The sequence below is a fragment of the Yersinia sp. Marseille-Q3913 genome (genome assembly GCF_963892745.1).
Taxonomy (GTDB): Bacteria; Pseudomonadota; Gammaproteobacteria; order Enterobacterales; family Enterobacteriaceae; genus Yersinia; species Yersinia bercovieri.
The window spans coordinates 1-57,671 of sequence record NZ_CAWQAF010000006.1 but is presented as its reverse complement, the minus strand read 5'-3'; the positions used below and the strand labels follow the sequence as shown (position 1 = coordinate 57,671).

Genomic DNA, 57,671 nt, shown 5'->3' with positions numbered 1-57,671 from the left:
CGGCAGTGGCCAATGTGTAGATAATCCAACGTTCTACCAATTATTTGAGCAATAATCCCGGGTCTGGGATTTGAGGACCAATCGTGCAAAAAGCTACTATAAGGGCTTCCCCCGACATGTCGGTGTTTGTGGTTTCTGTCGTTTACTTTATAAATGGCCAAACCTGCATTTATCCACGTCGACCTGCATTCCATTTGCACCAACCCACAATAACTGAAAATGATTTTCCGTCTATATTGATGTACAGAATGCTTCACCATCAGTGACTACTATCGTTATTTACTGGTGAATTCTTTCCTGTTTTTTTCACTGCATTATGATGCTGGGATATAAGGGTAAGTAGTATTCCAATAACCAAAGGTAATATCAGAAGAATTGAGCGCAATGAAATTGCATACCCATAAATATAGTTCTCCAAACTTACGGCAATCAGCGGGAATATTAAAAACACCAGAGATGCCTGAAAGGCATTAGCCTTTTTCTGGAGTAAAAAATAGCAAAGGATACCAAATACCCCGGCAAAAGCGCCAAGATAAAATGTTGACCATATTGAATATATTGAAAAATCAGTGAATTGTGGTTTCTCAAAAAAATACCCGGCCGTTGCAAGAATTAAACCAGCAGAAAAACAAGGAAGTGCATTAAATGTGATGACAGAAACTGTGCAACATCTTTTTTTGCATTGCGCATATATCACTGCATGTATAATCACTGCAGAAACAAGAGCAAGGATCCCCTGCCAATGACTCCCTATATTTGATTTTGATTCCTCAAAGAGGATACTTGCCAGAGCAACTATTGCTATAGTTAACCCTGTGATTTGCATTAAATTTGTTTTTTCATTTAAAAACAGAATCGATGCAATCAATACAGCCACTGGCATATTGGAAAAAATAATTGAGGCGAGACCTGAGCTAACATAAGTCTCACCATAAATCATTAATGTAAAAGGAATGGCAAAATAAAAAATACAAACTATACATTGGAAAAAGCGTTGTCCTGGTGGAAAGAATAGTGGTGCTTTTGTTAGCAATGCAATGCAGATTAAAAAAGGTGACGCAAATATAAACCTCATCCCCGTTGCAAATATAGGGGGGATCGTTTCAACCGCCACTCTCATTGCCAGCCATGTAGTGCCCCAGGTTAAACAAACCAATATGAATAGTATTGATATTGTGGCTTTACGCATGATACCACCCTCATAAAAGAAACTAATATATCTTTTTAATGTGAGAAAAATATTGTTTTATTAGCTGTTTTTTTTATAGCTTGGGAGAAAAACTTTCTCCCTTAGAAAGGAAAAGCTTAAGCTGGCACTGACTGTCTTTGTGATGATTAAAACGCAAAACCATAATCATGAATGGTATGTTCATTTTGTATCACAAGTCCGTCATATGCCCGAAGTAATGGTTTTTTTTCGCACTACTGGCGAATATGATTATCTCTTGCAAGTAGTGGTTTCAGATATCAAAGACCATAAACTTTGATGATCACTGAGTTTATGGAGTTGTCGCTGGTTGCAGCTAATGTGGGTTCGCCTGAATGGAATGCAGGTCGAAGCCCTCAATTGCAGGTTCATTTGCAGTTAATCTGGGTTTGTCACCCCGAATAGATGCAGATAATTCGGGTCGAAAAACGCGATAAATGCAGGTTTGTGAATTTATAAACTCGGGTGGCTACCGCTAGCGCCACTGATGCCGTGGCAATTGGGGTTAATTTGGCTGCATGGAAGTTACCTTTCTCACAGCGCGCAGGCGTGGATTAGCCGTTGCCGTGAATTTTGGCCCAATGGTTCATTGGTTGAGATAAAACCGGCCGCCGGGCAGCAGCCGGATGAGGGGAACTAACCCTCTTTTTCGATCAACAGCGCTTCCAGCAGATCCAAATCGTGCAACAGTTTTTGCAGAGTTTCATTGCTGATTTTCTGGGTCGCGCGCAGATGATACAGCTCACCACGCTCGGCCCGCAGCGCGGTTAAGCGGAAGCGTCGCTCCAGATTTTCGATCAATAAGGTGCTCTCGACTTCATCCTTGCTACCGGTGCGCCGTCGCAAAGTGCCGATGACCCGTGAACTGACCTCTTTGAGCAGTTCTGGATCGATATTCTCCTCACTGCTGGCCGCCAGCCGCTCTTCCATCTTATTCAGGCTGACAATCGCCACTTCCGCCGCCGCCGCCCGCGCCAGGCGGATCTCTTCACGGCTGGCGCTCTTATCTGCCATGACCACACCGCGCAGTAATGGCGGCAGAGCAATGACCCCGACAATGACCGACAGCAAGATGACGCCAGTGGCGATAAATACCAATTGGTAGCGGGATGGGAAAGCTGAGCCATCGCTAAGGAATAACGGAATCGACAGCACACCGGCGAGGGTAATCGCCCCACGGACTCCAGCGAACGACGCCACCCACAGCTCGCGAGTAGTGTAATTGCTAAACTCCAGTGGCCGTTTCTTCAGTAAGCGCTTACTGATTCTTTTCATCGACCACAGCCAGCTAAAGCGCAGCACCAGCAGTGCGCCGTAAATGATGGCAACGTCAGCAAACAGATTCCAGGTTTGGATGGTCGGATCCAACTCCGCCTGCACAATCGAGGTTTCCAGAATCCCCGGTAATTGCAGACCCAACAGGATAAACACCATGCCGTTGAACACGAATTCCAGCATCGACCAGACGCTATCAGCACGTAACCGCATCGTCAGCGGGGCATTACGGATCACGCCAGACTGGCTGATAGTCATGCCCGCCGCCACTGCCGCCAGGATACCGGAGACACCAATATGCTCGGCAATCAGATAAGAGGCGAAAGGTAACAGCAGCAGTAACACGATTTGTGTCGCCGGGTCATCGCCACTCCAGCGGCTCATCAGACGCAGCGATTTACTGTACAGCCAGGTGACCGCCACACCGGCCAGCAAGCCGCCGATGGCCACTTTAAGAAACTCTAGCGTGGCACCGGAGACGGTAAATATCATGGTGCCCATCGCCACCGCGATAGCAAACTTCAGCGCCACCAGGCCGGAGGCATCGTTCATCAACGCCTCCCCTTCCAGTACGCCCATAATCGATTTTGGGATGCGCCCTTTCCCCACGATACCGGACAACGCCACGGCATCGGTTGGCGACAATACCGCCGCCAGCGCAAAGGCTGCCACCAGCGGGATACCCGGCACCATCCAGTAAATCAGGTAGCCGATACCCACCACGGTGACCAGCACCAAGGCCAGCGCCAGACCCAAGATCTCCCGCCCGTGATGAATAAACTCCCGCGTCGGTGTTTTCCAACCATCAGCAAATAGCAGCGGCGGAATAAACAGCACCAGGAATAATTCCGGGTCAAAATCGACATGCAAACCAAAGTGGGGCCAGGCTAACAGGGCGCCACAGACAATCTGCATCAGTGGGAGGGGGATTTGAAACGGCAACATTCGGGTGACAACGCCGGAGAGCGATACCACCAGAATCAGAATGAGGATTGTAAAAAAGATTTCCATGCTTTCCTTAGACTCTACTCAACACGACTTAACGATCATACTCGCCCGTCAACAGGGCCAACGCGTAGCTTTTGATAGTAGATCACTTTTTTATGGAACGGGGAAAAACCTGTAACAGAGAGCAGGAAAACACAAAGAAGTGGGAATATTGGCGTAGTGGCAATATTGGGGACAGGGCGTCCCCAATAGTCGTGGAGTTAAATCGCCCAGCCACCTGCATAGAATGCCACCAGCGCCACCGCGATAATCACGGTGCCGAGGTTCAGTTTACGCCATTCGCCGGAACAGATCCGGCCAATCACCAGTGAACTGAAGCCCAGCATAATGCCGGTCACGATATTACAGGTCAGCACGATAAATACCGCGCAAAGCAAGCCGGACATCGCATCAACAAAGTCGTCGAAATCCAGTTTAGACACGTTGCTCAGCATCAGTAAGCCCACGTACATCAGGGCCGGTGCCGTAGCGTAAGCCGGAACCAAATAGGAGAGCGGCGAGAGGAACAGCATGAACAGGAACAGCACACCGACGACCGTGGCGGTCATACCGGTTTTGCCACCTGCCGCCGTACCCGCAGCAGACTCGATGTACACCGCAGCCGGGGCCGCGCCTACCAAACCAGCAAAGATGCTGCTGACGGAGTCAGAGGTCAGCGCTTTGCCGCCACTGATAATTTGGCCATCTTTGTCCAGCAAGTTAGCCTGACCCGCCACCGCACGGATGGTGCCCGTGGCATCAAACACCGCAGTCATGACCAACGCCAGCACACTTGGCAGCACCACAGGTTTCAGCGCCCCCATAATATCGAGGCTGAAAATCAAAGAGTCGCCGTTGGCATCAGCCAGGCTAGGCATGGCGAACAGCCCTTGGTAGGTCACACTGGGGTCAAAAATCAGGCCAATAATTGAGATGCCGATAATCACCAGTAGAATACCACCCGGCACCCGCAGTTTTTCTAAACCGAAAATCACCGCCAGACCCAATAACGTCATAATCACCGGGAAAGAGGTAAATGCGCCCAGCGCCACTGGCAAACCTTCAATTGGGTTTTTGATAACCAGGCCGACACCGTTCGCCGCAATCAGCAGCAGGAACAGGCCGATACCGATACCGGTGCCGTGCGCCACGCCCATCGGCAAGTTACGCAATATCCATGAGCGGATCCCGGTGACGGAGATGATGGTAAACAGCACCCCCATCAGGAATACTGCGCCCAATGCCACAGGGATGCTGATGTGTTGGCCCAATACCAAACTGAATGCGGTAAACGCGGTCAATGAGATGGCGCAACCAATCGCCATCGGCAAATTCGCCCACAAGCCCATCAGCAAAGAACCCAAACCCGCGACTAAACAAGTTGCGACAAACACTGCTGTTGGCGGGAAACCGGCTTTGCCCAACATGCTCGGCACAACAATAACCGAGTAGACCATAGCCAAAAAGGTCGTCAGACCGGCCAGCACTTCCTGGCGTACATTACTGCCACGTTCACTTATTTTGAAAAATGCATCAAGCGAACTTTTTGGCTTTGCTGCCGCGTTCGCTTGAGGATTGGTGCTAGACATGGTTATGTCCCCTGTGTGTGTCATTTTAAAATCATCAGCAAGCCAGGCGCCTTTTCCATACGTAATCGTTTCCGTCGCTGCCGATTAACTCGTCAATTCCCCTCGCGCCGAGATGGCGGAGGAAATAGCAAACGATTAGCTGGAAGTGCGCATGACTGAAAAAAATCGAGATTTAGGGCAGATGTCATTTAAGGCAAACGATTATCTAGCCAACGGCAGTGACTAATCAACACCAGATAGCGACATTTAATGCATTTTTTAACATTAATTTGTCCGTAAGCATCAAATCGAGGGCAAATGAAAGTGTGAGCGGCCTCACACCCTTTTATCTTGAGTGACCTTTGATACTTAATCGCCGGTGCTCAGCTCTCTAATTTGTAGGCACCACCCTGCTCAATCGCCTGTTTATAGGCGGGGCGTTGATGGATGCGCACTAAGAAATCTTGCAGTTTCGGGCAGCCCGCAAGACCGCCACGGCTATTGATGGCCTCAATAGGGAAGCTCATTTGGATATCTGCCGCGCTGAAATCGCTGCCAGCAAACCACTGATGTTGGGTGAGATGCTGCTCCAGATAATCGCGGTGCGTGGCAATTTGCTTATTAAGATAATTTTTCTGCACCCCATCGCCTAACGCCTTGGCAACCGGGCGAATAATCCACGGCACTGGCGGCCCACCCAATCGGCTGAAGATAAGTTTCATCACCAGCAGCGGCATCAATGAACCTTCCGCATAATGCATCCAGTAGCGAAACTGCTGGCGGTCATAATGACCCGTCGGCTTAAACAGCCCCTGTGCATCATAGGCTTCCTGCAAATATTCGATGATTGCACCCGACTCAGCTAGCGTCAGATCGCCGTCAGTGATCACCGGTGATTTACCCAACGGATGGATTTTTTTCAGTTCAGGGGGGGCCAGCAAGCTGCCCGGATCGCGCTGGTAGCGCTTCAACTCATAGGGGACTTGCAACTCTTCCAGCATCCACAAAATGCGCTGTGAACGTGAATTATTCAGATGGTGAACAATGACCATAACCAAGCTCCATATGATAAGCGACCGAGAAAGTGACAACGCTAAAGGAGTGAGTATAGTCGAGTGCTCAATACCGCCTTATTATTCTGACATTAGCGCTAAATTACAGCCTGTGAGTTGTAAGCCATAATTACAGCCTATAGCCTGTATTTTACATTTACAACCTATCAGTTGTATTATTAAATTACAGTCTATAAGTTGTACTATGCTATTTAGAACAACAATCTGCTGAGGTCTTAATGGACTATCCTATTAAAATTTTGAGTCAATTGCGGCCAACACTGATTGGCTTTCGAAAGAGTAAAAGTCTGACTCAGGCCAGCTTGGCACAACTATTGGGTATCACCCAACAATCCTATGCCAAATTGGAGGCAGACCCAGCATCAGCCAGTGTTGAAAGGTTGTTTAAGGTATTACAACTTTTAGAGGTAGAACTGATCCTTGGTGAGAAAAAAAGCGCCAAACCTCATCCTGATAAAACTTGCCAACCTGACAAAAATCAGACGATGAATTCACCATCGAAACAAGAGGATTGGTAGTATGACTCAACGGCTCAATATCTGGATGAACGGCCAACAGGTTGGCTATTGGGAAAAGAAACGAGGCGAAGAATTACTGGTCTATGCTGAGGAATGGATAAAAAATGAACAAGGTCGCCCGTTGTCATTGTCATTGCCTTTTACGGCCACTAACAGAGAGTGATGTAGCGCGTATCCTACAAAACTCACTGTCTGACAACGCATTCTTGCGCCCTGAGCAGAATGAAGATCTCAGATTATCTATCGCCGGGGCACAAGAAAAAACAGCACTTTTGTTTCACGACGATCAGTGGTGCCTTCCTTTAGAAAGCACACCCACAACCCATATCTTCAAGCTTCCACTGGGCTTGGTCGGCAACATGCAAGCAGATATGAAAACCTCGGTTGAGAATGAATGGTTGTGCGCGAAAATTCTGGAAAGCTATAACTTACCGGTTGCCCGCTGTGAAATTGGCCGGTTTGAGGATCAAAAGGCATTGATTGTTGAACGTTTTGACCGCCGACTGTCTAGTGATAACCGTTGGATTATCAGATTACCGCAGGAGGATATGTGTCAGGCGACCGGGACTTCACCCTTAAAAAAATATCAATCGGACGGTGGCCCCGGTATTACAACAATCATGGAGATTTTAAGTGGCTCGGATAATGCCAGTGAAGACAGAAAAATCTTCTTTAAGACCCAGATTATTTTCTGGTTACTGGCAGCGACAGATGGACATGCAAAAAACTTTAGCATTTCCCATTTGCCAGCTAGCCATTACCACCTCACACCACTTTATGATGTGCTATCCGCCCATCCCATTATCGGATCAGGGCGTAATCAAATTGCTCCTCAAAAAACCAAGTTAGCAATGGCAGTGCGAGGGAGTAAAAATTACTATTTAATTAATCAGATACAACGACGTCATTGGCGACAGCAGGCCACGATTGTTGGATTGGGAGCCACTCAGGCTGACACTATTATTGACGAAGTTATTGCCGCAACGCCACGAGTTATCACCCAGGTACAGGCTCTACTTCCCGCTGATTTTCCGGCTGACTTAGCAGAAAGTATCCTGACAGGTCTTCATCGACAATGTGACAAAATAGCGGCGATGCCTTGACTGGTCAGTACAAAAAACCCAGCTATTACACTGGGTTTGATTTCTCTGTTTTTAGATGACAGGGATCAGAACGGGATGTCGTCGTCGAAATCCATTGGTGGCTCATTGCCGCCTTGCGGTTGCGCTGCGGGTGCAGACTGAGCAGGGCGTGAAGTCTGGCCGCCGCTGAACTGGTTACCACCTTGTGGTTGTTGAGGTTGGCCCCAACCGCCTTGCGCGCCGCCATCTTGTGGTGCACCACCACCTGCCGGAGCACCGCCGCCTTGACGACCACCCAGCATTTGCATGGTGCCGCCAACGTTAACCACAACTTCAGTGGTGTATTTCTCAACACCAGCCTGATCGGTCCACTTACGGGTTTGCAGTGCGCCTTCGATATAAACCTGAGAGCCTTTACGCAGGTATTCACCCGCTACTTCAGCCAGTTTGCCGAACAACACCACACGGTGCCACTCCGTCTTCTCTTTCTGCTCGCCGGTTGCTTTATCACGCCAGCTTTCGGAAGTGGCCAGGGTGATATTGGCAACAGCGCCGCCGTTAGGCATGTAGCGGACTTCCGGGTCTTGGCCCAAATTCCCGACCAAAATCACTTTGTTTACGCCTCTGCTGGCCATGTTAACTCTCCTGATGAAGTAAATTTTGTAAAGTATAAACGAGTAAGTTTAACACGCTAACTACCAAAGGGCACAACAGATCATAAGTGCGTAATGCATTACAGATTTATCGCGTAATCTCTCTTAATTGCACTCGGATACTGGATATCCATTCAGGTTTTTTTGTGTCATAATTATCCGTTTCGTACTGGCTGTGTCCTTTTTTTGGCGTTGCAAGGCGCACATTTTTGCTTTTTCTAAAGTGTGTTTTCATGGCTAATAAGCGCGAAAAAGGCACGGTGAGAGGCTCAGCAAATCCGGGAAATGTTTGAATGGATAATATCGAAGTTCGGGGCGCTCGCACCCATAATCTTAAGAATATCAACCTGATTATCCCGCGCGACAAACTGATTGTTGTCACCGGTCTATCGGGTTCAGGCAAGTCCTCACTGGCTTTTGATACCCTGTATGCCGAGGGGCAACGCCGTTATGTTGAGTCTCTCTCTGCCTATGCGCGCCAATTTCTATCGCTGATGGAAAAACCGGATGTCGACCATATTGAAGGTCTTTCACCGGCGATCTCCATTGAGCAAAAATCGACTTCCCATAACCCGCGTTCCACCGTGGGAACCATCACAGAGATTCATGATTATCTGCGTTTACTGTTCGCCCGTGTCGGTGAACCGCGTTGCCCTGATCATGATGTGCCGCTGGCAGCTCAAACCGTCAGTCAGATGGTGGATAACGTCATCAGCCAGCCGGAAGGCCGCCGCCTGATGCTACTGGCCCCCGTGGTAAAAGATCGCAAAGGCGAACATACCAAAACGCTGGAAAATCTGGCGATGCAGGGCTACATCCGGGCGCGGATCGACGGTGAGGTTTGTGATCTCTCTGATCCACCCAAATTAGAGCTGCAAAAGAAACACACCATTGAAGTGGTGGTCGATCGCTTTAAAGTGCGTGAAGATCTGGCGCAGCGCCTGGCTGAGTCATTTGAAACCGCACTGGAGTTATCCGGCGGCACTGCCGTGGTGGCGGATATGGACGATCCCCACGCCGAAGAGTTGCTATTCTCCGCCAACTTTGCCTGCCCGATTTGTGGCTATAGCATGAGTGAGCTGGAGCCGCGTCTGTTCTCCTTTAATAATCCGGCCGGTGCCTGCCCTACGTGTGACGGCCTTGGCGTGCAACAGTTCTTTGATCCTGACCGCGTGCTGCAAAACCCTGAGTTGTCTCTGGCGGGTGGCGCTATCCGTGGCTGGGATCGCCGCAACTTCTATTACTTCCAGATGTTACGTTCACTGGCGGATCACTATAAATTTGATATTGAAGCTCCATTTAACTCGCTGGATGCCGCAATACAAAAAGCGGTGTTGTACGGTTCCGGCAAAGATACCATTGAGTTTAAATACATCAACGATCGGGGTGATACCACCGTTCGTCGCCACCCCTTCGAGGGGGTGCTGCACAATATGGAACGCCGCTATAAAGAGACGGAATCTAGTGCAGTGCGCGAAGAGCTGGCGAAATTTATCAGCAATCGCTCCTGTGCCTCGTGCAGCGGCACACGTCTGCGGCGAGAAGCGCGTTATGTTTTTGTCCAAAACACTACCTTGCCAGAGATTTCAGAACTGAGTATTGGTCACGCGCTGACCTTCTTCCAAAATATGAAACTGAGTGGTCAGCGGGCGCAGATTGCTGAGAAAATACTGAAAGAGATTGGTGACCGGCTGAAGTTCCTGGTTAACGTTGGATTGAATTATCTCTCATTGTCGCGCTCGGCTGAAACCCTGTCCGGTGGCGAGGCACAGCGCATCCGCTTAGCCAGCCAGATTGGTGCGGGATTGGTTGGCGTAATGTATGTGCTGGATGAACCATCCATTGGCTTGCACCAACGTGATAATGAACGTTTGCTGGAAACATTGATTCACCTGCGCAATCTGGGTAATACCGTGATTGTGGTGGAGCATGATGAAGATGCGATCCGCGCCGCAGACCATGTGATTGATATCGGCCCCGGTGCCGGTGTACATGGTGGCGAAGTGGTGGCAGAAGGCACTGTAGATGACATTATGGCTGCGCCAAATTCATTGACCGGCCAGTTCCTCAGCGGCAAGCGGGAAATTGCTATTCCAGCGCAACGGGTCGCCGGAGATCCGAGCAAAGTGTTAAAACTGATTGGGGCCAGCGGCAACAATCTGAAAGATGTTACGCTGACACTGCCTGTCGGGCTATTTAGCTGCATTACCGGGGTTTCTGGCTCCGGTAAATCGACACTGATCAATGATACTTTATATTCCATCGCCCAAAGTCAGTTGAACGGCGCCACCACCAACGAACCCGCGCCATACCGCGAAATTCAGGGGCTGGAGCATTTCGACAAAGTTATCGATATCGACCAAAGCCCCATTGGCCGAACACCACGTTCTAACCCTGCGACCTATACCGGCATCTTTACGCCAATCCGGGAACTTTTCGCTGGAGTGCCTGAATCACGCGCTCGCGGTTACACTCCGGGCCGCTTCAGTTTTAACGTCAAAGGTGGCCGTTGCGAAGCCTGTCAGGGCGATGGGGTGATTAAGGTCGAAATGCACTTCCTACCGGATATCTATGTCCCTTGCGACCAGTGTAAAGGTAAGCGTTATAACCGTGAAACACTGGAAGTTAAGTACAAAGGCAAGAGCATTCACGAAGTGTTGGCGATGACCATCGAAGAGGCGCGTGAGTTCTTTGATGCCGTGCCAGCGCTGGCACGTAAGCTACAGACATTGATGGATGTTGGCTTGTCCTATATTTGCCTGGGGCAATCAGCAACCACCTTGTCTGGCGGTGAAGCGCAGCGGGTCAAACTGTCGCGAGAGCTGTCGAAACGTGGCACCGGCCAGACGCTATATATTCTGGACGAACCGACCACCGGCCTACATTTTGCTGATATTCAGCAGTTGCTGGCGGTATTGCATCAGTTGCGGGATCAGGGCAATACCATTGTGGTGATTGAGCATAATCTGGACGTGATCAAAACGGCGGACTGGATTGTCGATTTGGGGCCAGAAGGCGGCAGTGGCGGCGGCGAGATTTTAGTCTCCGGCACACCAGAAACCGTCGCAGAGTGCGCCGCATCCCATACCGCCCGCTTCCTGAAGCCATTGCTGCAACGTAAGTAACGCGTCAAACTGTACTCGCCTCTGGAGCAATCAACCTACTAGTTGCCCCAGAGGCTATTTTTTTGATCATCATATGGTCAGAGCCTGACGCCGCTGCTCCGGCAACCCCTGCAACACCAACTGATAAGAGCGATCAATTAACGAATAAAACTGCGAATTCGGTAATTCGCCATCCAGAAACACCGTGTTCCAGTGCGCTTTATTCAAGTGTTCACTCGGCACGATCTCCGGATGTTGCTCCCGTAAGCTCTCCGCCAATTGTGGGCTGGTTTTCAATGAAATAGAGGGCCGCCCCTTCGTCTCTCCCACCATGGCAAACATCACGTCTCCGACTTTAATCTGATTGACCTGCCAAACCTCATGATCACTCTGCTCAGCCCCCGGCTTGGACATGCAGTACTCCAATAATGCGGAATTATTCATTGAGCTATCTCCTGTGATGGGCCTATACCGTCTCGCGAAAAAGCCTCATCAGTTATTTATTCCATAAAAACATCCAATCCATCGATACAGCGACCTGCTGAATTATTTATTAGCTTGCACCCATAACTAAAGTTTTACTGTGAGCGATGAATGATCATTGGGCCGATGTTAGCCACATTATTAGTATATTCTTTAATCGATTTACAGCCATTGGCTTAAGGCTAAATTGGCAGGAGATGAGGATAAGTGGCGGAAAGTTGGCAGAAAAAATAAAACAAAAAAGGCGCAATCATTGCGCCTTAATAACTCAATTACTGTACGGCAGCAAAAGCAGCAGCAACCCGCTGGACATTGCTGTGATTGACGCCCGCCATGCACATCCGGCCGCTGGCAATCAGATACACACCAAACTCTTCGCGTAGGCGATCGACTTGTGCCTCGCTAAAGCCGGTATAGCTGAACATGCCGCGCTGTTGCAGCAAATAATCAAAATTGCGATGGGGTAGCGCAGCTTTTAAGGCCTGCACCAATGTGCTGCGCATTTCAATAATCCGCAGGCGCATCTGTTCCACTTCGGCCTGCCATTTCGCCCGCAATTCAGTGTCATGCAGCACTTTCGAAACCACCTGCGCCCCAAAGTTTGGTGGGCTGGAGTAGTTACGGCGCACCGTGGCTTTCAGTTGCCCCAATACGCGGCCAGCCGCTTCTTCACTTTCGCACACCACGGACAGGCCACCGACCCGCTCGTTATACAGGGAGAAAATTTTGGAGAAGGAGTTGCTCACCAAACAGGGTAATTCTGCTGCTGCCATCGCGCGAATGGCGTAGGCATCTTCATTTAGCCCGGCACCAAAACCTTGATAGGCGATATCGAGGAAGGGGATCAGATCCCGCGCTTTAGCCACTTCAATGACCTGATCCCACTGCGTGTTCGTCAGATCAGAACCCGTCGGGTTATGGCAGCACGGATGCAGCAACACGATACTTCTGGCGGGTAACTGCTGCAATGTTGCCAGCATTTGCTCGAATTTTACGCCCAGCTTCTCATCATCAAAGTAGGGATAGGTATTCACCTTAAAACCTGCGCCACCGAAAATAGCGACATGGTTTTCCCAAGTGGGATCACTGACCCACACCTGTGAATCAGGAAAATAGTGATGCAGGAAATCAGCACCCACTTTCAGCGCACCAGAGCCGCCCACGGTTTGGATCGTCGCGACGCGTTGCTGAGCCAGCATCGGATGATCGTTACCAAAAAGTAACTTCTGGATAGCAGTGCGGTAGGGTTGCAGACCTTCCATCGGCAAATAAACCGGTGTTCCGTGTGGCTGAGCATTCAACTGAGCTTCAGCGATGTCCACCGCCTGCATCTGCGGGATTTCACCTTGTTCGTTGTAATAAAGCCCGATGCTCAAATTGACTTTATGTGCCCGGTCGTCGGCTTTAAAACTTTCCATCAGTGAAAGGATTGGGTCACCTGCATAGGCGTCAACATTTTGGAACACGGCGCTGCTCTCCTGTATCAATAATAGTTATCTTACCCTGCAATGCAGCTTACCTTATTCACCCAGATATTCCATCGCTACGCGGGAGGTCAGCTTAGTGATCAATTCATAGGCGCTAATACCGGTACAGGCCGCGATCCTCTCGACGGGTAATTCGCCCCCCCATAGCAACACTTCATCGCCGACTTTGTCGTGGGCATCTGGCCCGAGATCGACAGAGATCATATCCATGGAAACTCGGCCGACAATGAAAACTTCGCGGCCATTGACCCACATCGGCGTACCGGATGGGGCGCTGCGCGGATAACCGTCGCCGTAACCAATCGCCACCACACCCAAGCGCGTATCTCGCTCACTGACCCAAGTGCCACCATAACCCACAGGCTCGCCAGCTTTATGTTCGCGCACCGCAATCAGGCTGGATTTCAATGCCATGGCTGGCAATAAATTGAAATGGCTGGCGTAGGGCTCATCCAACGGCGAAACACCGTACAGAATGATCCCAGGGCGAACCCAGTCACGGTGCGCTTCTGGCCACAGCAAGATGCCGCCGGATGCCGCAATAGATTGCTTACCGGGCTTATCGGTAGCAAAGGCATCAAAACAGGCCAGTTGCTGACGAGTGGTATCCACTTGTGGCTCATCCGCACGACTGAAGTGGCTCATAATATTAACTGGCTGAATGACATTCCGGCATGTACTTAAGCGCTGATAAAAAGCTTCCGCGTGTTCAGGGCGAACGCCCAGACGGTGCATCCCGGTATCCAGTTTCATCCAAACATTGATCGGGGCGGGAAGATCGGCGGCTTCCAGCGCTTCCAGTTGTTCAATGCTGTGGATCGCCGTTTCAATGCGGTTCGCCACCAGAATCGGCAGGTCTTCTGCGGCAAAGAAGCCTTCCAGCAGCAAAATTGGTTTTACAATTCCGCCGGAACGCAGCATCAGGGCTTCACCAATCCGCGCGACGCCGTAGCAATCGGCATCCTGCAAGGTATGCGCTGTTTCTAATAACCCGTGGCCATAAGCGTTTGCTTTCACAACAGCAATCAGGCGGCTTTGCGGCGCCATGCGCCGAACCTGTTGCAGGTTATGTCGCAGAGCGCGGCGGTCAATTACTGCGGTTGCCGCTTTCATTTCTTATCCTTAGTAGATGTTATGCCCAAAGTCATTGGAGTTGCAGATAGGCCGCAAGCTAACAACCCTGCGACTTCAAGTACGAGGGGATATTATTCGTCGTCGTATTGCGGGCCGGCATAGTTATCGAAACGTGACCATTGACCATTAAATTTCAGTCGAACAGAACCGATCGGGCCGTTACGCTGTTTACCCAAAATAATTTGTGCTATCCCTTTCTCATCACTGTTCTCGTGATAAACCTCGTCACGGTAGATAAACATGATTAAGTCAGCATCCTGCTCAATGGATCCAGATTCACGTAAGTCGGAGTTAACTGGCCGCTTATCGGCGCGCTGCTCCAAACTACGGTTAAGCTGCGACAGCGCCACCACCGGCACTTGCAGCTCTTTGGCTAAGGCTTTCAGGGATCGTGAAATTTCGGCGATTTCCAAGGTCCGGTTATCCGACAGCGACGGCACCCGCATCAATTGCAGGTAGTCGATCATGATCAGACTTAAGCCGCCATGCTCGCGGAAGATACGCCGGGCGCGGGAGCGCACTTCAGTGGGGGTCAGGCCAGAGGAGTCATCGATGTACATGTTGCGCTTTTCCATCAATATCCCCATGGTGCTGGAGATACGCGCCCAATCCTCGTCATCGAGCTGGCCGGTACGGATGCGGGTCTGATCGACATGTGACAGTGAGGCCAACATACGCATCATGATCTGGTCGCCGGGCATCTCCAAACTGAAGATCAATACCGGCTTTTCCTGCATCATCGCGGCATTTTCGCATAAGTTCATCGCAAAAGTGGTTTTACCCATTGATGGACGCGCCGCAACAATAATCAAATCTGACTTCTGCAAACCAGCGGTCTTTTTATCCAAATCGGTAAAACCGGTTGAGACACCGGTGACACCATCATGGGGGCGCTGATAGAGCTGCTCAATACGCGCCACTGTGGCTTCGAGGATCTGATCGACACTTTTCGGCCCTTCATCTTTGCTGGCCCGGCTTTCGGCAATCTGGAAAACTTTGGACTCGGCCAAGTCCAGTAAATCTTCACTGCTACGCCCTTGAGGATCGTAACCGGCATCAGCTATCTCATTGGCCACGGAGATCATCTCACGGACGACGGCACGTTCGCGCACGATATCAGCATAAGCACCGATATTCGCCGCACTTGGCGTATTTTTGGATAATTCTGCCAGATAGGCGAAACCGCCAACCGAATCTAAGTCGCCCTTTTGCTCCAGTGACTCAGACAAGGTGATCAAGTCGATCGGCTTGCTGTTTTCCAGCAAGCGCTGCATTTCAGTAAAGATCCGGCGATGCGGGCGGCTGAAAAAGTCATTACTGGCGACGCGTTCTGACACATTATCCCAGCGCTCGTTATCCAGCATCAAACCGCCCAACACGGACTGCTCTGCCTCCAGCGAATGAGGCGGGAGCTTCAGCCCTTCCATCTGGCGGTCTCGTGGCTCTGTCATATTGTTAGTTGGTTTTTTGGCAGCCATGAAGAGTGTTCTTTACCTTTGTTGCGAATAGAAAAATGACGAATAGAAAACATAGCGACCTAGTATATACCCAAAGCAATTGGAGTTGCAGGTGGGCGGTAAATGAATGATAAATCGGCCAGATGCCGAGCAGTGATTTACTGAGTGAATGCCGCTATCTCAAACACTGAGGGCGGATGATGAATTACCTATCACTTATCGGTCTTAGCCAGATCTTGGCTACTTATGCAGAACCCTGTAGGGTGAAAACAAATCTACATTGAGGAACCAATATGGCAAAGCATATTCAATTTACCACCACTGGCGGGCCTGAAGTATTGCAATACCTTGATTTCACACCAACAGATCCCGCAGTTGATGAAGTTCAGGTAGAGAACAGAGCGATCGGCATTAACTATATTGATACCTATATCCGTAGCGGGCTTTATTCGCCACCCCATTTCCCAAGCAGCTTGGGGACAGAAGCAGCTGGCGTCGTCGTGAAAGTGGGTTCATCGGTTCACACCCTAAAAGTGGGGGATCGGGTGGTCTATGCTCAGTCAGCCCTCGGCGCTTACAGTGAAGTGCATAATGTCGCAGCGGAGAGGATTGCCTTGCTCCCTGAGCAGATCTCTTTCGAACAAGCGGCGGCATCATTCCTCAAGGGGCTGACAGTACAATATTTATTGCGTCAGACCCATGAAATCAAACCCGGCGAACTGTTTTTATTCCACGCCGCAGCCGGCGGGGTCGGACTCATTGCCTGCCAATGGGCAAAAGCACTGGGCGCGAAACTGATTGGCAGTGTTGGCTCGGATGAAAAAGCCGAATTAGCCAAAGCTGCGGGTGCCTGGGCGACGATTAACTATCGTACCGAAAATATCGCCGAGCGGGTGGCTGAGCTGACCCATGGCGAAAAAGTTGGCGTCGTATATGACTCGGTGGGGAAAAGTACCTGGCTCGACTCACTTAACAGCCTTAAACGCCGAGGTTTGTTGGTCAGCTTCGGTAATGCCTCCGGCCCGGTGACAGGGGTTGACCTCGCTATACTGAACCAAAAAGGCGCGCTGTATGTGACCCGCCCGTCACTCAATGTGTATGTAACCAATCGGCAAGAGCTGGAAAGCGCCAGTCAGGAGCTGTTCTCGCTGATTACCAGCGGTGCGATTAATGTTGATGTGGCTAAAAAACAGCAATTCCCGCTGCGGGATGCCCGTCTGGCCCATGAGATATTAGAAAGCCGCCAGACCACGGGGTCCAGCTTGCTGATCCCTTAATTTCCGGCGCTAATAATGGATAGCCCAATATTGCTATCCATTATTTAAATTAGCATTTATTAAAAAAATTACTTTCTATTATTTTCAGCCAACTGACGACTAAACCCCAATTGCTCTGAGCGCATTATCTATATATCCTCAGTTTGTAATACTGAAACAGCTTTATTCATTACATACATTGAGGTTTTAATTATGCATAACTCAGAAACTAATAGAGATATAAAAACATTATTGAACGCTTTCTATCGTGACAATAGAATAAGCAATGAAGAATTTCAGATCCTGCGAGACTTTGCTGATGAAAGATTTGATTTAATACTAAATAAATATGGCAAAAACAATAACTTATCTGCCTTTCAAAAAGCCACTGATATCACCACCCAATTAATGCAACAAAGTTTCTTTGATATAAAAGAGAAATGTCCGAATGAAGAAGAAAAGAAAGCTATTCAGGAGGCATTTGTCGCTCAAATAGTTTACATTGTTGCCAATTATAATAGATTTTTTACCAACCTTTAATATTATAATTTCACGATTTCAATTATTTACTTGATTTATTTAGTGTTTTAGCATTAGCCTTGTACTATATATAAAAGTAATAATCAGAGCCTCTATTATTCGAGGCTCTGATTATACTATTTCTTTGATGCCTTTGTAGGGGTACAGCAGAGTATTCCACCAGAACTAACTGCCGCTTATACGGCTATTTTTACCTCTGGCAGGGATGAAAAGTGATACCAAATCGTATTGCGTAGCATCCTAGCAAGCACATTGGAGAAAAAATACGTTTTCCCTCAGATTCGTCCGACTAAACTTTCAGGCTGTGATCGCTGCCGCAAGAAAGTGAAATTTTAGTAACGCCTGACAGTCGGTTTCTGCATCGAACGCCAGAGCCAGACGACGACAACGGCCAGAATCAGCCACGGCAACAGTTTAATCATCATGACGAATAACCCGCCGACCATCATAAAGGCCGCCGCAACCAGCAAAGCGGCAAATATTCCCAGCAAAGAAATACCGGTCACCATCAACATGATGAAAAAACCGATAACAAAAAGAAGTTCAAACATGGCAGGCTCCTTACTCATTGTTTATTTCCCCCGCGCCACATCGTCAAATATCACGGCACTGACCAGGGTTTTAGCAAGAGTATTACAAGAAACGTGCCAAACTGGGTAGGTTAGCTAATACATTGAATTTATTAACTATGATCTAACCACAGTCTATCCGATATCCCGATAGGCATGGTCAATTTGACTAACTTATAGTGAACTTTACTGTGGCCGAGTGACAAGCGCCAGCGCCTGCTCAACCACAGAGACATCCGCACCGGGCTTATGCGCATTTTCACTGAGATGCCGACGCCACTGACGCGCGCCGGGAATACCTTGGAAAATACCCAAAATATGACGAGTGATATGGCCGAGATAAGCCCCCCGTGACAGCTCCTGCTCAATATAAGGATAAAGCGCTTCAATCGCCTTAACGCTATCGACTACCGGAGCATTCGAATCAAACAGCTCGCGATCCACTTGCGTCAAAATACTTGGATTTTGGTAAGCTTCACGCCCCATCATCACCCCATCAAGGTATTTGAGATGCTCTTTGGCTTCAGCCAGCGTTTTCACTCCGCCATTAATGGCAATGGTCAATGCAGGGAAATCACGTTTGAGCTGATAAACCCGCTCATAATCCAGTGGCGGCACTTCGCGGTTCTCTTTCGGGCTAAGCCCTGAGAGCCAGGCTTTTCGTGCATGGATGGTAAAAATATCACACTCACCCTGCTCAGCGACGGTTTGCACGAATTCGCACAAAAACTCATAGCTATCCAGTTGGTCAATCCCAATACGGGTTTTCACTGTGACTGGAATAGAAACCACGTCACGCATGGCTTTAATGCAATCAGCAACCAGATTAGCCTCAGCCATTAAGCAGGCACCAAAACGACCATTCTGCACGCGGTCAGAGGGGCAACCTACGTTCAGATTTATTTCATTGTATCCGCGAAGCTCAGCCTGTTTGGCACAATGCGCTAATGCCTGCGGGTCGCTACCACCGAGTTGCAGCGCGACAGGATGATCCTGCTCACTATAAGCCAGATAGTCGCCTTTACCATGAATAATGGCACCAGTGGTGACCATCTCGGTATAGAGCAAAGTTTGTTTGGTTAACAAACGATGAAAATAGCGGCAGTGGCGATCTGTCCAGTCGAGCATCGGCGCGACGGAAAAACGTTGTAGGGGGTATGGCGGCTTAGTGGCCTGAGTGCTGGAAAATGTCTGAGCTTCGTGCATTTACTGTGATTTCATCTGTTATTACTGCATCTATTATCCATTGATTTGCTCACTAAGTGAACAGTACAAAGGGATGGAATTTGCGATTATACCATAGAACCTTGCCATGGCTGCTCGCGTGATGGTGAGGCTATATGATAAGTGATAATGAAGCGGTGGCAGCGGTGACATGCCAGAATTGTGATACCCGCCTTCCCCTCACCTTTTCATCTATCGGCGATTAACAGTAAATATGGTAAAATCAGTTCAATTCGAATGCTGCGGGATGTATATGATGAACCCTATCAATCAGGAAAAACTGCTGGCTCAGGCTGAAAGCTTATGCCAACAACGTAACGTCCGGCTGACACCGCAACGTCTTGAAGTATTACGCTTAATGGCGCAACAGCCTGGCGCAATCAGCGCGTATGATTTATTGGATTTACTGCGCATTTCTGAGCCTCAGGCCAAACCGCCGACCGTTTATCGCGCGTTGGATTTCTTACTGGAACAAGGGTTTATTCACCGTGTTGAATCAGCGAACAGCTATGTGCTGTGCCATCATTTTGAAGAGCCAACCCATACTTCGGCGCTATTTATCTGTGATCGCTGCAAGATAGTGACAGAACGTACCACAGTGGGTATCGAAGAAGCGCTGGCGCAATTAGCCAAACAATCAGGTTTTACCCTGCGTCATAGCGTGGTTGAAGCTCATGGTTTGTGTGCTGAATGCGGAGTCGTTGAAGCCTGTGACAGCCATGATCATTGCGATCACGATCACTCGATTGTGACCAAAAAGAAATAGTGCTCTGGCGAGAGTAAATAGACTGTCGCTCGTAAGGCGGCAGGATAATAAATAAAGAGAAATAAAACACTTCCTTGTGTCGCATTGATATAAATACTCAGTCTGATGAAATGCTTTTTATTAAAAATGGTTATCTTCTGATAATTAAATAATCAGCAATAAAATGTAGATTTAATAATAAGCATGTTACTAAGCGAGAAACTAAATTAATTTACATCAATATAAACTTAATTCCATTTAACGCAGCTGTTACCAGTGATATTTACTGTGGTCTTCCCAGGCTTTAACTTCTTTCTCGGCTTGCTCTTTCTGGTAGCCGTACTTCTCCTGAATTTTCCCGACCAACTGGTCCCGCTTACCTTCAATAACCTTAAGGTCATCGTCGGTCAGCTTACCCCATTTCTCTTTCACTTTGCCTTTAAACTGCTTCCAGTTACCGTCGGCTTGATCTTTGTTCATGATATCTCCGTTAGCTTGTGATGAGTCAGTTTATTTAGTACGACGAACATTCGCTATTTATTACAACGGCATTATTTAAGTTTGACCATTCACAGTCATTGCTTATTTAAATATCGTCACGATGCTTATCGTAGGAATAACTATAGCAGAAGAGACTGATAATTGAAGTCTGGATAATATTTATCACTGGGATTGTGATGGAAAAGAAAAAATAAGCACTGATAATATTTAGCTAAAACAGGAGGTAATAGCGTATTGTCGGAATGTTCTCAATCTAAATATAATTAAGCCATTTAGAGGGAGATGGCGAATATACCCTCCTGACGCGAAGGGTATATAGAGAACACTAAAATCAGATCCAGTCGCCATTACGGATGACGCCAACGGCCAATCCTTCAATGGTGAAACTTTGCTCTCGCAGATCAACAACAATCGGCTGGAACTCGCTATTTTCTGGTAGAAGTTGCACGATATTACCCTGTTTTTTCAGGCGTTTTACCGTTACTTCATCATCAATGCGGGCGACAACTACTTGCCCGTTCCGCACATCCTGCGTTTTGTGTACCGCCAGCAGGTCGCCATCCAGAATACCGATATCTCTCATCGACATCCCATTAACCCGCAACAGAAAATCTGCGCTTGGCTTAAACATCGATGGATCGACTTTATAGTGCCCTTCGATATGTTGCTGTGCCAGCAGGGGTTCACCTGCGGCAACCCGCCCAATCAGTGGCAGGCCATCTTCTTCTTCCATCAGCAAACGAATGCCACGGGAAGCGCCAGAGACAATCTCAATCACACCCTTACGGGCCAGTGCTTTTAAATGCTCTTCAGCGGCGTTAGGAGAGCGAAACCCCAGACGCTGCGCAATTTCAGCACGGGTCGGTGGCATGCCGGTTTGCGCTAAGTGATCGCGAACCAGGTCATAAACCTCTTGCTGTCTGGTAGTAAGTGCTTTCATTCCGCCCCCTGTTTGTTTATACAGTCTTGCTGTGAGTATATACAGGTAAGCGGGTGTTGGGAACCAAAGAGTGAATAAAAACAGGGATTAATCACAGCTTATTTGTGTCCTGTTGTGAACTCACTCCTCCGCTATTGGCGATTACATTAACCGAAATGGTGCCAAAGTGCGGTTATCCAGACGAAAATGGCTAACAAAACAGCTAAAAACACGGCGGCGGAACCCATATCTTTCGCGCGTCCTGAAAGCTCGTGGAAATCACTGCCGATTCGGTCTACCACAGCTTCAATCGCACTGTTGATAACTTCGATAATGATCACTAATACGACACTACTAATTAATAAAATGCGCGTTACAGCATCTATATCCAGCCAAAACGCCAGTATGATAGCCATGATGGCAGCGACAGTTTCTTGGCGAAAAGCCGCTTCATGCTTCCAGGCTGCGCATAAGCCTTTCGCAGAATATCCCGCTGCTTTATAGATTCGAGTGAGCCCTGTGACTTGATTCGCCATGTTTTATTGCCTTTATCTTAAGTAGATGATGATTTTTACCGCTTTCTGTTGTCTCATCACCACAGATCTAAAAACCAGTTTCTGGTATCCTTGCGATGAATTGCTAACAAGAGGCTTCATGTAGTTATGTCAGGTTGGCGTAAAATATATTATAAGTTGTTGAATTTACCACTTAAATTGTTGGTAAAAAGCAAGGTTATTCCGGCAGATCCTGTGACTGAGTTAGGGTTAGACCCGTCTCGTCCTATTCTGTACGTTTTGCCTTACAATTCTAAGGCTGATTTACTGACTTTGCGAGCACAGTGTCAGGCGCTGGATCTGCCCGACCCATTGATTCCATTGGAGATCGATGGCGTGCTACTTCCCAGCCATGTGTTTATCGACAATGGCCCGAGGGTCTTTCGCTATTACGCGCCTAAACAGGAGTCGGTAAAACTCTTCCACGATTATCTGGATCTGCATCGCAATAATCCGGCGCTGGATATCCAGATGCTGCCTGTTTCCGTGATGTTTGGCCGCTCACCAGGCCGTGAAGGTCATGGTACACCACATCTGCGCGTGCTTAACGGCATACAGAAATTCTTTGCCGTCTTGTGGCTAGGGCGCGATAGCTTTGTCCGTTTCTCAACCACGGTCTCACTGCGCCGTATGGCCAGCGAACACGGCACAGATAAAACCATCGCCCATAAGCTGGCGCGTGTGGCGCGGATGCACTTCTCACGTCAACGCCTGGCGGCTGTTGGCCCAAGTCTGCCGGCCCGTCAGGATCTGTTCCAAAAGCTGTTAACCTCCAAGGCGATTGAAAAAGCCGTGGCTGATGAAGCGCGGACCAAGAAAATCTCCCATGAGAAAGCGCAGCAGAACGCCATTACCCTGATGGAAGAGATTGCAGCGGACTTCTCTTATGAAGCCGTGCGTCTGTCTGACCGGGTATTGAGCTGGACGTGGAACCGCTTGTACCAAGGCATCAATGTCCATAATGCTGAGCGCGTGCGGCAACTGGCGCAAGATGGTCATGAGATAGTCTATGTACCTTGCCATCGCAGCCATATGGATTATCTGCTGCTCTCCTACGTGCTCTATCATCAAGGGCTGGTGCCGCCACATATTGCTGCCGGTATTAACCTTAACTTCTGGCCTGCTGGCCCGATTTTCCGCCGCTTGGGCGCGTTCTTTATTCGTCGCACCTTTAAGGGCAACAAACTCTACTCAACCGTGTTCCGTGAATATCTGGGCGAGCTGTTTACCCGTGGTTATTCGGTGGAGTACTTTGTGGAAGGGGGCCGTTCACGTACCGGCCGCCTGCTGGAGCCAAAAACCGGTACGCTGTCGATGACCATTCAGGCCATGCTACGCGGCGGTTCGCGCCCTATCACCTTGGTGCCGATTTATATCGGCTATGAGCATGTGATGGAAGTGGGCACTTACGCCAAAGAGCTACGTGGCGCGACCAAAGAGAAAGAGAGCCTGTTGCAGATGCTGCGTGGCTTGCGCAAATTGCGTAATCTCGGTCAGGGCTATGTTAACTTTGGTGAACCGATCCCGCTGACCACCTATCTGAACAGCAATGTGCCGCAATGGCGGGATGCTATCGATCCGATTGAAGCCCAACGTCCAAGCTGGTTGACGCCAGCGGTGAATGATTTGGCTGGTAAGATTATGGTCAGAATCAACAATGCGGCCGCCGCCAATGCCATGAACCTCTGTTCTACCGCGTTGTTAGCGTCACGTCAGCGCTCACTGACCCGCGAACAGTTGCTTGAGCAGCTCGACTGCTACCTGCAACTAATGCGCAATGTACCTTATGCGAAAGATGTCACCGTGCCGGATAAAACGCCGGAAGAGTTACTGAATCACGCCTTGAATATGAATAAGTTTGAGGTGGAGAAAGATAATATCGGTGACATTATCATCCTGCCACGGGAACAAGCCGTGCTGATGACCTACTATCGCAATAATATCCAGCACTTGCTGATACTGCCGTCTCTGATTGCCAGCATGGTGATGTACCAGCGTCGCATTACCCGCGCCGAGTTGTTGCGTCAAATCAGCATGATTTACCCGATGTTGAAGGCTGAACTGTTCCTGCATTACAGCAAAGAGCAGTTGCCGCAGACGCTAGATACCTTGATTGATGAACTGGCTCGCCAACAGTTGATTTGCGACAAAGGGAACGAATTAGTGCTGAATCCGGCCCGTATTCGCCCGCTGCAACTATTGGCCGCCGGGGTGCGAGAAACACTGCAACGCTACGCAATTACGCTGTCGCTACTCAGTGCCAACCCCAGCATCAACCGTGGCGCGCTGGAGAAAGAGAGCCGCATCATGGCGCAGCGTTTGTCCGTGCTGCATGGGATTAACGCACCGGAATTCTTTGATAAAGCGGTCTTTTCAACACTGGTCGGCACCCTACGTGAAGAGGGTTATATCAGTGATAGCGGTGATGCGGTTCAGGCCCATACGCTGGAAGTGTATAACATGCTGAGCGCCTTGATGACGCCAGAAGTGAAGCTGACGATTGAAAGTGTCAGTATGCCAGCAGAAACCAGCAACCAACTGCCGGAACCTGAGGCAGAGGATAAGTCGGAAGATTAATCCTTCAGGGTAAAAATTGGAGTGGCCAGATTGATCATCTGGCCATTTTTTTAGCGTCTTGTCATTGCTTACATGTAGTTGATGAGAATGCCTAAAAACAGCACCAGTCCCACATAATTATTATTCAAAAACGCACGGAAACAGGCGTCCCGCTCACGCCCGGCAATCATCTTCTGTTGATGAACAAACAGCGCTCCCGCCAGCAAAATTGACCAGTAGAATGCCCCGCCTAGATTCATCAACCAGCCTATGACCACCAGCAGCACCAGCGTGGCCAGTTGCAGCAAACCAATGATCAGTTTGTCATACTGACCAAACAAAATGGCGGTGGATTTCACGCCAATTTTTAGATCGTCGTCACGATCAACCATCGCGTATTGAGTGTCATAAGCCACTGTCCAGCAGATATTGGCCAGTAATAGCAGCCAGCAAACCAGCGGTAAACTTTCGCTGACCGCAGCAAAGCCCATGGGGATTGACCAGCCAAAGGCTGCACCTAAGACCACCTGTGGCAGATGGGTGACCCGTTTCATAAACGGATAAATCCAGGCCAGTGCCAGTGCCGCCAGCGACAGCGCGATGGTCATGAGATTGAGGGTTAAGACTAAACCAAACGAGAGCAGCACCAGGAGCACGAATAGGATTTTGCTCTCTTTTTCGCTGATGATGCCGCTGGGTAATGGCCGGGAGGCGGTGCGTTTCACAAAGCCATCAATATGTCGGTCAGCATAATCATTCACCACACAACCGGCCGCGCGCATGAAAAAGACCCCTAAGACAAAGACTGCCAGTATCCGCATCTCAGGGATGCCTTGCCCCGCCAACCATAGCGCCCACAGGGTCGGCCACAGCAGCAGTAATGAGCCAATTGGTTTATCAATACGCATCAAACGGCAATAGGCCAGCCATTTGCTCTGAACAATACTTCCCTTCAATTTATCCATCTCCTAAATCTCACCGCCACATCAACCGGCTGAAACCGAATAAAGCGGCGAGGCCGGTAAAAAAACTTCAGTCAGTAACAAAGGCTTGCCAGACAGGCGCAGCAACGAGCGGCGCGCCCATAGTGCATCCTGTCGCCCCACCTGAATATAATCCCGGGTTAAATTGTCGCCACCAAATAAGTAGCGCCCCAGCGGTAATGTGCCTAAATCTACCAGTGCACGATCAGGGCCGGACAGGGTCTCCTCAGGGATCACCGTGCGACCTAGTAGCCAGGGTTCATTATCACCACACAAAATGATTTCCCGCAGCCAATAACGTTCGCTTACGGGTAAATGCTCTGCATCTTCACCTAACTCACGGCGCGTAATAAAGCACTCCCGTTGCGGTTCGACGTGCACCCGCTGGCAATGTTGCTCAAAACGCCGCGTCATCGACCCCAACTCCATCAGCCAGTCAGCGATATCAGTGGGAATATTTGGCTGCTCAATGGCACACCATTGGATAGGTTTTAAAATTGATGCATCGCCGGTAGACATGCGACTCGCTCCCTGCTGGGGATAAAACAGTGACCAAATAGAGTGCCATTGTAGCGCAGAATGGCGCTGTGGCGGCAGCTGATTATCATAACCACAACAACCAATTAACTCGGATATATTCAGCGGATAGAGAAAGAGAGAATAGAAGATCGGTGCATGCCACGGAGAGAACCGGCAGATCGTAAAGACGCCGTCAGCCACTTATTGGGAAATACCACAACGAAACAAGGCGTAGCGAGCGGCAGTAGTTTAGGTGCAGACAGCGCGCAGTAGCCGCTTATAATCCCCCAATAAAAAAGGTGCGTCGAAACGCACCAACCATCGAGCCATACTCGGCAGTGCCGGGATTTAACCCTTGCCTTTTACACTACCAATAAAGGTTTTTCGGGCTGAAGTTGAGCCCAAATGTTCCGCCTCGTTCAACAATTTAAGCGCCTTATCGACATCGCCGGATTTCACCGCGTCTTTAATCGCCTGGTTGAAGTAGTTTTCAGTCTCGCTCAGCATCGGTTCTGCTGGTTTTGCTGGTGCCGCTACCGCTGCGGGTTGAGCGGCGCTGCCCACCACTACTGGGGCCGAAACCGGTGCTGACTGAATCAAACCAATCATGACATTACCCATGCCTTGCTCGGCAGTGGCTTTGATTTTCAAGTTGCCCGTTGGGGTATGTTTGGCAATTGGGTCTGGAATATCTGGCACCGCATTACCCACGCCCATGGCGTAAGCTTTGGCCGGATCAAGCAGTTTGGTGGTTTTTGCCAGATCTTCGCGCGTGGTATACACCAGCAGATAAATTTGTTTCTGGCCCAGCGCTGGCGTCAGTTTCATCACCCCTTGCAGGCGGTCGCTGGTCATGATGCCCGCTTTTTCATAGGTAAAATAGCTGGAGGGGTAATACGCGGCCGGGCGCATTTGCTCGTCGAGTACTAATACGCTAGGGGAGAACAGCTGGTTATCGGTCACTAAGCTGCTGAGAGTGATCTCCATCGATCCACGATCGGCAGGCAATGCAAAAGCAGCAACCGCCCCTTCAATATTCCCTTGCGAGATTTGCGGGCTGGCAGCTGTCAGTTTGATGTCTTGGGTCGCCGGTGGCACTAATGGCTGCCATGGCAACTGCTGTAATGTGGCGGTACTGATAGTCGGCGCGATAGAAACATTCGCCGGAGAAATGGTTGAGTCGGCGGCTGCCAGAGGTGCGGTGATCCCCAGAGCCAATGCCAGACAGAGTGTCAGCAGATTCTTTTTCATTATTATACCCTCATACATTGAGCGTCGGCGCTAACTGTGCACAGGCAAGGTTGGCAGAGTTAACCAATTATACCCGTCATACTTCAAGCTACAGGGGTGTTGGCTGCAACTCGAATTATTTAGGGTATATAGACTTATCTTGTTAAAAACAGGAATCAAAACAGAACAGCCGCCCCAAAGGACGGCTGCGACACTTCTGTTACCACCAAGCTTCGAATTGCGCACCGAAGGTGACTTCGTTGCTCTTGCCGCGGCTGTCAGTACCAATGGTGCCATTTTGCGCTAAACCATTGTCCGCGCTACCACGAACATCGTTATAGCCCCACTTCTCATCCCAGTTAGCATAAGTTGCGAAGACACGGATGGCCGGACGTGACCAAATGCTGTCGCCTGCCTGCCATTGTTGCGCCAAGGTCAGTTTGTACTGGCCGTTACGGTCGCCGGTACGTTGTGACTTAACATTGTCGTAGCCTGCTTCCAGCAAGGTACTCATGATTGGGGTCCATTTGTACATTGGGCGCACACCCACGCTGTACCAGGTGGTGCCGTTGTTGTTGTCCCAATCAGTATCCTGATACAGGCCGACATACATCATGTCCCACTTCTCAGCCAGATTAATGGCACCGTGGTCGATAACCCGCAGTCTGTGGCCGTTGTTATTAATGTTTGCGCCTTCGGAGTGACCTGATTGTGATGATGTCATGGCATCTGTTGCATACTGCACCACAAACTTGTTAAAGCCGCCCATCATGCTTTGGGTATGCTCAACAGTGAACATAACACCATCTTTAGAGGCGTCTTGTGCTAACGCATAATCGTCCTGAGTGTTGGCGCGGCCATAATCCACACCAAATTCCAGAGTGCCGCCTGGGTTAGTTTCTAAACCGGCTAAACGGACATCGAACACATCGTTGGCCGTGTGGTCAGCATCTTTACGTGCATTATCAATCCAGGCACTTGAACCGCCCGCTTCAGAGTTACGAGTTGCAGCCAGAGATAACTTACCGAAGCCCAGATCAATAGCCTCTACACCAGCACCAGGACCAGAAATATCCCAGTAGTAGAAGTCAATCATATGGACGTCATGACGTTGGTAGAAACGTTTACCGGCCCACATAGTGGAACCTGGCAACCATTCGATCAGATTCTTACCCTGCACATTGGCTTCACGGAAAGCCGGTGAAGTAGATTCCCAGTCATTCTGTTGCGCAACGGAATATGCCACGTTGGTATCGAAGTAGAAGCTCTTATCGCCCTCTTTCCACAACTCCTGGCCTAATTTAATTTCCGCATAAGTTTCACACTCGTTACCCAAACGGTATTTGCTTTGAGCACCTGTCGCTTTGAAACATTGTTGTTCGCCACCGCTTCCCGTCCAACCGATACCGGAACGAGCATACCCGTGGAAATCAACTGCCATGGCTTGAGTGGAAAGGACACCAGCGGCAACAGCCAGTGCTATCGGTAACTTGCGCAGAGTAGTCATCAGTAATCTCCTGTTATATTTGCCTGTCGGCATGCGTGCTTAACATTTGCCGTCACCGGGCGCGGCTATCATTAGACGCCCAGTTCTTGGTACAGCCGCTTGCATGCGGTGCCATCTTCGCGGAAGAGGTGGCAGCGATGTGGTGGCAGACCGATGGAGAATGTTGCACCTTCTTCTACCAGCACCACGTCGTTCTGGCGGTAAACCAGGTTCTGACGTATTGCCGGGATTTGGATATGAATTTGAGTCTCGTTACCCAGCTGCTCGACCACCTGAATCTCACCTTCCAGCGTGACTTCAGAGGCATTACTTGGCAGCAGATGTTCCGGGCGGATCCCCAAAGACATATTCGCGCCGACTTGAACCTGAGTGCCTTCTACTGGTAGCCACACTAACTGGCCATTGGGATTTGGCAGTTCGATCTGCACCTGATGAGGTTCAACGGCGGTCACTTTAACCGGTAAAAAATTCATTTTTGGCGAGCCGATAAAGCCCGCAACAAAGCGATTGGCTGGGTAGTGGTACAGCTCCAGTGGTTTACCCACCTGCGCCACATTACCGGCGTCCAGCACCACAATTTTGTCGGCCAGAGTCATGGCTTCGACCTGATCATGGGTGACGTAAATCATGGTGCGTTGCAGCCGCTTATGGAGCCGCGATATCTCAATGCGCATCTGTACTCGCAGTGCGGCATCCAGATTGGATAGCGGTTCATCGAGCAAGAAAACATCCGGCTCAGCCACCAAGGTGCGACCAATCGCCACTCGCTGACGCTGACCTCCTGATAGCGCTTTTGGCCGCCGGTCCAGCAGGTGAGCCAGTTGCAGCACTTCTGCTACCTGATTCACCCGTTGGTTAATTTCAGCTTTTTTTGCACCCGCCAATTTCAGGCCAAACGACATGTTCTCTGCTACCGACAGGTGGGGATAAAGTGCATAGGACTGAAACACCATGCCGATGCCGCGCTCAGAAGGCGGCACTTCATTCATCCGCTTACCACCAATCAGCAACTCACCCGAGGTAATGTCCTCAAGACCGGCAATCATCCGCAGCAGCGTTGACTTTCCACATCCGGATGGGCCAACAAACACCACAAATTCACCGTCATCGATCTCCAGATTGATATCTCTGGAGATCACAGCCTCACCAAAGGCTTTATAAACGCCACTCAGCGTGACATTAGCCATCTGTTACTCCTTTGCTTTCGCAAACAACTTTTCATAAAAACCTGAATGAAGAAAAATGGCGGAAGCAAATCCCGGCATAACCCATCGATAACTCCCAGCCCTGATAACTCTCTGGCTACGCGTCGTTCCGCCAGGCTTTAAGCCGGTTGCCCCGGACGACGTCGCGGCCTGAGTATAGGGCGACGCGTGAGTTAACGCTTCAACGTCTTGATCTGGCTGGGTAATAATTAACCGAACAACCGCATTTTGTTGGTAACGATGTCTCTATGCTGCTGATGCAGTTTCAGTGGCGGTGCCGTTTTTCAATGTTGCCGATAATGCGGGAGTGACACTATTAGGTAATCATCCGTAACAAAGTTTTTCATGGGGGAGGAGATAGGAGGATGAGGGAACGACCGGGGTAGGCAGAAGTTCCACTGTAAATACAAATACGTGATCTGCCTTGCAAATTTCGACCTGCATTATTGTGCCTGACACCACAGAATAGGCAGCAATGTTAAGTGGGTCACAATAACTCGTCGGGGGGCGTAGAGGGGGGGAGGATGATGCTGTATCCGGTTGTGACTCAATATGTCAGCGTAATGTATTGGTCAGTGCAATAACTGGCTTGCAGCTCAACATTTTTGCCACGCTGCCACACCCTCCTCACTGAGTGATTCACGGCGACACCGGCCTGAAAGTAGGCTAGAGAATTTACAGCTAATGATTCTCAAGAAAGTGAGTACCCACAAAATTGGATAAAAGGATTGGATTATGACTCGCAGCTTCACAAAATCCGGCATTGGTAAGACCGCACGTGTTTTGGCTCTTTCAGCGTTAACCACGTTGGTGCTCTCCTCCTCTGCTTTTGCCAAGATTGAAGAAGGTAAACTGGTTATCTGGATCAATGGCGATAAAGGCTATAACGGGTTGGCAGAGGTCGGTAAGAAATTTGAGAAAGACACCGGCATTAAAGTGACCATCGAGCACCCAGATAAACTGGAAGAGAAATTCCCACAAGTGGCGGCAACTGGCGATGGTCCGGACATTATCTTCTGGGCCCATGACCGTTTCGGCGGCTACGCACAATCTGGCTTGCTGGCTGAGCTGCACCCATCGAAAGCCTTCCAGGACAAACTGTTCCCATTCACATGGGACGCGGTTCGCTTTAATGGCAAGCTGATTGGTTACCCAGTGGCGGTTGAAGCACTGTCACTGATTTACAATAAAGATCTGGTCAAAGAAGCGCCGAAAACCTGGGAAGAGATCCCTGCGCTAGACAAAACGCTGCGGGCCAATGGCAAGAGCGCCATCATGTGGAACCTGCAAGAACCCTACTTCACCTGGCCACTTATCGCCGCTGACGGTGGTTACGCCTTCAAATCTGAAAACGGTGTTTACGACGTGAAAAACGTCGGCGTGAACAATGCCGGTGCTAAAGCGGGCTTGCAATTTATCGTCGATCTGGTGAAGAACAAGCACATCAATGCGGATACGGATTACTCCATCGCTGAAGCCGCCTTTAACAAAGGTGAAACTGCGATGACCATCAATGGCCCATGGGCGTGGTCTAACATTGATAAGAGCAAAATCAACTACGGTGTGACCTTGCTGCCAACCTTCCATGGTCAGCCATCCAAACCGTTCGTCGGTGTTCTGACTGCCGGTATTAACGCCGCCAGCCCGAACAAAGAGCTCGCCACTGAATTCCTGGAAAACTACCTAATAACCGACCAGGGTCTGGCTGAAGTCAACAAAGACAAGCCACTGGGCGCGGTTGCACTGAAATCATTCCAAGAGCAACTGGCAAAAGATCCACGTATTGCTGCGACCATGGATAACGCCACCAAAGGCGAAATCATGCCGAACATTCCACAAATGGCCGCCTTCTGGTATGCCACTCGCAGTGCGGTATTGAACGCCATCACTGGGCGTCAGACTGTGGAAGCGGCACTGAACGACGCGGCAGCCCGTATCACCAAATAACAGTTTCACCTGCAAAAGGGGCACAGTTCGCTGTGCCCCACCCAGTTTTCAGTCGTAATGCTGTTAATCAATAGAATCACCAAATCGTCACAAAAGGGACCATTATGCTGTTATCCCAAAGCCATAAAAAGAGAGTTGCCTGGTGGCAAAGTGATGCACTTAAGTGGCTGATTATCAGCACATTAAGTCTCTTAACCTGCTATTTGATCGTGTTGATGTATGCTCAAGGTGAATATCTTTTTGCCATAGTGACGCTGATTCTAGTGAGTCTGGGGCTGTATGTTTTCGCAAATCGTCGCGCTTATGCCTGGCGCTATGTCTATCCCGGCGTGGCAGGGATGGGGCTGTTTGTCCTGTTTCCACTGATTTGTACCATCGCCATCGCTTTTACCAACTATAGCAGCACCAACCAATTAACCTTCGAGCGCGCCCAATCCGTCTTGATGGATCGGCAGTTCCAAACCGGTAAAACCTTCACTTTTGGTCTCTATCCAAGCGGTAACCAATGGCGCTTGCAACTGACCAATCCCGATGACAATACCGTCCTGATTTCTGAGCCATTCAGCTTTGATGCTGTTGGCGAACATAGCGTCAAAGTGACCCCGGCCAGTGCTGAACAGAGTGGCGAACGCGCCTCCCTGCGGATCATTACCCAGAATCGTCAGGCGCTGAGTGGATTAGTGGCTATCCTGCCAGACGGTGGCGAACTGCGCATGAGTTCACTGCGCCAATTTGCCGAAACCAGCCCACTCTACACCTTGGGCGCGGATGGTAAAGAGCTTATCAATAAGCAGACTGGCGTTATCTATCGGCCCAATACAGATGTCGGTTTCTATCAGGCCGTTAGCGCTGATGGGCAGTGGGAAAATGAGAAACTCAGCCCCGGTTTTACCGTCACCATTGGCTGGAAAAACTTCCTGCGAGTGCTGCACGATGAGGGCATCCAGAAGCCCTTTATCTCCATCTTTATCTGGACCATTATTTTCTCGCTATTGACTGTGGTGTTGACCGTCGCGGTGGGGATGGTGCTGGCCTGCGTCGTGCAATGGGACTCCCTGAAAGGCAAAGCCATCTATAGGGTGCTACTGATCCTGCCCTACGCCGTGCCCGCTTTTATCTCGATATTGATTTTCAAAGGATTATTTAACCAAAGTTTCGGTGAAATCAACCTGATGCTGAATCACTTATTTGGCATCAAACCGGCCTGGTTCAGCGACCCTATCACCGCGAAAAGCATGATTTTGATCGTCAATACCTGGCTCGGTTACCCCTATATGATGATTCTGTGCATGGGGCTACTGAAGGCTATCCCTGATGATCTCTATGAAGCATCGGCAATGGATGGCGCAGGGCCATTCCAGAACTTCTTCCGCATCACTTTCCCGCTGCTGATTAAGCCACTGATGCCGCTGATGATTGCCAGTTTTGCCTTTAACTTTAATAACTTCGTGCTGATTCAGCTGTTGACCAATGGTGGCCCGGATATGATAGGCACCACCACCCCTGCGGGGTATACCGACTTGCTGGTCAGCTACACCTATCGCATCGCCTTTGAAGGCGGCGGCGGGCAGGACTTTGGTTTGGCAGCCGCCATTGCAACCCTGATTTTCATTCTGGTAGGCGCATTAGCGATACTGAATTTGAAAGCCAGCAAAATGAATTTCGACTAAGGAGGAGATGCAGATGGCCATGGTTCAACCTAAATCCCAACGTTTGCGTCTATGGGGCACTCACTTTCTGATGCTCTGCTTTATCGCGCTGATTATGTTCCCGCTACTGATGGTTATCACCATTTCGCTGCGGCCCGGTAACTTTGCCACTGGCAGCCTGATCCCCGATCAAATTTCGTGGGAACACTGGAAGCTGGCACTAGGCATGAGTGTGACCCATGCTGACGGCAGTGTGACCCCACCGCCGTTCCCAGTCATGTTGTGGTTATGGAACTCAATCAAGATTGCGGTGATCACCGCAATGGGCATTGTGACACTATCCACCACCTGCGCTTATGCTTTTGCGCGTATGCGTTTTCGTGGCAAAAGCACCTTGCTCAAAGGGATGCTAATCTTCCAAATGTTCCCAGCGGTGCTCTCATTGGTGGCGTTGTATGCCCTGTTTGACCGTATCGGGCAATATCTGCCGTTTGTCGGGTTGAACACCCATGGCGGGGTGATTTTTGCTTATATGGGCGGGATTGCGCTGCACGTCTGGACCATCAAAGGCTACTTCGAAACCATTGATAACTCACTGGAAGAAGCCGCCGCTCTGGACGGAGCCACTCCATGGCAAGCTTTCCGACTGGTACTTTTACCGCTGTCAGTACCAATTTTAGCCGTGGTGTTTATTCTGTCGTTTATTGCCGCCATCACCGAAGTGCCAGTTGCCTCATTGCTATTGCGTGATGTGAACAGTTACACCCTGGCTGTGGGAATGCAGCAATATCTGAACCCACAAAACTACCTGTGGGGCGACTTTGCCGCTGCCGCCGTGCTCTCCGCCATTCCGATCACCGCCGTCTTCCTGCTGGCACAGCGCTGGCTGGTGGGTGGGCTAACCGCCGGAGGGGTGAAAGGTTAAAGATTTCATTATTCAATACCCAAAGTAATTGGAGTTGTAGCTAGGCAGCAAACGAGTGAATCCCGATGAGCTGACTCAGGTCAGTGATTCGGGTGAGAGAGAGCAGCTAACAACGCTACAGCTTCAAGTAAGAAGGGTATTTTCCTCTGGTACTGTGTCTTTAGGGCGGCCTTAATGGCCGCCATTTTTATGGGTCATTCCCGCTTAAGACGATCGGTATTCGCCAGATACAGAGTCACCACCAGCAATAAAATAGATGCGGAATAGATCAGGGTATCAATCGGATTTTCATGATCGACAATAATCAGCCGAATAATGGCGGTGATGCCGATATAGATAAAATAGCGCAGTGGGAAGTGATAACCCGACTCAAAATACTTCACAATCAAGGCGATAAACTCGAAATAGAGGAAGTAAATCACAATCCCCTCAATCAACATGTAAGAGGACGCATCCTGATTATTCACGAACAGCACCTTACCAAGATGGAAGGTCTCCTTAATCAGGAAAACCACCAAAATAGCGGCCAAAACAATCAATCCCACATTCAACAACCGTTGCAGATTTTTGGCTATCCACTGCGAACGCGAATTTTTGGCCATAAATACCCCCAGTTAAAGTCGGTAAAATTACCCGAGCCGAAAAAAAGCCCCTTACGAGTAAGAGGCTAATAAGCACGGATCAAGGAGCTTAAGCCTGTAAGCTTAACGCCAGCTCTTGAAACAGTTAATCAACGCATTGGTTGAACTGTCATGGCTGGTCACATCTTTATCATCCGCCAACTCTGGCAAAATGCGGTTAGCCAGTTGTTTACCCAGCTCAACACCCCATTGGTCGAAGGTGTAAATGTTCAGGATAATCCCTTGGGTGAAGATCTTATGCTCATACAGCGCAATCAACGCCCCCAGACTAAATGGCGTGATTTCGCGCAGCAGGATGGAGTTAGTTGGGCGGTTACCTTCAAACACTTTGAACGGCGCAACATGTGCCACTTGTTCAGGAGTTTTACCGGCAGCGGCAAATTCAGCTTCAACCTCAGCCAGTGATTTACCAAACGCCAGCGCTTCTGTTTGCGCGAAGAAATTGGACAGCAGCTTGGCGTGATGATCACTCAGCGGGTTATGGCTGATAGCTGGAGCAATGAAATCACAAGGAACCAATTTAGTGCCCTGATGGATCAACTGATAGAACGCATGTTGACCATTGGTGCCAGGTTCGCCCCAGATAATTGGGCCAGTCTGGTAATCAACCGGATTACCGTTACGATCCACATACTTACCGTTGGACTCCATATTGCCCTGCTGGAAATAAGCGGGGAAACGGTGCATATATTGGTCGTAAGGCAGGATAGCTTCAGTTTCTGCGCCAAAGAAGTCGTTGTACCAGATACCAATCAGCGCCAGCAGGATAGGCAGGTTCTTCTCCGCTGGGGTTTCGGCAAAGTGTTTATCCATGGCATGTGCGCCAGAGAGCAACTCTTCGAAGTGTTCAAAGCCCACTGACAGCGCGATAGACAAGCCGATAGCTGACCACAGGGAGTAACGGCCACCGACCCAGTCCCAGAACTCAAACATATTGTTGGTATCAATACCAAACTCACCGACTGCTTTAGCATTGGTGGACAATGCTGCAAAGTGTTTGGCGACGTGCTTCACATCTTCGGCGGCAGACAGGAACCAGTCGCGCGCACTGTGGGCGTTGGTCATGGTTTCTTGGGTGGTGAAGGTTTTCGACGCCACCAGGAACAGCGTGGTTTCTGGATTCAGCGGGCGCAACGTTTCGGCAATGTGGGTGCCATCGACGTTAGAAACGAAATGCATATTCAGATGATTTTTGTAAGGGCGCAGCGCTTCGGTCACCATATAAGGGCCAAGATCTGAGCCACCGATGCCGATATTCACCACATCGGTAATCGCTTTGCCGGTATAGCCTTTCCACTCGCCGCCAATCACGCGATCACAGAACTGCTTCATCTTGGCCAGCACCGCATTCACTTCTGGCATCACATCTTTGCCATCCACGATAATTGGCGTGTTGCTGCGATTACGCAGTGCAACATGCAACACGGCGCGGCCTTCCGTGCGGTTGATTTTCTCACCGGAGAACATGGACTTAATCGCGCCAGCTAAATCAGTTTCTTGCGCCAGAGCTTGCAGCTTTTCCATGGTTTCGCAGGTTATGCGGTTCTTAGAGAAATCCACCAGCATTTGATCATCAAAAGTGGCTGAAAACTTGCTGAAACGCTGGTCGTCCTTGGCAAACAGGCTGCGGATTGTGACATCCTTCATCTGTTCAAAGTGTTGCTCTAACGCTTTCCAGGCAGCGGTTTGACTAGGATTGATATTTTTCATAGCGGCGCTCTTCTAGGCTTAAGGATAATGAAACGAATGGCCTAATTGTATCCTGTTCGGGTGTGATTGAGATCTCTTTTCTTGCGATAGGTGTTATCTCTCGAAACAACACTTGATCTCATCCCTGTTTTCTTGCTACGCCAGTTCGTGTTAAGAGTTTCAATCTTAGCAGCCGCCCACATCTCAGCCAGTATCCAGTTAATTTAGTGATATGACGGGGCTAATTATTAAAGATGAAAATACCTTATAGTCATATCGTTGACAGAAAGCCGATAACCCGTTATTCCCTTGTACAGAGAAAATACAGATGCCCCCAAGCTGACACCCCTGACACGAGGTTTTTTAGATGATTTCCGCTATGCAACAACAGACTAACCGCCCCCCTTCTGCGACCGTAGTCGCCAAATTTGGCGGCACCAGTGTGGCTGATTTTGATGCCATGAGCCGCAGCGCGGATGTGGTTTTATCGAACCCGGACGTTCGTTTGGTGATCCTGTCGGCCTCTGCCGGAATTACCAATCTGTTGGTCGCCCTTGCCGATGGCTGCGAACCAGAACAACGCGAGCACCATTTGGATGAAATTCGCCGAATTCAAGACGCTATTCTCGCGAAACTCGCCGATCCGCTGGTGATCCGCGAAGAGATTGACCGCATGTTGGAAAACATCGCCATGCTGTCAGAAGCGGCCAGTCTGGCGACCTCGGCGGCACTGACGGATGAGCTGGTCAGCCACGGCGAGTTGATGTCGACCCTGCTGTTTGTCGAGCTGCTGCGCCAGCGTCAAGCGGCGGTAGAGTGGTTTGATGTGCGTAAAATCATGCGGACCAATGACCGTTTTGGCCGCGCAGAACCGGATAGCGCGCTATTGGTTGAACTGGCCCAAAGCCAGTTGGCTCCGCGTATCCAGCACGCCATTGTGGTGACCCAAGGGTTTATCGGCAGTGAAAGCAAAGGCCGAACCACCACCCTTGGCCGTGGCGGCAGTGACTATACCGCCGCACTGCTGGGCGAAGCGCTTAACGTCAGCCGCATTGATATCTGGACCGACGTGCCAGGGATCTACACCACTGATCCACGGGTGGTGCTATCGGCAAAACGCATCGATAAAATTGCCTTTGAAGAGGCGGCTGAAATGGCGACCTTTGGCGCCAAAGTATTGCACCCTGCCACCCTATTACCGGCAGTGCGCAGCGACATTCCGGTGTTTGTCGGCTCAAGTAAAGATCCCGCCGCCGGCGGCACCTTGGTGTGTAACGAAACCGAAAACCCACCGCTATTCCGTGCCCTGGCGCTGCGTCGCAATCAGACTCTGGTGACCCTGCATAGCCTGAATATGCTACATGCACGCGGTTTTCTGGCCGAAGTGTTTAACATTTTGGCGCGCCACAATATTTCCGTTGATTTGATCACCACCTCAGAAGTGAGTGTGGCATTGACGCTGGATACCACTGGCTCGACATCAACGGCGGGTAGCCTGCTGACCACCTCACTGCTGACTGAGCTTTCCTCCCTGTGTCGGGTAGAAGTGGAAGAGGGTCTGGCACTGGTGGCGATTATCGGCAACAAGCTGTCACAGTCCTGCGGTGTGGGCAAAGAGGTGTTTGGCGTGCTCGACCCATTCAATATTCGCATGATTTGCTACGGCGCCAGCAGCCATAACCTCTGCTTCCTGATCCCCGGCAGTGATGCCGAAAAAGTGGTGCAAACACTGCATCACAACTTATTTGAGTAAAACGCTGTTTGAAAATATGCGATTTGAATAACAAGCAGACTGCGTAAATAAACCGGGCAATTTCGTCCGGTTTTTCATCTCTGACACTGACGATTAAGGATACTCGCTTCATGTCGATGGTGGCTATCATCAGTGCAGTGGTGGCGGATTTTCTCCCCCATGCTATTTCCCTCCACAAAAAAAAACCAAACAACACCCAGTATTAACCTGAATATACTTTAATTAAATCTGAATCTAGCCATTCAATATCAGATTAATATTAAAATATAATTATCTTGCTATCATTTATGAATATCCCTTAATCCCGCTATTTCCCTGTCGTTCTTATTCCTTAGGGACGGTAATTGTGCTGCCCGTAAATTTGACTCAAGGATGGAGAAGGAGGGCCTGCTCATTAATTTGTCTGGTCAGTACATCTCCCCCATCGGACATTATGATCAAAAAACGCACTACATTGTGGTTATTATTGAGCACGGGCGCTCAAGCTAATACGATGCCAGGAATAGACATCCCCTTCCCCATTGATGAATCACGTCAAAGCTTACAAAACAGCAGCAATGAAATTAATCACTTAATAGAAGATCGCCGCCGGACACAACTTAAACAAACAGAATTAATACCAGATGCTGAGAGCAATGCACCAGAACTGGAAAACACCGAAAAATGCTTACCCATCAATGGTGTTTATATTCAGGGTATTACCTTATTAACGCCCGATGATTTGAGTCATTTAAGTGCCATGCCTGAACAATGTATTGGCAGTGAAAATGTCAATATGCTGGCCCGAGAACTCACTCATATTTATCTGACGAAAGGCTATATCACGACACGTATCCAGTTTATACCGACCGATACCGATGGTGAACTGGGCTTGAATGTCACCGAGGGCTTTATTGAGAAATTTGAAAGTAATGATCCGGAGTTAAATGGTGAAACTATTTTCCCGAACATGATCGGTAAGCCACTGAATATTACCCAGCTTGACCAAGGGCTAGATCAAGCCAACCGCTTACCTTCAAACAAAATAACTGTGGATATCTTACCGGGCACCCTACCGGGAGGGTCAATTCTCAAACTCAATAATACCCGTTCACAACCCTGGCACCTGACAACATCACTCGATAATTACGGCAATGAACATACCGGAAAATGGTTAAGCCGCAATACGCTCTCTTTTGATAACCCGCTTGGGCTATCAGATTCCATTAGTTTAAATGTCACAGGCACCACCGATAACCCACAAAAAAATTATAGCCGTGCCTATTCGCTATTTTATTCCGTGCCCTACGGTGCATTAACCTTCAGTGGTTTTGGCAGTTACTCCGAATACCTTTACCCAGTGCAATTGCAGTTTAATACCATCGAACTGCAAGGTAAAACTCAGCAACATGGGTTACGCACAGATTATGTTTTCTATCGCGATAAAGACCAAATTAATGGCTTGAGCGCCCAACTGACCTATAAGCAGGCTGAAAACTACCTTAATGACCAGAGAATTGCTGTCAATAGCCCAACACTCACAGTATTCGAATTAGGTGTTAATCACCTGCACATTTTACCCACAGGTATATTCAACGTTAATTTCAGCATTGAGCAGGGATTATCATTACTGGGTGCTGACCATAATCTGTCAGCCCGTTATCAGGATAGCCAATTCTCCAAAGCTAAACTCGCCGTGACCTCCAATCAATATTTCAAACTATTTGATGATTTTTATCTATTTAGCAATCAGTTCTACGGCCAATACTCCCACGACCGCCTACCGGGTGTCGAGTGGCTAAGTATTACCGATAGCAGTGCTATTCGTGGTTTTAGTCGCAATACCTTATCGGCGGATAATGGCTGGTACTTACAAAATACGCTATCACACAACATTGCACTGGGTGATATCACCCTAACACCGCGCCTGGGCCTTGATATTGGCCGCATTCAACAACCACAACAAAATTGGGCCAGCGCAATGGGGCTTAGTGCTGGTGCCAGTATCAATTACCGCGATCTTAAGTTGGATATTGAAGTCAATCGTGGCCGGTTATTGTCTGACACCTCACCGATAAAGGATCCAACACAAATTCTGGCACGTTTTTCCTATTCCTTTTAATTAATCCGTCGCCAATTTTCAGCATTTTTACCAACACCAAAATGTAAACATAACTGGAGATATAAAGTGAAAGATAATAAGTTCAAACTCTCTCCCGCAGGTAAATTGGCGGCGGCTATCGGTATTATTTCAGTTTCAATCGCCACCTGTTATGCAGCCGGTATCGTCGGTGCCGATGATAATGCCCATCGACCTGATATCAGTAAGCAGATGGGGAAAGATATTATTAATATCGTTACTCCGTCAGCATCAGGATTATCACATAACCAATATCAGGAGTTTAATGTTAATAAGCCTGGCGCAGTATTTAACAACTCAACCACAGGGGGAATTTCACAACTTGCTGGCCAGTTATCCGCCAACCAAAATCTCAATGGTCAGGCCGCCAATATTATTCTTAACGAAGTTGTTGGCCGCAACCCATCATTGTTAATGGGTAAGCAGGAAGTATTTGGTATGGCGGCAGATTATGTATTAGCTAACCCTAATGGTATTACCTGTGTTGGCTGTGGTTTTATTAATACCAACCGAACTTCATTGGTTGTCGGTAATCCACTGGTGGAACAAGGTGTATTGCAAAGTTTTAATACTGCCAATAGTGGCACTAACCGTTTGGGGATGACGAATTCAGTCACCACTAGCGGCATATTAGATTTAATCGCGCCAGTGATTTATAGCGAAGCCAATATTACCGCTGGTGAGATCAATACCCTATCCGGCCATAACCAAGTCTCAGCGGATGGAAAACTGATACAGACCATTAATAAAACCGCAACTAACCTGGATAGTAGCTATTTAGGGGGGATGCAAGCTGGGCGAATTAATTTAATCAGTACCAGTGAAGGCAGTGGCGTAAAAGTCAATGGCAATTTAAGTGCAACGCAAGCCATTACGACCTCAATTGCGGGTAATCTTGATTTACAGGCGGCTAATTTGCAAGGTGAGAATATTGACCTTAAAGCCAATAATATCCGTGCCATCGGCAAGATTCAAGGAAGTAAAAATGGCAATAACACCACGCAGAGCCTGAAACAAACTAAGCTGGCAGGCAAAAACATTAGGATCATTGCCAATAAAAAAAACCATTTTGATGCCGCTATTGTTGATGGTAAGAATGTGGTGATGCAAGGCGGTGATATTAAGCTGGATACAGAGAAACTCGTGCAGACTCAAAATAGCAAAATAATTGAAGGTAGCTGGAACTGGGATAAAAAAACCCTCACGGAAAACATACAAGAAGAACAAATTGGTACAAAAATTACGGCTTCAGAAAATGTCACAATACGCTCAACTACTGGCGATATAAAACTATCTGGGGCAGAGATTAAAGCAGGGGAATACCTCCTTGTCGAGGCTAAAAATGATCTCATTCAAGAAGGAAAAGTTGAACAAAATAGTGACAGAGATTGGGGTTTGCATGAAGTTACATGGGTTAAAGATAAGACCTGGGATAATAAATCAACCAAACAAAATCTGAAAAAAAGTCAATTAGAGGCAGGGAATAACATAGGTCTAACAGCAGGTCAGAATATTACCCTTAAAGGGGTTAAGATTTCTGCGAAAAACGATATATTGATCAATGCCGATGAAGTAAATATTGACGTACAAAAAACCATAAATAATAAAACTGAAAATGGTAAAAATATTGCTAATTTGGGTTTGGGAGGTAATGACCACAATAATAATGATAGAACAGCAGAAGTCAATAGTCGCTCTGAAATAGTCGCCGACGGTAAAATTCTGGTTATTGGCAACAATGGCGTCTCTATTACTGGCAGTAAAGTAAAAGGAGTCGATGATGGTTATGTTCAAGCGGCGAATGGCGGCATAAGAATTGATAACGCAGTGAGTGTTACCACCACAAAAATTGATGAGCGTACTGGGGTGGTCTTTAATATTACCGGCAGTTCGCATAAGGCTAATAATAGCAATGAAGAAATTACCGGCAGTGAATTGGTTTCAGACGCAAATCTTAAAGTTATCAGTAAAGATAATGTCGACGTTATTGGCAGCCTGGTAAAAAGTGCCGGTGAACTGGGTATTGAAACACTCGGTGAAATTAATGTTAAGGCCGCAGTAGAACAGCAGAAAATCGATGAGCACAAGACCAAGCTGACTATCGAAGGTTTTACCCATGATGATGGCAAAGATCAGTATGAGGCTGGGATCAAATTAGGTCATAGCAGCGAAAGTGAGCAGACCACCCATATTAAAAACCAAGGCGCGACCCTTGAAGGCGGTTCGGTCAACCTGGATGCAGGCAAAGATGTCTCCTTCACTGGCTCCACATTGACCACCACCGCAGGCGATGCCCATATTAAGGGCGAAAATGTGGAGTTCCGCGCGGCACAAGACACCACAAGCAGCGAGAAAAAGAGTAAAAACATCGGGGTAGAGGCTCACTATACTGGCGGCATGGATAAAGCTGGCAGTGGTGCGAATTTCAATTATGAGGACTCTACCACACAGAGTGATAAATCTACCGCTGTGGTTTCTGGTTCAAACATCGCTGGCAATCTGGTGATAAATGCAACCAACGACCTGACTAATCAGGGAGCATCACATGTTGTGGATGGCGGTTATCAAGCCAACGCCACCACCGTCAATAATCTGGCGGCCACTGACAGCGAAAAAACCACCACTTCTGGCACCAAGGTCGAAGTGGGTTTCGAAGCCAATGTTGATTACAGCGAACTGACCCGCCCGATTGAAAAGACTATCAATGTAGCTCAAGACCTGAATATTGCCGATGCGATGGAAGCCGTTGAAGGATTACAAAACATTAACACACCTAATGCCGGGGTTGATTTATCGGCTAACGTGAGTGTGAAAGAGACTCGCCTGGATAGCACACAGTCCGTTGTTACCACAGTCAAGGCGGGTGATATCAATATTAATGCCGCCGGTGCAATAAAAGATCAGGGGACCGATTATAACGCCGAAAAAGGCGCGATAGCCCTGGATGCTGCCAGCCATACTTCAGAGGCCGCAGTTAATCGTGTTGAGCAACAGATTAAAGAGACTTTCGGCAAAGCTGATATGCGGATTGCTACCAATACAGGTAAGGATATCTCCATTAGTGGTGAGGGGAGCGGTGGCTCTAAAGATCAATACGTCAAAGGTGAAATAGCGCAGGTAGGCAACATGAATGCTGCTAATGGCGTCACTATCAACGTGAGAGAAGATGCGATTTATCAAGGCACCAATATCAACGCAGGTAGCGGAAAAACGACGATCAATGCGGGGGGTAATATTCACGTTAATCAAGCGACTAACCTGACCAGTGAAAACCATAATAATGTTGATGCCAACGCGTCAGTGGATTTCAGTACTAACGCTAAAAGTAAAAAATTGGCTGCGGGATTAGGCGGCGGGCAAAGTAAAGGTGAAAGTAGTACCTCTATTGCCCAAACCAGCAATATCCAAGGCCGGCAAGGAGTGGAACTGAGTGCAGGGAAAGATTTGACACTCACAGGCACGTCGTTTGGCAGCAAAGAAAGGGCTATCGGTGATGTTCTGCTCACGGCTGACGGGAAAGTGGATATGCAAGCCGCACAGTCACAATCATCCAAACAAGATATGACCTGGTCAGCTGGGGCCGATGTAAACTTCAGTAAAAGTACCGGAAAAGATAAAAATAGCAAAGGGATGGGTGGTGGCCTGGAGGTCAAGGTCGCTAACACCGATGAATCGACCCTCAATCATCAGGGAAGCGTTATCAATAGCAACGGGACATTGACGGTAAAAGCGGGCAGTGATGATAAGAAGGCTATTCATATGCAGAATGCCAATATCACCAGCCAAAATACGGTTCTGACAGCCGACAATGGCGGCATCATCCTGGAGTCAGCACAAGATAAAGAGCACAAAAATAACTGGAACGTTAACATCGCCGCAAATGCCGGTCAGAATATCTCCGTTAAAAAGGATGATAAAGGTATCGTTGATCAAGAAAGTCGCGCGAAGACGCATGATATCGGCGCTAACTTAAATGTTGGCGTTGATAAACTGAATTCCGTCACCCAACAAAATACGCAGATCAATAGCAATGACATTGTCATGAACAGTGCGAAAGATGCTGTGCTGGCCGGCGCTATCATCGCCGCCAATAATATTAATGGCACGATTGGCGGCGACCTAAAAATTCAAAGTCGCAAAAATGAGCAGTACAAAACCAATGTCAATGTCGCACTGAGCGCTGGCCACAGTAACGAAAAAAATGACAGTATGATTAAGCAGTTAGCCAATACCAGCCCGATTGGCTCTGATAAAATCAAAAAAAAATTAGACGAAAAATCCACCAAATTATTCGACAAAACCGAAACCAAATATGACCAATTATCAAGCAAATTCACCACAAAAGAGGAGGACAACGTTAAACTCGCCAGCTATACCAAAGACGGGAAAAAAGTAACGTTAGACGAATCAAAGGATGAAGAAGAAACCAAAGATAAATGGTGGCAAAAAGGCGCAACATCCGTCGGTAATAAAATCAAAAGTAACGTACAAGAAGATCAAGTCAAAGGGGGCAAAGGGGGGGCTCTAATTGATGCCAGCGTGGTTGAGAACAGCGCCGTTGAGACGCAATCAGCCATTCGCGGTAAGCAGAGCGTTAATCTGGACGTTAAGGGTAAAACACAACTGACTGGCGGGAAAATATCCAACCAAGATCGCGATGTTGCGTTGAAAACCAATGGCCTTGAGCTACAAGATGTTAATGGTAAACACACTGAAGGCGGGGCCAGAGTGAATGCCTCCTCCTCCGTCGGCGATATTATGAAAAATAGTTATAGCGACCTTAAAAACGGTAAAATACCGCTGATCGATGCTCACGGTGGTTCTGAACAGAAAAATGCAGTAGCGGGGGTAACTCGAGGCTAACACTCACTAGTCAACCCCACTAGACGTGGATTAAAAAAGGAGGTAGCCATTACTGGTTATCTCCTTTTTATTTCGTCTAATTAGCAACTTAGGTGTTAGTCCGCGTCATAACCCAGATTTGGCGCTAACCAGCGCTCAACCTCGGCCACTGGCATCCCTTTACGGGCGGCGTAGTCCTCCACCTGATCCCGCTGGATCTGCGCCACGGCAAAATATTTACTCTCTGGATGGCTAAAGTACCAGCCCGATACCGATGCCCCCGGCCACATGGCGAAAGACTCGGTTAGCTTCATGCCGGTGTGAGTCTCCACATCCAGCAACTGCCATATTTGGCCTTTTTCCGTGTGCTCAGGGCAGGCCGGATAGCCCGGTGCTGGGCGGATGCCCTGATAGTTCTCGCGCACCAGCTCTTCGTTACTTAGATTTTCATTGGGTGAGAAGCCCCAATACACTTTGCGCACCCGCTCATGCAGATACTCGGCAAAGGCTTCTGCCAGACGATCTGATAGTGCCTTAATCATGATTTTGTTGTAGTCATCATGTTGAGCATCATAGGCGTCGGCCAGTGCATCCTCCTCCAGACCGCCAGTGACGGCAAAAGCACCGAAGTAATCCGCTTTGCCACTGGATTTAGGGGCAACATAATCGGCCAGACAGTAGTTCGGGAAGTCTGTTTTCTCCGTTTGCTGGCGCAGATGATGGCTGACCACCAGCACTTCGTCGCGCCGCTCATCACGGTAAATCTCGATGTCATCACCAACACTGTTGGCCGGGAACAGGCCCACCACCCCTTTCGGATGCAGCAAGTCTTCCGCCGACAGCTTATCCAGCAGCTCATTCGCATCAGCAAAGACGCGCTTGGCCTCTTCGCCCACCACTTCATCTTCCAGGATCCGTGGATACTTGCCCGCCAGCGACCAGGTCATAAAAAATGGCGTCCAGTCGATGTAATTACGCAAAGTTTCAATATTGGCTTCCACCACCTGCACACCTAATTTGTGCGCGACGGGTGGCTGGTAGTTTTCCCAATCGATGACCGTGTGGTTAGCCCGCGCAGTGGGCAAACTGACGGGGGGAGTACGCGGTTTTTTACGTGCATGTTGAATACGGACGGTTTCATACTCTTTGCGAGTTTTTTCCACAAAATCATCACGTTGGGTATCAGACAGCAACGCGGACACCACGCCAACACTGCGCGAGGCATTAGAAACATAGGTGGTCGAGCCGCTGTAATTCTGCTCGATTTTCACCGCAGTGTGGGCTTTAGAGGTGGTCGCGCCGCCAATCAGCAGCGGCAGTGTAAAGCCCTGGCGCTCCATCTCTTTCGCCACGTTAACCATCTCATCCAGCGACGGTGTAATCAGGCCGGATAAGCCGATGATATCCACCTTCTCTTCCCGCGCCGTGCGCAGGATTTTTTCGGTCGGCACCATTACGCCCAAATCGATAATTTGGTAATTATTGCACTGCAACACCACGCCAACGATGTTTTTACCGATGTCATGGACATCGCCTTTCACTGTCGCCAGCAGGATCTTGCCCGCCGTCGTCCCTTTCTGTTTGCTAGCTTCGATATAAGGTTCGAGATAGGCCACCGCCTGTTTCATCACCCGGGCTGATTTCACCACCTGCGGCAGGAACATTTTCCCCTCGCCAAACAGGTCACCGACCACATTCATCCCCGCCATCAACGGCCCTTCAATCACCTCAATGGGCCGGTCCGCCTGCTGGCGGGCCTCTTCGGTATCCAGCTCAATAAACTCGGTGATCCCTTTAACCAGTGAGTACTCGAGACGCTTCACCACCGGCCAGCCGCGCCATTCCGCTTGCTGAATCGCCACTTCACCACTTTTACTGCTGCGGTATTTTTCTGCCAGATCCAGCAGGCGCTCGGTGCTGTCACTGCGGCGGTTGAGGATCACGTCCTCGACGGCATCCCGCAGCTCATCAGACAAATCATCATAAATCGCCAACTGACCGGCATTGACGATCCCCATATCCATACCGTTACGAATGGCGTAATACAGGAACACCGCGTGAATCGCTTCACGGACCGGATCATTGCCACGGAAAGAGAAGGAGACGTTGGAGACGCCACCGGAGATCATGGCGTGGGGTAACTCGGCTTTGATATCGGCGCAGGCTTCAATAAAATCAACAGCATAGTTGTTATGCTCGTCAATCCCAGTCGCCACGGCGAAAATATTCGGGTCGAAAATAATATCTTCCGGCGGGAAGCCCACCGTTTCCGTCAAAATCTTATAGGCGCGGCGGCAAATCTCGATTTTACGGGCGCGGGTATCCGCCTGCCCCGCTTCATCAAACGCCATCACCACCATGGCGGCACCATAACGGCGGACTAATTTGGCATGATGAATAAAGGCCTCCTCCCCCTCTTTCATTGAGATGGAGTTGACGATACCTTTGCCCTGAATGCATTTCAGCCCTTTCTCAATCACCTCCCACTTCGAGGAGTCAATCATGATCGGCACTCGCGCGATATCTGGCTCACCGGCGATCAGATTGAGGAAGCGCACCATCGCCGCTTCGGCGTCCAACATGCCCTCATCCATATTGATGTCGATGATCTGTGCGCCGCTTTCGACTTGCTGGAGGGCGACTTCTAGCGCTTCATCGTATTTCTCTTCTTTTATCAGCCGCTTGAAGCGGGCAGAGCCTGTCACGTTGGTACGCTCGCCGACGTTAACAAACAGCGTATTGGCATCGATGGTCAGCGGCTCCAGCCCCGCCAAGCGGCAGGCGACCGGGATATCAGGCAATTGACGCGGCGGCACGCCGGCCACCGCTTTAACCATCGCCGCAATGTGCCGTGGTGTTGTCCCGCAGCAGCCGCCGACAATATTCAGGAATCCGGCACGCGCCCACTCGCCAATCTGCTCCGCCATCTCTTTAGCTTCGAGATCGTATTCACCAAAGGCATTCGGCAAACCGGCATTCGGGTGCGCACTGACATAATATTCAGAGATGCGCGATAACTCCGCGACATATTGACGCAACTCATCTGGCCCCAAAGCGCAGTTCAGGCCAAAGGAGAGTGGCTTAACGTGGCGCAGGGAGTTATAAAACGCTTCGGTAGTTTGGCCTGATAGGGTGCGGCCCGAGGCATCAGTAATGGTGCCCGAAATCATCACTGGCAGCAGCACACCCATTGCTTCAAATTCAGTTTCGACAGCAAAGGTGGCGGCTTTGGCATTCAGGGTATCGAAGACGGTTTCAATCATAATCAGATCGGCGCCGCCCTCAATCAGCGCGCGGGTTGACTCCCGATAGGCTTCGACCAGTTGATCAAAACTGACGTTACGAAACGCCGGATCATTCACTTTAGGGGAGATAGACGCGGTGCGGTTGGTCGGGCCAAGCACCCCTGCTACATAGCGTGGTTTGTCCGGTGTGCGGGCCGTCCATTCATCGGCGCAGATGCGGGCCAAGCGGGCGGCTTCATAGTTGATCTCCGCCGACAACGACTCCATCTGATAATCCGCCATCGCAATAGTGGTGGAGTTAAATGTATTGGTTTCGAGAATATCAGCGCCCGCTTCCAAGTAGGCATTGTGAATGGCCGTAATCACTTCCGGTTTGGAAAGCACCAGTAAGTCATTGTTACCTTTCAGATCACTAGGCCAATCGGCAAAACGCGCGCCACGGTAATCCGCCTCTTCCAGCCGATAGCTCTGGATCATGGTGCCCATACCGCCGTCCAGCACCAAAATCCGTTGTGCCAGTTGCTGATGTAACTCCTTAACCTTATTTTTTATGACTATATCCACCACTGCCGCCTCTTTACCCTGTTGCAAAAATAATCCATTCGACATACCCGTTTGACATCCTAGCACAAGTTACTCGCGTTATGAGTCCACTCACAGTTGAGACTTTTTCAGGTAGAAAACCTGACTCATCGGATGAGCGTTTTTTGGGGTTTTCATGCATAATTGAAAAACGAAAATGAATTCCATAAGAATAAAGAAGAGGCTGAGTTATGGCGTTACCGATTCCAATTAAGCGGAGCAAGAAACCCAAGACAGCCGCACAAACAGCTCCTGCGGCAACAGGTCAGGTTCAGTCACTGACACGCGGACTTAAATTACTGGAATATATTTCCGAAGCGCAGGGAAGTGTGGCACTGACGGATTTGGCACAGCAAGCAGGTTTGCCGAACTCAACCACTCATCGATTGCTGACGACCATGCAACAGCAGGGTTTTGTCCGTCAGGTGGGGGATTTAGGGCTTTGGACCATGGGTTCCCATGCTTTTATTGTCGGCAGTAGTTTTTTGCAGAGCCGTAATTTGTTGGCAATGGTTCACCCGATGCTGCGCCGGTTGATGGATGAATCCGGCGAGACGGTGAATCTGGCGGTGCTGGATCACAGTGATTATCAGGCAATTATTATCGATCAGGTGCAGTGCACGGCGCTGATGCGAATGTCCGCACCTATTGGCGGTAAACTGCCCATGCATGCCTCCGGAGCGGGTAAAGCATTTCTCTCCACCCTGAGCGACGATCAACTGGTGCAGCTGTTACATAAAAAAGGGTTACACGCCTACACTCAGCATACCCGCACCAATCCGGCCAGTTTGAAGGAGAATTTGGCGCTGATCCGCAAGCAAGGGTATTCGTTTGATGATGAAGAACATGCCCTCGGCCTGCGTTGTATCGCCGCCTGCCTGTTCGATGAACACCACGAAGCCTTCGCCGCGATCTCCATCTCCGGCCCGGTATCGCGCATCACCGACGATCGCGTCACCGAACTTGGCGCACTGGTCATCCACGCCGCGAAAGAGATAACCCAATCCTACGGCGGCGGGAGTCGTAGTTAGGGGCCGCTTGCCTTGAAGATCAGTGCTCGAAGGGTTTACCGCACCTAGGGGCACTCCGGCGGCTCACGCCGCTACGACCCCAACGGCTCGATTCCCCTTCATTTGATATTGCCGCCTCTATTTTTACCCCCCAATCAAGGCGTAGCGAGCTAAGTCAATCTGAGTGCGCCCAGCGCGGAGTGCCCCGGAGTGTACACGCAGTACACGAGGAGGCCGAGCACTGTGCAATCTCAGAGTGACGACGCGCAGTAGCCGTTAAGAGATCACCCGCTGGGAGAAGCGCTGCTTCCGTCGATAAGCAAAAACATCCTCCACATACCCATCGCGGATGCGCTGCTGCAACCCACGCCAATAACTGGCATGGAACAGGTCGCTATGCACTTCCTCAAAAAAGTGTCTTATTTTCAAGTCGGTACATAAGAAGTGGCGAAACTCTTCCGGAAACACATCATTGGGTGACACGCTGTACCACGGCTCGCTAGCCATCTCATCTTCTGGATAGCGCGGAGGGGGGATGTCGCGGAAATTCACCTCGGTCATATAGCAAATTTCATCATAATCGTAGAACACCACACGCCCATGGCGGGTCACGCCGAAGTTCTTAAATAGCATGTCGCCGGGGAAGATATTGGCCGCAGCCAGCTGTTTGATGGCATTGCCATACTCTTCGATAGCATCCTTCAACTGTTGATCATTCGCCTGCTCCATATAGAGATTCAGTGGCGTCATCCGCCGCTCCATATACAGGTGCTTAATGATGATTTGGTCGCCTAAATCTTCCAATTTCTCCGGCACTTCCCGCTGTAGCTCAGCCAACAGCTCAGGGCTGATACGCTGCTTATCAATGACAAAATTCTCATACTCTTGGGTATCTGCCATGCGCCCGACACGATCGTGCTCTTTAACCAGCTGGTAGCACTCTAAAACCCGCGCCTGAGTGACCTCTTTTTGCGGGGCAAACTGGTCTTTGATCACCTTAAACACCCGATCAAATGAGGGTAAGGTGAAGACCAGCATCACCATGCCTTTGACCCCCGGCGCAATAATAAACTGCTCACTAGATTGATGGACGAAAGTGAGATATTCACGATAGCTTTCGGTTTTACCATGTTTCTGGCAACCAATCGCCATATACAGCTCAGCCGTCGATTTACCCGGTAAGATCTCCCGTAGCCATTCAACCATGGCCGCAGGCAGTGGCGCGTAAACCATAAAGTAAGAGCGGGCAAAACCAAACACGATGCTGGCCTCGGCCTGGCTGGTCAAACAGGTATCGATAAATAGCGCGCCTGATTCATTGTGATGAATTGGCAGCAGGAATGGGAAGATCCCCTCCGGCAGTCGCAGTTTGCCCACTAACCACGCGGCTTTGTTGCGATAAAATAGCTCATTGGCAATTTGAAACTGGGCATCGACAAGTTGCTCATCAGTAAAGGTCTGCCGCAGGGCAGCTGCAATATAGTCGATATCTCGTGGCAGGTTCTCCCACGGCAACCGCAGCGGTAAGTCATTGAGCACCATCTGCAACATGCCGCTCAAATCCCCTTTTGGAGCAAAGTCGCGGGCTAAAGGGCGTGGGATCTCACGAAAGCGCCGCTCCGGTTGTGAGCTGAAAACAAACAGCTTGTCCGGCGTTAAATCACGGTGTTTGAACAAGCGGCAGTAAACTGAATTAAAAAAGCTTTCCGCGATTTCAAAGCGCGGGTAATCCGGTAGCAGCTCGGTATAGATCTCTTTGACCCGCGCCAGAAAAGCGGCATCAAAATGGCGTTGGTCGGTGATGTGCTTGAGCTGTTCAACCACTAACCCCACGTGGTGATCATAGAGGTGAATACGCTTTTTCATCGCCTGCTGTACCGCATGCCAATCTGCTTGCTCAAAACGATGCTGGGCGCTGGCGGTCACTTCCAGAAAACGGCCATATTGTGCATCGAATCCCTGCAAAATTGTCTGAGCGATTAATTGTTCTAATTTTACCGCCATGCTCACCCCCTGCCATACGGAACAGAGCCTGCATAAGCAGGCTCCTGATAAAAAACACGCTAATCAATCAGTTGCTTAGAACTGCTGCTCTTCCGTCGAGCCAGTCAGTGCTGTGACAGAGGACTCGCCGCCCTGAATGATATTGGTGACTTTATCAAAGTAGCCAGTACCCACTTCTTGCTGATGGGAGGCAAAGGTGTAGCCGCGTTCAACGGAGGCAAATTCCGGCTGCTGCACTTTCTCAACATAGTGCTTCATACCCTCACCTTGCGCGTAAGCATGGGCCAGGTCGAACATGTTGAACCACATGCTGTGGATACCCGCCAACGTAATAAATTGATATTTATAGCCCATCGCGGAGAGGTCTTCCTGGAAGCTGGCGATTTGTTGGTCGGTCAGGTTCTTCTTCCAGTTAAATGATGGCGAGCAGTTATAAGCCAATAATTTACCAGGGAATTTAGCGTGAACCGCATCGGCAAAACGTTTCGCCAGCGCCAAGTCCGGCGTCGAGGTTTCACACCACACCAAATCGGCATAAGGGGCATAGGCCAGACCACGGCTGATGGCTTGCTCAATACCCGCATGAGTGCGGAAGAAGCCTTCAGCGGTGCGGTCGCCAGTAATAAATTCGCTGTCATAAGGGTCACAGTCGGAGGTCAGCAAATCCGCCGCATCAGCATCGGTGCGCGCAATCAGCAGCGTTGGCACGCCGAGCACGTCGGCGGCTAAGCGGGCAGCAACCAGCTTCTGAATCGCCTCCTGTGTTGGCACCAAGACTTTGCCGCCCATATGGCCGCATTTCTTCACTGCCGCCAATTGGTCCTCAAAGTGAACGCCAGCCGCACCGGCTTCAATCATCGCTTTCATCAATTCAAACGCATTCAATACGCCGCCAAAACCCGCTTCAGCATCTGCCACAATCGGCAGGAAATAGTCGGTATAGCCTTTGCTACCCGGCTCAATATTATTCGACCACTGAATCTGATCCGCGCGACGGAAACTGTTATTAATGCGTTTCACCACCGCTGGCACCGAGTCGACCGGATAGAGTGACTGGTCCGGATACATGCTGGACGCAGTATTGGCATCGGCCGCAACCTGCCAGCCCGACAGATAAATCGCCTCGACACCGGCTTTTGCCTGTTGTAATGCCTGACCGCCCGTTAGCGCCCCCAGACAGTTGATGTAACCTTTACGTGATTCGCCGTGTAGCAACGCCCACAATTTTTTCGCGCCATGCTGCGCCAGTGTGCATTCCGGGTTAACTGAGCCGCGCAGTTTGATCACTTCTTCAGCGCTATAGGGGCGGGTGATCCCCTTCCAGCGCGGTGATTTCCATTCCTGTTCCAACTGCTGAATTTGTTGAGTACGAGAGGTTGTCATGGCGATATTCCTTATTACTTAATTTTGTAGGGTTAAATAGGGCGTTATACCCAAAGTTATTGGAGTTGCAGGTAGGCAGCAAGCGAGCGCATCCCGATGAGCTGACACTAGTCAGTGATTCGGGTAAGTGAACGCAGCTAACACTGCTGCAGCTTCAAGGACGAAGGGTATCAGGCGAGTAATGCGTAGCCCGGTAGTGTCAGGAAGTCGATAAGCTCGTCTTGTGTTGTAATCCGCTCCATCAGACGTGCAGCTTCTTCAAACCGCCCACCATCAAAACGTTCTGCGCCAAGTTCAAGCTTCACTACCTGAATTTCTTCACTCAACATGCTGCGGAACAGCGCTTTCGTCACCGTCTGACCATTACTCAGGCTCTTCTGGTGATGAATCCATTGCCAGATAGAAGTGCGGGAGATCTCAGCCGTGGCGGCATCCTCCATCAGGCCATAAATCGGTACACAGCCATTGCCCGATATCCATGCTTCGATGTATTGCACCGCGACGCGAATATTGGCCCGCATTCCCTCTTCGGTGCGATCGCCGCTGCAGGGTTCCAGCAATTCAGCGGCAGTGATCGGCTTATCTTGCTCGCGGCTCACCTCTAACTGATTTGGCCGGTCACCCAGAACTTTGTTAAAGACATCCATCACGGTATCGGCCAGGCCCGGGTGTGCGACCCATGTCCCATCATGGCCGTTACTCGCCTCCAGCTCTTTGTCCGCGCGAACTTTATCCAATACCAGTGCATTTTTTTCTGGATCCTTATTCGGGATAAAGGCCGCCATCCCCCCCATCGCCAACGCACCACGCTTATGGCAGGTCTTAATCAGTAAGCGAGAGTAGGCACTCAGGAAAGGCTTAGTCATGGTGACCGACTGACGATCGGGCAGCACACGATCACTGTGATTCTTCAGCGTTTTGATATAGCTGAAAATATAGTCCCAACGGCCACAATTCAGGGCAACAATGTGGTGGCGCAGGTGGTAGAGGATCTCATCCATCTGGAATACCGCTGGCAAGGTTTCGATTAAGACCGTGGCCTTAATGGTGCCCTGTGGCAAATCAAAACGCTGTTCGGTAAAGCTGAAAACATCACTCCACCAAGCAGCTTCCTGATAGGACTGCATCTTTGGCAGATAGAAATAGGGGCCACTGCCATTAGCGAGCAATAACTTATAGTTATGGTAGAAATACAACGCGAAATCGAATAAGCCACCGGGGATATCTTCCCCCTGCCACTTGACGTGTTTTTCTGGTAAGTGCAGGCCACGAACGCGGGCAATTAACACCGCTGGATTAGGTTTTAACTGATAAATCTTGCCGGATTCATTCGCATACGAAATGGTGCCTTTGACCGAATCATGCAAATTAATCTGACCTTCGATAACCTTATCCCAGCGGGGTGCCAGCGAATCTTCAAAGTCGGCCATAAAGACTTTCACATTAGCATTGAGGGCATTAATCACCATTTTGCGCTCAACCGGCCCGGTGATTTCAACGCGACGATCACGCAAATCCGCAGGAATACCCTGAATTTTCCAGTCACCATCACGAATGGAATTGGTTTCCGAAATAAAATCAGGCAACGCGCCTTGGTCAATCGCCTGTTGCCAAGAGACCCGTGCAGCAAGGAGTTTGCTACGCGGCTGCGCAAACTTAGCCACCAATTCAGCCAAAAATTCGATGGCCTCATCAGGCAAAACCTGCCACTCAGCACTGCCAAAATGCTGGGTGAAAACTAACTCCGTGCCGACTATCTGTTGTGTCATTACCCTTCCCCTTACCCATCTCACGACGTTCACATCAACGCTAATACAGCGTCACTCTTGGACTCTTATCGGGTAACACGCTTCGACTATAGTATTGAAGGCTGAATTTCATGGTCATTATTCACCCCGACAGCACTAAGAATAATCAATTAATTATTAAAATCAAAAACGATTTCCATTTTTATTTAAAATATTTTTTTAATCTTTATTTATCATATTGTTAACATTAAAAGGTGACATGAATAGATAGGAATCAGCTTCCATTGAATCAATTTTGGCGAAATAACTTATTGTTTATCAAAGAGATCAGACCAGTTAATAGGGGGATGTGTGACACAAATCGGGAAGGAAAACAGGCAGGCGGCTTCGATTCAGCCGCCATTATTCGCATTTGAGGGCAGGGGAAACTAATCGAGGGTCGGGTTCATACGACGCAAATCAAACGGGGTGATTTGGTAAACGTAGTAGTTCAACCAATTCGCAAACAGTAGATGCCCATGACTACGCCATGAAGCTTTTGGCGGCAAAGTAGCATCGTCTTGAGGGAAATAATTCAGTGGAACTTGCGGGTTAAGACCTGCGGCGACGTCACGCTGATACTCTCCTGCCAGCGTATCAACATCATATTCAGGATGACCGGTCACGAAAGCTACCCGCTTATCTTTGCTGGCAAACAGATAAGCACCCGCCTCTTCCGATGAGACTAATATGTCCAGATCAGTATATTGCTGAAGCACCTCAAGCGGGAAATCAGCATAACGGGAATGGGGGGCGAGGAAGGTCTCGTCAAAGCCGCGTGTTAATAGCGCCAGAGGTTCCCGAGTTTGGTGCTGATAAATACCGGAGAGTTTGACCTCACGGGTCATCTTAGGGATGCCGTACAAGATATTTAACGCCGCCTGTACCGCCCAGCATACAAATAGGGTTGAGGTAACGTGATCTTTGGCCCAGGCAATAATACGTTCGATCTGAGGCCAGTAGGCGACATCACAGAAATCGACCAAGCCCAGTGGGGCGCCAGTAACGATCAGCCCATCGAAGTTTTGATCCTGGATATCCTCAAAGTCACAATAGAAGTTGTTCAGGTGCTCGGCAGGGGTATTTTTTGATTCGCGACTATCAACCCGCAGCAATTGAATATCGATCTGTAAAGGTGAGTTAGAGAGTAAACGCAGGAATTGATTTTCCGTCTCAATTTTTTTAGGCATCAGATTCAAAACCAACACCTTCAGGGGACGAATTTCCTGAGTTTTCGCACGTGATGAGGTCATGACAAAGACATTCTCATTGCGTAAAAAACTCACCGCCGGTAATTCATCAGGAACCCGAATTGGCATGCCTATATCCTCAATATATCCGTTTATACGTTTAGACTTCTAGATGCCTGAAGATAGCGGGTTTTAGATGAAAAGTCGAGCGTTCTGCCTCAACCTGAAAATGTTTCACTGCAAAGGTGACAATATCAGTTCCCAGTAAAACAGTTAGCTTGATTTTGTCAGTGGCTAAAACACAAAACCCGCTGTGTAGGCAGCGGGTTTTATCGTCTTTAGGTTTATGGCTTTTAAACATCTCTATAAAATAGCGGTCACTGCTATGTTGGCGCGATGCGACTCACCATACTTTCTGTTTTTCTATTGATAATTAGTTTTTAGATAGATTTTTTACTTTTACACATAGCAAAAACCCCACGCTTTTGGCATGGGGTCTTTACTTGATTTTATACCTGGCAGTGTCCTACTCTCGCATGGGGAGACCCCACACTACCATCGGCGCTACG

40 protein-coding genes and 3 pseudogenes (1 of these 43 running past the window's edge) are annotated in these 57,671 nt (G+C 49.3%); 17 read left to right on the top strand and 26 right to left on the bottom strand.

Going from position 1 to position 57,671, the window contains the following annotated elements; all coding sequences use genetic code 11:
* Positions 1-55, top strand: partial view of a disulfide bond formation protein B gene (locus tag AACW11_RS03205; protein WP_212585931.1) — the final stretch only. The gene continues 515 nt to the left of window position 1, outside the view; the window shows 55 of its 570 coding nt (coding positions 516-570); the start codon falls outside the window, past its left edge; its stop codon occupies positions 53-55.
* 204 nt (positions 56-259) lie between these two features.
* On the opposite strand, the gene AACW11_RS03200 is transcribed toward AACW11_RS03205, so the two are convergent.
* Complete coding sequence (locus AACW11_RS03200) at positions 260-1,189, bottom strand: DMT family transporter (RefSeq protein ID WP_212585930.1); 930 nt, start codon at positions 1,187-1,189, stop codon at positions 260-262.
* A 100-nt stretch (positions 1,190-1,289) separates the two neighbouring features.
* Between AACW11_RS03200 and AACW11_RS03195 the strand changes: the two are divergent.
* A pseudogene (locus AACW11_RS03195) lies at positions 1,290-1,478 on the top strand (Lrp/AsnC family transcriptional regulator); the annotation flags it as partial.
* Positions 1,479-1,673: 195 nt separating this feature from the next.
* Positions 1,674-1,847 (top strand): annotated as a pseudogene (locus AACW11_RS03190) (LysR family transcriptional regulator); the annotation flags it as partial.
* Here the strand turns inward: AACW11_RS03190 and AACW11_RS03185 are convergent.
* The 3 genes from AACW11_RS03185 to AACW11_RS03175 form a co-directional block, all read right to left on the bottom strand.
* Positions 1,844-3,493, bottom strand: a complete 1,650-nt coding sequence (locus AACW11_RS03185; protein ID WP_050126912.1) for a Na+/H+ antiporter — start codon at positions 3,491-3,493, stop codon at positions 1,844-1,846. The pseudogene AACW11_RS03190 and the gene AACW11_RS03185 sit on opposite strands and share 4 nt — an antisense overlap.
* Positions 3,494-3,690: 197 nt before the next feature.
* Positions 3,691-5,058 (bottom strand): NCS2 family permease, encoded by a 1,368-nt coding sequence (locus AACW11_RS03180; RefSeq protein WP_212585929.1) that lies wholly within the window; start codon positions 5,056-5,058, stop codon positions 3,691-3,693.
* A 362-nt stretch (positions 5,059-5,420) separates the two neighbouring features.
* The gene (locus AACW11_RS03175; RefSeq protein WP_212585928.1) at positions 5,421-6,089 is read right to left on the bottom strand and encodes a glutathione S-transferase family protein; all 669 of its coding nucleotides are present in this window, start codon (positions 6,087-6,089) and stop codon (positions 5,421-5,423) included.
* A gap of 239 nt (positions 6,090-6,328) precedes the next feature.
* On the opposite strand from AACW11_RS03175, the gene AACW11_RS03170 reads away from it, so the two are divergent.
* Together AACW11_RS03170 and AACW11_RS03165 are read left to right on the top strand one after the other, a co-directional pair.
* Positions 6,329-6,628 carry a helix-turn-helix transcriptional regulator gene (locus AACW11_RS03170; protein ID WP_212585927.1) on the top strand — a complete coding sequence of 100 codons (300 nt, stop codon included), beginning with the start codon at positions 6,329-6,331 and terminating at the stop codon, positions 6,626-6,628.
* Position 6,629: 1 nt separating this feature from the next.
* Positions 6,630-7,731: pseudogene (locus AACW11_RS03165) on the top strand (HipA domain-containing protein).
* A 65-nt stretch (positions 7,732-7,796) separates the two neighbouring features.
* Here the strand turns inward: AACW11_RS03165 and ssb1 are convergent.
* Positions 7,797-8,345 carry a single-stranded DNA-binding protein SSB1 gene (gene ssb1, locus AACW11_RS03160; protein WP_005165221.1) on the bottom strand — a complete coding sequence of 183 codons (549 nt, stop codon included), beginning with the start codon at positions 8,343-8,345 and terminating at the stop codon, positions 7,797-7,799.
* Positions 8,346-8,656: 311 nt separating this feature from the next.
* Here ssb1 and uvrA point away from each other — a divergent pair, with 311 nt between their 5' ends.
* A complete protein-coding gene (uvrA, locus tag AACW11_RS03155) occupies positions 8,657-11,488 on the top strand; it encodes an excinuclease ABC subunit UvrA (protein ID WP_212585926.1) in 2,832 nt (943 codons plus the stop codon).
* A gap of 69 nt (positions 11,489-11,557) precedes the next feature.
* On the opposite strand, the gene AACW11_RS03150 is transcribed toward uvrA, so the two are convergent.
* The 4 genes from AACW11_RS03150 to dnaB form a co-directional block, all read right to left on the bottom strand.
* Positions 11,558-11,911 carry an MmcQ/YjbR family DNA-binding protein gene (locus AACW11_RS03150; RefSeq protein ID WP_212585925.1) on the bottom strand — a complete coding sequence of 118 codons (354 nt, stop codon included), beginning with the start codon at positions 11,909-11,911 and terminating at the stop codon, positions 11,558-11,560.
* A 311-nt stretch (positions 11,912-12,222) separates the two neighbouring features.
* Entirely contained in the window at positions 12,223-13,416 is a 1,194-nt protein-coding gene (locus tag AACW11_RS03145; RefSeq protein ID WP_212585924.1) for an amino acid aminotransferase, read from the bottom strand.
* Positions 13,417-13,470: 54 nt separating this feature from the next.
* Complete coding sequence (gene alr / locus AACW11_RS03140; protein ID WP_212585923.1) at positions 13,471-14,550, bottom strand: alanine racemase; 1,080 nt, start codon at positions 14,548-14,550, stop codon at positions 13,471-13,473.
* 92 nt (positions 14,551-14,642) lie between these two features.
* Positions 14,643-16,049 (bottom strand): replicative DNA helicase, encoded by a 1,407-nt coding sequence (dnaB, locus tag AACW11_RS03135; protein ID WP_005191462.1) that lies wholly within the window; start codon positions 16,047-16,049, stop codon positions 14,643-14,645.
* Positions 16,050-16,321: 272 nt separating this feature from the next.
* Here dnaB and AACW11_RS03130 point away from each other — a divergent pair, with 272 nt between their 5' ends.
* Both AACW11_RS03130 and AACW11_RS03125 read left to right on the top strand, forming a co-directional pair.
* The gene (locus AACW11_RS03130) at positions 16,322-17,305 is read left to right on the top strand and encodes a quinone oxidoreductase (protein WP_212585922.1); all 984 of its coding nucleotides are present in this window, start codon (positions 16,322-16,324) and stop codon (positions 17,303-17,305) included.
* Positions 17,306-17,497: 192 nt separating this feature from the next.
* Positions 17,498-17,824, top strand: a complete 327-nt coding sequence (locus AACW11_RS03125) for a hypothetical protein (RefSeq protein WP_212585921.1) — start codon at positions 17,498-17,500, stop codon at positions 17,822-17,824.
* Between the two features lie 332 nt (positions 17,825-18,156).
* On the opposite strand, the gene pspG is transcribed toward AACW11_RS03125, so the two are convergent.
* Together pspG and dusA are read right to left on the bottom strand one after the other, a co-directional pair.
* Positions 18,157-18,375 (bottom strand): envelope stress response protein PspG, encoded by a 219-nt coding sequence (pspG, locus tag AACW11_RS03120; RefSeq protein ID WP_212585920.1) that lies wholly within the window; start codon positions 18,373-18,375, stop codon positions 18,157-18,159.
* Positions 18,376-18,579: 204 nt separating this feature from the next.
* Positions 18,580-19,599 carry a tRNA dihydrouridine(20/20a) synthase DusA gene (gene dusA, locus AACW11_RS03115; protein ID WP_212585919.1) on the bottom strand — a complete coding sequence of 340 codons (1,020 nt, stop codon included), beginning with the start codon at positions 19,597-19,599 and terminating at the stop codon, positions 18,580-18,582.
* A 274-nt stretch (positions 19,600-19,873) separates the two neighbouring features.
* Here dusA and zur point away from each other — a divergent pair, with 274 nt between their 5' ends.
* Positions 19,874-20,383, top strand: coding sequence for a zinc uptake transcriptional repressor Zur (zur, locus tag AACW11_RS03110; protein WP_212585959.1), 510 nt, complete (start codon positions 19,874-19,876; stop codon positions 20,381-20,383).
* Between the two features lie 249 nt (positions 20,384-20,632).
* Here the strand turns inward: zur and AACW11_RS03105 are convergent, their stop codons facing one another.
* From AACW11_RS03105 to AACW11_RS03095, 3 genes are all read right to left on the bottom strand, one after another.
* Positions 20,633-20,842 carry a CsbD family protein gene (locus tag AACW11_RS03105; protein WP_212585918.1) on the bottom strand — a complete coding sequence of 70 codons (210 nt, stop codon included), beginning with the start codon at positions 20,840-20,842 and terminating at the stop codon, positions 20,633-20,635.
* 352 nt (positions 20,843-21,194) lie between these two features.
* Positions 21,195-21,803 (bottom strand): transcriptional repressor LexA, encoded by a 609-nt coding sequence (gene lexA, locus AACW11_RS03100; protein ID WP_004704739.1) that lies wholly within the window; start codon positions 21,801-21,803, stop codon positions 21,195-21,197.
* A 146-nt stretch (positions 21,804-21,949) separates the two neighbouring features.
* A complete protein-coding gene (locus AACW11_RS03095) occupies positions 21,950-22,318 on the bottom strand; it encodes a diacylglycerol kinase (RefSeq protein WP_212585917.1) in 369 nt (122 codons plus the stop codon).
* 126 nt (positions 22,319-22,444) lie between these two features.
* On the opposite strand from AACW11_RS03095, the gene plsB reads away from it, so the two are divergent.
* Complete coding sequence (gene plsB / locus AACW11_RS03090) at positions 22,445-24,913, top strand: glycerol-3-phosphate 1-O-acyltransferase PlsB (protein ID WP_212585916.1); 2,469 nt, start codon at positions 22,445-22,447, stop codon at positions 24,911-24,913.
* Positions 24,914-24,981: 68 nt separating this feature from the next.
* Here plsB and ubiA read toward each other — a convergent pair whose 3' ends face one another.
* The 5 genes from ubiA to malK all read right to left on the bottom strand — a co-directional run bounded on the left by ubiA (position 24,982) and on the right by malK (position 30,318).
* The gene (gene ubiA / locus AACW11_RS03085; protein WP_212585958.1) at positions 24,982-25,848 is read right to left on the bottom strand and encodes a 4-hydroxybenzoate octaprenyltransferase; all 867 of its coding nucleotides are present in this window, start codon (positions 25,846-25,848) and stop codon (positions 24,982-24,984) included.
* 30 nt (positions 25,849-25,878) lie between these two features.
* Positions 25,879-26,394, bottom strand: a complete 516-nt coding sequence (gene ubiC / locus AACW11_RS03080) for a chorismate lyase (protein WP_212585915.1) — start codon at positions 26,392-26,394, stop codon at positions 25,879-25,881.
* Between the two features lie 348 nt (positions 26,395-26,742).
* Complete coding sequence (gene malM / locus AACW11_RS03075) at positions 26,743-27,645, bottom strand: maltose operon protein MalM (protein ID WP_212585914.1); 903 nt, start codon at positions 27,643-27,645, stop codon at positions 26,743-26,745.
* Between the two features lie 199 nt (positions 27,646-27,844).
* A complete protein-coding gene (locus tag AACW11_RS03070; RefSeq protein ID WP_212585913.1) occupies positions 27,845-29,131 on the bottom strand; it encodes a maltoporin in 1,287 nt (428 codons plus the stop codon).
* 71 nt (positions 29,132-29,202) lie between these two features.
* Positions 29,203-30,318: a maltose/maltodextrin ABC transporter ATP-binding protein MalK gene (gene malK, locus AACW11_RS03065; RefSeq protein WP_005271232.1), complete on the bottom strand. Its 1,116-nt coding sequence runs from the start codon at positions 30,316-30,318 to the stop codon at positions 29,203-29,205.
* 753 nt (positions 30,319-31,071) lie between these two features.
* Between malK and malE the strand changes: the two genes are divergently transcribed.
* From malE to malG, 3 genes are all read left to right on the top strand, one after another.
* Positions 31,072-32,283, top strand: a complete 1,212-nt coding sequence (gene malE, locus AACW11_RS03060) for a maltose/maltodextrin ABC transporter substrate-binding protein MalE (RefSeq protein WP_005271231.1) — start codon at positions 31,072-31,074, stop codon at positions 32,281-32,283.
* Between the two features lie 104 nt (positions 32,284-32,387).
* Positions 32,388-33,953: a maltose ABC transporter permease MalF gene (gene malF, locus AACW11_RS03055; protein WP_212585912.1), complete on the top strand. Its 1,566-nt coding sequence runs from the start codon at positions 32,388-32,390 to the stop codon at positions 33,951-33,953.
* Positions 33,954-33,966: 13 nt separating this feature from the next.
* A complete protein-coding gene (malG, locus tag AACW11_RS03050) occupies positions 33,967-34,857 on the top strand; it encodes a maltose ABC transporter permease MalG (protein ID WP_212585911.1) in 891 nt (296 codons plus the stop codon).
* A 194-nt stretch (positions 34,858-35,051) separates the two neighbouring features.
* Here the strand turns inward: malG and psiE are convergent, their stop codons facing one another.
* Both psiE and pgi read right to left on the bottom strand, forming a co-directional pair.
* Positions 35,052-35,459 (bottom strand): phosphate-starvation-inducible protein PsiE, encoded by a 408-nt coding sequence (gene psiE, locus AACW11_RS03045; RefSeq protein ID WP_212585910.1) that lies wholly within the window; start codon positions 35,457-35,459, stop codon positions 35,052-35,054.
* 102 nt (positions 35,460-35,561) lie between these two features.
* Positions 35,562-37,208, bottom strand: a complete 1,647-nt coding sequence (gene pgi / locus AACW11_RS03040; protein ID WP_212585909.1) for a glucose-6-phosphate isomerase — start codon at positions 37,206-37,208, stop codon at positions 35,562-35,564.
* Between the two features lie 346 nt (positions 37,209-37,554).
* Here pgi and lysC point away from each other — a divergent pair, with 346 nt between their 5' ends.
* The 3 genes from lysC to AACW11_RS03025 all read left to right on the top strand — a co-directional run bounded on the left by lysC (position 37,555) and on the right by AACW11_RS03025 (position 45,922).
* Positions 37,555-38,940, top strand: coding sequence for a lysine-sensitive aspartokinase 3 (gene lysC / locus AACW11_RS03035; protein WP_212585908.1), 1,386 nt, complete (start codon positions 37,555-37,557; stop codon positions 38,938-38,940).
* Positions 38,941-39,373: 433 nt separating this feature from the next.
* Positions 39,374-41,041 (top strand): ShlB/FhaC/HecB family hemolysin secretion/activation protein, encoded by a 1,668-nt coding sequence (locus tag AACW11_RS03030; protein WP_212585907.1) that lies wholly within the window; start codon positions 39,374-39,376, stop codon positions 41,039-41,041.
* A gap of 66 nt (positions 41,042-41,107) precedes the next feature.
* Positions 41,108-45,922 carry a hemagglutinin repeat-containing protein gene (locus AACW11_RS03025; RefSeq protein ID WP_212585906.1) on the top strand — a complete coding sequence of 1,605 codons (4,815 nt, stop codon included), beginning with the start codon at positions 41,108-41,110 and terminating at the stop codon, positions 45,920-45,922.
* A 95-nt stretch (positions 45,923-46,017) separates the two neighbouring features.
* Here the strand turns inward: AACW11_RS03025 and metH are convergent, their stop codons facing one another.
* Complete coding sequence (gene metH, locus AACW11_RS03020; RefSeq protein WP_212585957.1) at positions 46,018-49,713, bottom strand: methionine synthase; 3,696 nt, start codon at positions 49,711-49,713, stop codon at positions 46,018-46,020.
* Positions 49,714-49,919: 206 nt separating this feature from the next.
* On the opposite strand from metH, the gene iclR reads away from it, so the two are divergent.
* The gene (iclR, locus tag AACW11_RS03015; protein WP_212585905.1) at positions 49,920-50,759 is read left to right on the top strand and encodes a glyoxylate bypass operon transcriptional repressor IclR; all 840 of its coding nucleotides are present in this window, start codon (positions 49,920-49,922) and stop codon (positions 50,757-50,759) included.
* A 255-nt stretch (positions 50,760-51,014) separates the two neighbouring features.
* Here iclR and aceK read toward each other — a convergent pair whose 3' ends face one another.
* From aceK to metA, 4 genes are all read right to left on the bottom strand, one after another.
* Entirely contained in the window at positions 51,015-52,742 is a 1,728-nt protein-coding gene (gene aceK / locus AACW11_RS03010; protein WP_212585904.1) for a bifunctional isocitrate dehydrogenase kinase/phosphatase, read from the bottom strand.
* A 75-nt stretch (positions 52,743-52,817) separates the two neighbouring features.
* The gene (gene aceA, locus AACW11_RS03005; RefSeq protein WP_049602618.1) at positions 52,818-54,125 is read right to left on the bottom strand and encodes an isocitrate lyase; all 1,308 of its coding nucleotides are present in this window, start codon (positions 54,123-54,125) and stop codon (positions 52,818-52,820) included.
* A gap of 170 nt (positions 54,126-54,295) precedes the next feature.
* Positions 54,296-55,894 carry a malate synthase A gene (gene aceB / locus AACW11_RS03000; RefSeq protein WP_212585903.1) on the bottom strand — a complete coding sequence of 533 codons (1,599 nt, stop codon included), beginning with the start codon at positions 55,892-55,894 and terminating at the stop codon, positions 54,296-54,298.
* 407 nt (positions 55,895-56,301) lie between these two features.
* Complete coding sequence (gene metA / locus AACW11_RS02995) at positions 56,302-57,231, bottom strand: homoserine O-acetyltransferase MetA (protein WP_212585902.1); 930 nt, start codon at positions 57,229-57,231, stop codon at positions 56,302-56,304.
* Between the last annotated feature and the right edge of the window lie 440 nt (positions 57,232-57,671).

What these genes read in the sequence shown, in the direction of transcription:
- AACW11_RS03200 (WP_212585930.1), bottom strand. Translation starts at nt 1,189, where the DNA reads ATGCGTAAAGCCACAATATCAATACTATTCATATTGGTTTGTTTAACC.
- AACW11_RS03185 (WP_050126912.1), bottom strand. Translation starts at nt 3,493, where the DNA reads ATGGAAATCTTTTTTACAATCCTCATTCTGATTCTGGTGGTATCGCTC.
- AACW11_RS03180 (WP_212585929.1), bottom strand. Translation starts at nt 5,058, where the DNA reads ATGTCTAGCACCAATCCTCAAGCGAACGCGGCAGCAAAGCCAAAAAGT.
- AACW11_RS03175 (WP_212585928.1), bottom strand. Translation starts at nt 6,089, where the DNA reads ATGGTCATTGTTCACCATCTGAATAATTCACGTTCACAGCGCATTTTG.
- AACW11_RS03170 (WP_212585927.1), top strand. Translation starts at nt 6,329, where the DNA reads ATGGACTATCCTATTAAAATTTTGAGTCAATTGCGGCCAACACTGATT.
- ssb1 (WP_005165221.1), bottom strand. Translation starts at nt 8,345, where the DNA reads ATGGCCAGCAGAGGCGTAAACAAAGTGATTTTGGTCGGGAATTTGGGC.
- uvrA (WP_212585926.1), top strand. Translation starts at nt 8,657, where the DNA reads ATGGATAATATCGAAGTTCGGGGCGCTCGCACCCATAATCTTAAGAAT.
- AACW11_RS03150 (WP_212585925.1), bottom strand. Translation starts at nt 11,911, where the DNA reads ATGAATAATTCCGCATTATTGGAGTACTGCATGTCCAAGCCGGGGGCT.
- alr (WP_212585923.1), bottom strand. Translation starts at nt 14,550, where the DNA reads ATGAAAGCGGCAACCGCAGTAATTGACCGCCGCGCTCTGCGACATAAC.
- dnaB (WP_005191462.1), bottom strand. Translation starts at nt 16,049, where the DNA reads ATGGCTGCCAAAAAACCAACTAACAATATGACAGAGCCACGAGACCGC.
- AACW11_RS03130 (WP_212585922.1), top strand. Translation starts at nt 16,322, where the DNA reads ATGGCAAAGCATATTCAATTTACCACCACTGGCGGGCCTGAAGTATTG.
- AACW11_RS03125 (WP_212585921.1), top strand. Translation starts at nt 17,498, where the DNA reads ATGCATAACTCAGAAACTAATAGAGATATAAAAACATTATTGAACGCT.
- pspG (WP_212585920.1), bottom strand. Translation starts at nt 18,375, where the DNA reads ATGTTTGAACTTCTTTTTGTTATCGGTTTTTTCATCATGTTGATGGTG.
- dusA (WP_212585919.1), bottom strand. Translation starts at nt 19,599, where the DNA reads ATGCACGAAGCTCAGACATTTTCCAGCACTCAGGCCACTAAGCCGCCA.
- zur (WP_212585959.1), top strand. Translation starts at nt 19,874, where the DNA reads ATGAACCCTATCAATCAGGAAAAACTGCTGGCTCAGGCTGAAAGCTTA.
- AACW11_RS03105 (WP_212585918.1), bottom strand. Translation starts at nt 20,842, where the DNA reads ATGAACAAAGATCAAGCCGACGGTAACTGGAAGCAGTTTAAAGGCAAA.
- lexA (WP_004704739.1), bottom strand. Translation starts at nt 21,803, where the DNA reads ATGAAAGCACTTACTACCAGACAGCAAGAGGTTTATGACCTGGTTCGC.
- AACW11_RS03095 (WP_212585917.1), bottom strand. Translation starts at nt 22,318, where the DNA reads ATGGCGAATCAAGTCACAGGGCTCACTCGAATCTATAAAGCAGCGGGA.
- plsB (WP_212585916.1), top strand. Translation starts at nt 22,445, where the DNA reads ATGTCAGGTTGGCGTAAAATATATTATAAGTTGTTGAATTTACCACTT.
- ubiC (WP_212585915.1), bottom strand. Translation starts at nt 26,394, where the DNA reads ATGTCTACCGGCGATGCATCAATTTTAAAACCTATCCAATGGTGTGCC.
- malM (WP_212585914.1), bottom strand. Translation starts at nt 27,645, where the DNA reads ATGAAAAAGAATCTGCTGACACTCTGTCTGGCATTGGCTCTGGGGATC.
- AACW11_RS03070 (WP_212585913.1), bottom strand. Translation starts at nt 29,131, where the DNA reads ATGACTACTCTGCGCAAGTTACCGATAGCACTGGCTGTTGCCGCTGGT.
- malK (WP_005271232.1), bottom strand. Translation starts at nt 30,318, where the DNA reads ATGGCTAATGTCACGCTGAGTGGCGTTTATAAAGCCTTTGGTGAGGCT.
- malE (WP_005271231.1), top strand. Translation starts at nt 31,072, where the DNA reads ATGACTCGCAGCTTCACAAAATCCGGCATTGGTAAGACCGCACGTGTT.
- malF (WP_212585912.1), top strand. Translation starts at nt 32,388, where the DNA reads ATGCTGTTATCCCAAAGCCATAAAAAGAGAGTTGCCTGGTGGCAAAGT.
- malG (WP_212585911.1), top strand. Translation starts at nt 33,967, where the DNA reads ATGGCCATGGTTCAACCTAAATCCCAACGTTTGCGTCTATGGGGCACT.
- psiE (WP_212585910.1), bottom strand. Translation starts at nt 35,459, where the DNA reads ATGGCCAAAAATTCGCGTTCGCAGTGGATAGCCAAAAATCTGCAACGG.
- pgi (WP_212585909.1), bottom strand. Translation starts at nt 37,208, where the DNA reads ATGAAAAATATCAATCCTAGTCAAACCGCTGCCTGGAAAGCGTTAGAG.
- lysC (WP_212585908.1), top strand. Translation starts at nt 37,555, where the DNA reads ATGATTTCCGCTATGCAACAACAGACTAACCGCCCCCCTTCTGCGACC.
- AACW11_RS03030 (WP_212585907.1), top strand. Translation starts at nt 39,374, where the DNA reads ATGATCAAAAAACGCACTACATTGTGGTTATTATTGAGCACGGGCGCT.
- iclR (WP_212585905.1), top strand. Translation starts at nt 49,920, where the DNA reads ATGGCGTTACCGATTCCAATTAAGCGGAGCAAGAAACCCAAGACAGCC.
- aceK (WP_212585904.1), bottom strand. Translation starts at nt 52,742, where the DNA reads ATGGCGGTAAAATTAGAACAATTAATCGCTCAGACAATTTTGCAGGGA.
- aceA (WP_049602618.1), bottom strand. Translation starts at nt 54,125, where the DNA reads ATGACAACCTCTCGTACTCAACAAATTCAGCAGTTGGAACAGGAATGG.
- aceB (WP_212585903.1), bottom strand. Translation starts at nt 55,894, where the DNA reads ATGACACAACAGATAGTCGGCACGGAGTTAGTTTTCACCCAGCATTTT.
- metA (WP_212585902.1), bottom strand. Translation starts at nt 57,231, where the DNA reads ATGCCAATTCGGGTTCCTGATGAATTACCGGCGGTGAGTTTTTTACGC.